The following is a 48,895-nucleotide window of genomic DNA, read 5'->3' as shown; positions in this document are numbered from 1 at the left end:
TGTTTTACCGTGGTCAACGTGGCCGATAGTACCAACGTTAACGTGCGGTTTCGTACGTTCAAATTTTTCTTTAGACACGATCGTGTTCCTTCCTAGTTATGATTCGTCGTGATCATTATTGATCGACGACGCGCCAGAAATTGTTATTTTATGCGCCAACGCCCGTTAGCGCAATATTTGGACGCCCTGATCTCGCAAAAAGTCGTAAACTTTTTGCAGTTCAATCGTCAATTAGTAACCACGCTCTGCAATAATTTTATCTGCGAAGTTTTTCGGCACTTCAGCGTACTCGTGAAACTCCATAGAGTAAGACGCACGGCCTTGAGTTGCAGAACGTAGATCAGTTGCGTAACCGAACATTTCGGATAGTGGTACTTGAGCACGGATGATCTTAAGACCAGCCACACCTTCGTCCATGCCTTCAATGATACCGCGACGACGGTTTAGGTCACCAACAACGTCACCCATCCAGTCTTCCGGAGTGGTTACTTCGACATTCATCATAGGTTCTAGAATCACAGGTTGTGCTTCTAGTGCACCTTTCTTGAATGCCATCGAGCCAGCGATCTTAAACGCCATCTCGCTTGAGTCTACATCGTGGTAAGAACCATCAAATAGTGTAGCTTTAATATCTAGTACAGGGTAACCCGCTAGAACACCACTATTCATTTGCTCTTCGATACCTTTCGATACCGAACTGATGTATTCCTTAGGAATCACACCGCCCACGATTTCGTCTACGAATACGAAACCTTCACCAGGCTCAGAAGGCTCAAGTTTGACCCAAACATGACCGTATTGACCACGACCACCTGATTGACGAACAAACTTACCTTCAACTTCCGCTTTACCACGAATGGTTTCACGGTAAGCAACCTGAGGTTTACCAACGTTACAATCAACGCTGAATTCACGCTTCATACGATCAACGATAATGTCTAGGTGAAGTTCACCCATACCTGAGATCAGAGTCTGACCTGATTCGTCGTCCGTTTCCACGCGGAATGATGGATCTTCCGCTGCTAGTTTACCTAGCGCGATAGCCATTTTCTCTTGGTCTGCCTTAGAACGAGGCTCTACAGCAATCTGAATAACTGGTTCAGGGAACTCCATGCGCTCTAGAATCACTTTGTGGTTCTGATCACACAGCGTGTCACCTGTGGTTACGTCTTTCAGACCGATAGCAGCTGCAATATCACCAGCGCGAACTTCTTTCACTTCTTCACGCTTATTCGCATGCATCTGAACGATACGACCGAAACGCTCTTTCTTCTCTTTTACTGAGTTGTAAACAGCGTCACCCGAGTTTACAACACCGGAGTAAACACGCATGAAAGTTAACGTGCCCACGAATGGGTCAGTCGCAATCTTAAACGCTAGCGCAGAGAAAGGTTCGTTGTCGTCAGCATGACGCTCAACTTCATTTTCTCTTTCGTCGACACCTTTAATTGCAGGTACGTCAACTGGCGATGGCAAGAACTCAACTACTGCATCCAGTACCGCTTGAACACCTTTGTTCTTAAACGCACTACCACAAGTAGCCAGTACGATTTCGTTATTTAGTGTGCGAGTACGTAAAGCTTGTTTGAGCTCAGCTTCAGTCAATTCACCTTCTTCAAGGTACTTGTCCATCAGCTCTTCGCTAGCTTCAGCAGCGGATTCAACCATGTGGTTGCGCCACTCTTCAGCAAGTTCAATCATGTCAGCTGGGATGTCTTCGTAAGTAAACGAAGTGCCTTGATCGGCATCATTCCAGTTGATCATTTTCATCTTGATAAGGTCGATGACACCTCTGAACTCATCTTCCGCACCAACGTTCAGCTGGATTGGAACAGGAGTCGCACCAAGACGATTCTTAATTTGGTTCACAACGCGTAGGAAGTCTGCGCCCGCACGGTCCATCTTGTTTACAAATACCAAACGTGGAACGTGGTATTTGTCTGCTTGACGCCATACAGTTTCAGACTGAGGTTCAACACCAGATGAGCCACAGAACACAACCACAGCACCATCAAGTACACGAAGAGAACGCTCTACTTCGATAGTAAAGTCAACGTGTCCAGGGGTATCAATGATGTTTACGCGATGCTCAGGGAACTGTGCTTCCATACCACGCCAGAATGTAGTAGTCGCAGCGGATGTGATAGTGATACCACGCTCCTGCTCCTGCTCCATCCAGTCCATGGTTGCTGCACCATCGTGAACTTCGCCGATTTTGTGAGAAAGGCCAGTGTAGAACAGAATACGCTCAGTTGTGGTTGTTTTTCCTGCATCTACGTGAGCACAGATACCGATATTACGGTATAGCTCAATAGGAGTTTTACGAGCCACGATTGTATCCTCTTACTAAGGTGTACCTTAGAGTATAGAAAAGTGCTGCGAGAGAACCTCGCAGCACAGAAGGTATTACCAACGGTAATGAGCGAACGCTTTGTTTGCGTCAGCCATGCGGTGAACGTCTTCACGTTTCTTAACCGCAGTACCTTTGTTCTCAGACGCGTCTAGCATTTCAGCAGCTAGGCGTTGAGCCATAGATTTTTCACCACGCTTGCGCGCAGCTTCAACCAACCAACGCATAGCAAGTGCGTTACGGCGAACCGGACGTACTTCTACAGGTACTTGGTAAGTTGAACCACCAACACGGCGAGATTTAACCTCTACCGCTGGGCGAACGTTTTCAAGAGCTTCTTCAAAAATAGCTAAGTGGTCTTTACCAGACTTTTCAGCCATAGCATCTAGTGCAGTGTAAACGATTTTCTCTGCAGTAGATTTTTTACCGTCAACCATTAGGATGTTAACGAATTTTGCCAGCAATTCAGATTTGAATTTTGGATCTGGAAGGATCTTACGCTGACCAATGACGCGACGACGTGGCATGGATTTATCTCCGTTGTCTTCTTCAGGTTTTATCCAAAACTTTTCAGTTTTTTCAAAAAATTAAAAATAATTTAGTGTTTGGCCTTACTTAACGGAATCCATTAAGACTTAGGACGCTTCACACCGTACTTAGAACGACCTTGTTTACGGTCATTTACGCCAGCACAGTCTAGTGCGCCGCGAACAGTGTGGTAACGCACACCTGGAAGGTCTTTAACACGACCACCACGGATTAGAACAACTGAGTGCTCTTGAAGGTTGTGACCTTCACCGCCGATGTACGATGTAACTTCGAAGCCGTTTGTCAGACGTACACGACAAACTTTACGAAGTGCTGAGTTAGGTTTTTTAGGTGTAGTAGTGTAAACACGAGTACATACACCACGTTTTTGTGGGCACGCTTCTAGTGCAGGCACGTTGCTTTTAACAACTTGCTTTGCACGTGGCTTACGTACCAACTGGTTAATAGTTGCCATTAACTAGCTCCTGATTTACTTGAAAGTAAGCTTTGTGAAAAATCTATCCCCAACTGCCAATGCAGTTAGGGACGCAAAATTCTATGCAGCAGTGAGAGGTGTGTCAAGAAATATACGGATCTTTTTTGTTCAATTAGAACAATTCATCCGTAAAGCTTTGTCGACAGCAAATCTTGTTCAATCCCAAGTTAGGGATTTATCCTGTTTTGCTGTTAGTTCAACGAAGCCTGAGTAATTCACAATCGTCAGGGATGGACTGATACGATTTGCAATACCGCGAGCTTGCGCATCGCTCTCCAACACAAATACGCTGCGGTTTTTTAGATGGGAAAATGCTTTATGTTGCGAGTTAGCAGCGTACACTGCATCTTCTATAAGTAAGATGTCATCCTGTTCACTGCATAAGGGCATGGCGTCTTCTAGAGCAGAGACTGTTTTTATGATGTGTAACATAACTTCCTCAAAAAGACAGTAGCTTGCCAGCGTGTTGTAACTTATCTTTGAGCTGTTCTGAGCTTAACGCTTGGGCTTCAAGGACTAAATCCGCTTGCGCCAAACCTCGCTGGGTTAACGACTCTGAACACACAAAGACTTGTTCGATGTCGTATAAATCGAAAAGCTTTAACATCGGCGCGTAATCTTTACTCAAAATATTGTTGGGGTCTTGTCCGAGTAGAAGCTGGTATACCCCGTCACCCATGAAAATGACGCTGATATCTTCACAGTAAGCCGACGCGGCTAACAGTGCATCCACACCTTCACGACCAGCTGCACTGCCATGTGGCGCACTACGAAATAGATAAGTTAACTGACTCAAAACTGTACCACTCTGTCTTGGGTTAACATCGCTTCAGCTAGGCTACCTAAGCCTGCTTGTTCAAAACCATCGGCTAGATTGTTCTGAACCAAACCATGTTGATTCGCTTCTTCTTCACTTACAATCCCGCGACGCAAAGCGGCCGCGACACAAGTTTCTAGGCGAACACCATGCTCTTTAGCCAAAGACTGCCACGCCTTATTGAGATCAAATTCATCGTTGGCTGGCACACTCAAAGCAGTACCATTAGTCACACCATCTTGATAAAAGAAGACGCTCACTAGCTGATGGCCTTGCTCTATCAACGCTTTGGCGAACTGATAAGCACTGCGCGCTGACTGGCTGCCATAAACGGGACCATTCACCACTAACGTGTAAGTCAGTTTACTCACCTTTCATCATCCTCGGTTTTACGTTGACGAATGTACAAGTAAACGGTGTGTTTTGAAATATTAAGGCGATCCGCAACACGGTTGATGGCATCTTTAATATCGAAGATACCTTTGTCGTACAACTCCATCACGATCTGGCGATTTTTGGTGTTGTTAGACACGGATTTATCCGCATTGATCTCTTCGATGGTGCGTTCAACAGTTTGGTCCACCAGCTCTTCTACGTCACTAGCAAAGTTGACCGAGGAAGCCGCTTCTTTCGCTTCTTGCGTCGGCATGAAAGACTGAAGAACTTGCGAGAAAGGCGCATCCAAGTTGACGTTGATACACAACAAACCAATCACGCGATTTTCGCCATTACGAATGGCGACAGTAATCGACTTCATCAACACGCCACCTTTTGCACGGGTAAAGTACGAACGTGAGAAGTTGCGCTCCGAGCCTTCGATGTCTTTTAGCATCTTAAGCGCTAAATCAGTGATTGGTGAGCCGACTTGGCGCCCCGTATTTTCACCGTTAGCGATTTTAATTGCAGAGGTATTTAAGTCTTCTAGAGAGTGAAGAACGATTTCACAAAATGGACCTATCAGGCTGGCGATACCATCCACGACCGCCTCATAAGATCTTAAAATGATTTTGTCGTGCTCGGTAAACGGCATCACGTTAACGGATTCCATTTCGAGCAACATCTCCGCGTTTATTGTTTCTGTAGTTGTCATAAGCCTTCGAGCGAAAAATCAACAAATTGGTGTAAGTTTATCAGAAAATTTGAAAAGCAACCTAGCAAACTCACCAACTAGTGACCTAGAACAAAAAAGGCCCGTTAAACGGACCTTTTTCAATAACTTATCGCAGCTTATTGTTATTGCTCTGCGTTGTCGTTCTCAACTTTTAGCAGCTCAACTTCAAATACTAGCGTTGAGTTAGCAGGAATGCTTGGTGTGTCTTGGTCACCGTATGCTAGCTCTGGCGGGATAACGAATTTGAATTTAGAACCCACAGGCATTAGCTGAACACCCTCTGTCCAACCTGGGATTACACGGTTAAGTGGGAACGTTGCAGGTTCACCACGATCGTATGAGCTGTCAAACTGAGTACCGTCGATCAGAGTACCTTTGTAGTGTACTTGAACCGTATCAGTGTCTTTTGGCTTCTCACCTTCAGCTGGTGTCATTACTTGGTATAGAAGACCTGTATCTGTCTTCACTACGCCTTCTTGCTTCTCAAACTCAGCACGGAAATCATCGCCAGCTTTTTTCGCTTCAGCTGCTTTCTCAGCCGCTTGTGCTTGCATCTTTTCTGCAACACGCTTGTCTAGAGATTCTAGTGCTGCACGTGTTTCTTCTTCATTCAATTCAGCATTGCCTTTGAAGACGTCTTCGATACCTTTTAGTACCAAATCTTTGTTAAGATTAATGCCGATTTCGCTTGGCTTGTCGATGCTTGTGCTTAGGTAGTTAGCAAATGAAACACCGATTGCGTATGCCGCTTTGTCGTCGTCGGTTTTAAAGTGAACCGCTTTGCCGGTTTCTGCTTGAACTTGTTCTGCTTGAGGTGCGGTTTCTGTTTTAGTTTCTTCTTTCTGACAACCTACCGCTAGCATAACTGTTGCAGCAAGTAGCGACACTTTTAAAACTGATTTCATTAAATTCTCCCAATAATGGCTCTGCCATTGGTTGTTGTGCACAAATCTTCTATGAGACTAGTGAAGACAATCGTTATACCAATATACTAGCTATATGTCTTAAGACACAAACCGGATTATTAGATGTGATGCAAAGAATTTTTCATTTATTCCTATATTTAATTGTCATCACCACGTTAAATGGTTGCTTTTTCGCCGAGCGTGAAGTGCAGCGTTGGCCGATAGAACCTCAAGGTGCGACGAGCTTCGCACTTAGCAGAGATGGACGGTTTGCTCTGCTCTATTCTCAACAACGTCATTTGATGTTGTGGGACCTAGAGCAAAATGAACAACTAGCCAACCTGGGTGAACTCGATGCCGATGCCAATGTGGTTTCCCATATCCGCATATCTGACAATGGTCGCTACGCAATTACAGCAAGCCAAATGAACTTCGCAGTTTGGGACCTAGGCTGGACGCAATCCGAAGGCCTTTGGTCTATCTCTGATGCGCTCATTCGCGACGTTGATATCACCAGTAATGGTGAACAAGTTCTGCTTGGGTTATCCAACGGTAAAGCAATTTATGTCAACTTAGTCACCGGGCGTCGCATGGAGTTCCTTGCGCATCGTGAAAAAGTCAATTCCGTGGCCATTTCTCCTAATGGGCGCTTCGCCCTAACCGGAGGTAATGACTATAAAGCGTATCTGTGGGACACCGAAACCGGACAAGTACTACGAACCTTCGAACATGAACAACGAATTGTTCGCGTGGCCTTGCAAAGAGATGGAAAATTAGCAATGACATCTGATGGCGGAAACCAAGCGATTGTTTGGGATTTAAAAACTGGACAAGAAGTCGCACAGTTGAGCAGTTGGTCACGCCAATTAATTTTCTCTACCGCACGATTTTCTGACGACGGGACTCAACTAGTCACAGGAAGCCCTTCTGGCCGTGTGTCGATATGGGATACTCAAACCGGAAAACGAATGAGTGGATTTGAAGTGGAGCCCAAAAAAGACACTCGCCCTCCCCGTGCGGTCGTGTATGATGCAGCCTTTGATTCAAAACAACGCGTAATTACTGCTACTTCAGCAGGTATTGCCCAAGCTTGGCAGTTAGAGAACGGATCATGACAGAAAAAATCATTCAGCAATTGGAAGCACGCATTAATGACTTAGAATGTCAGCTTGCGTTCCAAGAACAGACTATTGAAGATCTGAACGGCGCTTTATCGCAGCAACAACTGCAAATTACCAAGATGCTCGATCAGATGAAATATGTGGTGGGTAAAGTAAAAAATATGGACTCGTCGAATTTAGCCGATCCGTCAGAAGAAACCCCACCACCGCATTATTAAAATGCAGGCTCAAATAGCATAAAGCCCAGAACATGTTCTGGGCTTTGTTGTATTAATTACTTAAGAAGGTACTCAAGAAGAAGCTATTCGTCGGCGTAGATTTTAACGCTCAGCTCGCCTTGCGTATTAATGCCTGCTCGGTACATGCCAGAACTGTTCATCGCAAAGTGCATCTCACCTTTAGCATCAATGGCAATCAAACCGCCCTCTCCGCCTATCTGTTTGAGATCACCTTGGATAATGTGTTCACAAGCCGTATGAATATCTTCTTGTAAGTAACGCATACGTGCTGCAACGTCTTCCGCAACACGTTTACGAATAAAGAACTCACCGACACCCGTAGTGGAAACTGCAACAACGCCATTTTCGGCCACCGTACCACAACCAATCAGAGCCGAATCTCCGACTCGGTTGTATTTCTTATTCGTCACGCCACCCGTACTGGTGGCAGCAGCTAAGTTGCCTTGTTGGTCCAATGCCACCGCACCAACCGTACCGTGCTTACGGTCATCTGGGTAACGAGATTCCGACAAAGCAAATAGTCCTTTCTCACACATAGACAGCAACTGCTCATAACGGCGATCAGTAAAGAAGTAATCTTGCTCGGTATACTCATGGCCTTGCTCAAAAGCAAACTTCTCTGCGCCCTCACCCACCAACAACACATGATTGCTGTTTCGCATCACGTCACGAGCGAGTTCAATTGGGTTTCTGATATGACGAACACCTGCGACCGCACCTGCTGCAAGGTTTCGCCCATCCATCACAGAAGCGTCCATTTCGACCATTTCGTTGTTGGTCAGCACTGAGCCTTTACCCGCATTAAAGTTAGGAGAGTCTTCCAATACTTTCACTGCCGCTACGACTGCATCTAAGGCTTCACCGCCCGTTTCTAGAATTTGATGTCCAGCTTTTACCGCAGCTTCTAAATCCGCCAAGATGGATTGTTGCAGCTCATCGCTCATCTGTTCACGCAAGATGGTGCCTGCACCGCCATGAATGGCAATCGAGAAAGGTTTCGTCATCACTTTGTCCAACTGTTATTCCTTGTATGGTTGGCACTACACCTTAGATAAACAAAAAGCGCAAGTTGAAAACTCAACTTGCGCTTTTCAAAGCTTTGCTAGATAAGATTATCTAGTGAAGGAGCTTATGATTAGTGAGAACCACAGCTACCGCCGCCACAGCAGCCGCCTTCTTCTTCGTGATCGTGGTCATGATCGTGACCACCACAACAGCCACCACCTTGGTGGATGTGACCGTGTTCGATCTCTTCTGCTGTTGCTTCACGTGTAGACATAACTTCTACTTCGAAAGTTAGTGTTTGACCAGCTAACATATGGTTACCGTCAACAACCACTTCGTTGCCGTCAACTTCTGTTACTTCAACAGGGATTGGACCTTGGTCAGTGTCAGCTAGGAAGCGCATGCCAACTTCGATTTGCTCAACGCCTTGGAATACGTCCGCAGGAACGCGCTGTACTAGCGCATCGTTGTGCTCACCGTAAGCTTCTTCAGGAGCTACCGTTACTGAGAACTTGTCGCCAGCCACTTTACCTTCAAGTTCTTTTTCAAGACCGGTGATTAGGTTGTTGTGACCGTGAAGGTAATCTAGAGGTGCTTCTGCTGTTGATTGATCAACAACGACACCGTCTTCCATCATTACTTTGTATGCAAGGCTTGCAACAACGTTCTTTTCAATTTTCATACTAACTCCAGGGAGATTAATTGACTTAACCTGAATGGGGTTAAGTACTGAGATATCTGGGTGTATTATGGGGATCAATTATCGAAGTTCAATTACTCCGGCTTAAAAATTCCGATCATTTCCTGATCTGAGTGTTTATTTTTCTCTACAGATTGTGGTTTGCGCTGCTCTGTAAACTCACACTCGACACACTCAACTAATTCGATGTTATTTTCAATCCACCAGCGCAGGGTATCTTGCTGGCTGCAATTTGGGCAGCTAGCGCCGGCAATAAAACGTTTCTTGATTTTCACGCTATTTCCTTAGCTTGAGTCTTGGCTCAAGTACTACTTCCAATGATTAGGTGACTGATGGTCGCTCTCCATTTCACGACCAAATATTTCTTCTAGCTCTTTGCGTGCCTCTTTCGCCCTTTGAGCTAATTTCTTATCTTCATTGTGTTGAGGCAATAAGTCCTTAAGCATAGCATTATCCAACTTGCGAAAATGTGCTTCTGCCCGCTTTGCTTGATAAGGATGCATACCCAGTTCTACGAGCGCTTGGCGACCGAGATCTAGCGCCCCTAAAAATGTTTCACGAGAGTAATTCTCTACACCATGACTCATTAACTGGTAAGCCTCGACACGGCTTCTTGCTCGGGCTAACAACTTAAGTTTCGGGAAGTGCACGCGACAAATGTCCACGATAGCCATCACCTCATCAGGTGAATCAGTACAAATAATCAATGCTTCCGCTTTATCAGCACCAGCAGCCCTCAATAGGTCAATTTGTGTAGCATCGCCATAAAACACTTTGTAACCATACTTACGTAATAGGTGGATTTGGCTGGCATCACTTTCTAATACTGTCACTTTGATTTTATTGGCATACATTAAACGTCCGACGATCTGACCGAAACGTCCAAAGCCTGCAATGATAACGCGTGGTCGGCGATCCACGACTTTCGTGGTCATGCCCTCTTCTTCTTGATTCAGGGTATGAGCAAACCACTTCTTTTGTCCCATCAGCAAAAGAGGAGTCGTCACCATGGATAGACTGACCACCACCAACAGAAACGCCACTTGCTCTTTGGACAAAATGCCCTCTTGGCTCGCCGCGGTAAATATGACAAAGGCAAACTCACCGCCTTGGCTCAAAATTGCAGCCATACGGCTTCTCGCTTTGGCTCCAACACGGGCAGCTCTCGCCAATGCATACAAAACCAAACCCTTAACCACGACCAAAGCCACCACCGCACCGAGAATCTCTAAAGGATGTAATGCCAATAACCCCAAGTTTACCGCCATGCCCACCGCAATAAAGAATAACCCCAACAACAGACCTTTAAATGGCTCGATCGCGATTTCCAGCTCATGGCGATACTCACTCTCTGCCAGCAAAACGCCTGCTAAAAAAGTCCCCAATGCCATCGAAAGGCCGAGCTTTTGCATCACGACCGAAATGCCAAGCACGACTAAAAGTGCAGCAACGGTAAAGAGCTCACGAACGCCGCTCATCACGACAAAACGAAATAGCGGACGTAGTAAAAAGTGACCTCCAATCAACAGTGCTACCACACTGCCTAAAATAGTGAAGACATCCAACCAACTTCCACCACTATGCCCGCCTGCTAGCAAGGGCAACATCGCCAGCATCGGGATCACTGCAATATCTTGAAAGAGCAGCACCGCAAAACCAGATTGCCCCGTTTCGGTACCATTAAGCCCTTGCTCTTCAATGACTTTAAGCGCAATCGCCGTCGAGGACAGCGCCAACCCCATCCCGATCACTAAACTCACTTGCATGCTTACGCCAAACATACTGACGACACTACCAATCACGGCGGTCGTGACCACAACCTGCGCACCGCCTAAACCTAAAATCGGCCCTCGCATCTGCCACAATTTTTTAGGGTTTAATTCCAGCCCTATCAAAAACAGTAACAACACAACCCCAAGCTCGGCAAAATGCAAAATGGCATCAACGTCGCTAATTAAGCCAAGCCCCCATGGGCCAATCAACACACCAGCGAGTAAATAACCTAAAACCGAGCCAAGCCCAAGGCGCTGAGCAATCGGCACCGCAATAACCGCAGCCGAAAGAAAGACCACACTGCTTTGAAGAAACTCACTGGTGATCGCCATACTGACCTCCTCGATCTGCCGCTTGCCAGTTTTCAAGTGGGTTACTCAGCCATCCACGGTATAACTCGGCATGTTCGTAGCGTTCAATATCCGAAACATTTCTTGACCAATACAACACCAGAGGTTCAATCCAGTGCATTTGGCATAGGGCTGCCGTCAGTTCAAACGGTTGCAAGATTTGCTCAAGTTGGTATTTGTTGTACCCCTTCGCGCTGAAGGCTTCTTCTTTACCACCTGTTGTAATGACACTGCGCCAGTATTTTCCTTCTAGCGCCGCACCTCCGCCAAACGCAAAGCCTTTACCTAACACTCGGTCTAGCCACTCTTTTAATAGGGCTGGACATGAATACATATAAAGTGGGTGGTGAAATACAATCACATCGTGAGCGAGCAACAACTCATGTTCGTAATTCACATCAATAAAGAAATCGGGGTAAACACCGTAAAGATCGTGCACAGTGACGTGATCAAGCGACTGAGCTTTTTTTATCATCACTTGATTGGCAATCGAGTTATGTGGCTCTGGATGAGCATAAATGACCAGAACTTTTGGGAGAATAGACGGTGCAACAGCCAAATGGTCGTCCTTGTGGTTATTTTTATCCGTTATCAAATTGTTATACTTTTTTGTACAGCATAATGCAATTAAAGCGAATCAATCGACTTTTCCGGTCAATACCCCTACTATTCACCGCTAGATATATACCCAAGTGGCTTTAAAAACGATTGAAACCACTTCGCTATGTAACCAAGCAACGCGCACTGCGCAAAGTGAATGAAAACTTTATGATTACCTTCTCTGATATTCAGTTACTGCGTGGCGGTAAACCTCTTTTAGACCAAGCTTCTGCGACTATTCACCCTGGCGATAAAGTCGGTCTTGTGGGCAAAAACGGCTGCGGTAAATCAACGCTGTTTGCCCTACTGAAAGATGAACTGTCAATTGATGCAGGCTCATTTAGCCAACCTCAACATTGGGAGTTGGCCTGGGTCGCACAGGAAACACCTGCGCTAGAGCGCACTGCACTGGAATACGTCATTGATGGTGATCGCGAATACCGCGCTCTCGAAAAGCAGTTAGCTGAAGCAGAAACACAAGACAACGGAACCCTAGTTGCCGAGATACACGGTAAAATTGAAACCATTGGTGGTTACAGCATTCGCGCTCGCGCGGCAGAACTGCTCGATGGTTTAGGGTTCAGCCAAGAGCAAATGAGTTGGAGTTTGACCCAATTCTCGGGTGGTTGGCGTATGCGTCTTAACTTGGCTCAAGCGCTATTGTGTCGTTCTGATCTACTGCTACTCGACGAACCAACCAACCACTTGGATTTGGACGCGGTAATGTGGTTAGAGCGTTGGCTACAAAACTACCCTGGCACGCTGATTCTGATCTCGCACGACCGTGACTTCCTTGATCCAATTGTTGGTCGCATCATTCACATCGAGAATCAGCAGCTGAACGAATACACGGGTAACTACTCGTCATTCGAAAACCAACGCGCACAAAAGATGGTGCTGCAACAAGCGATGTTTGAAAAGCAACAGAAGCAGATGTCGCACATGCAAAGCTACATCGACCGCTTCCGTTACAAAGCATCAAAAGCACGCCAAGCCCAAAGCCGTATCAAAGCTTTGGAGCGCATGGAAAAAGTACTGCCAGCTCAATTCGATAACCCATTTAGCTTTCAATTCCGTGAGCCAGCTGCGCTGCCAAACCCAATCATGATGATGGATGAAGTATCTGCAGGTTACGGTGACAACCTCATCTTAGAGAAGATCCGCTTGAACTTGGTTCCTGGCAGTCGTATTGGTCTACTCGGCCGTAATGGTGCGGGTAAATCGACCTTAATCAAGTTGCTCTCTGGTGAACTTAACGCGCAAGGTGGTGACCTAACTTACTCACAAGGCGTGAAAATTGGTTACTTCGCTCAGCACCAGTTAGAAACGCTTCATCCTGAAGAAACGCCGCTGCAACACATGATGCAAATCGCACCCGATCAAACCGAACAGCAGCTACGTGATTACCTAGGTAGCTTTGGCTTCCAAGGTGACAAAGCACTAGAAAAAGTTGCGCCGTTTTCTGGTGGCGAAAAAGCCCGTTTGGTATTGGCTTTAATTGTGTGGCAAAAGCCAAACCTGTTGCTACTTGATGAACCGACCAACCACTTAGACTTGGACATGCGCCAAGCATTGACGATGGCACTGCAAACATTCGAAGGTGCGATGGTGATTGTTTCGCACGACCGCTATTTACTGCGCGCTACGACCGATGACTTGTATTTAGTGCATGATAGACAAGTTGCTCCGTTCGACGGTGACTTAAATGACTATTACAAATGGTTAACCGAACAACAAAGAGCGGAACGCAAAGAAGCGCAGGCCGCGCAGCCAAGCAAAGATACGGCCAACAGCGCAGCTGCGAAGAAAGAGCAAAAACGTCGCGATGCAGAGTTTCGAAAACAGACAGCGCCAATTCGCAAAACGCTGACACAACTAGAAAATAAAATGGATAAGTTAGGTGCTGCACTGGCCGAAGCTGAAGAACAATTGGCGGACAACTCACTGTATGCGGCCGAAAATAAAGCTAAACTTAACCAAGTGCTGGCACTTCAAGCTTCTAGTAAGGCTGAGCTCGAAGAAATTGAAATGGAATGGATGTCTGCTCAAGAAACGTTGGAGCAGATGGAGCTAGAGTTTAATCAATGAGTAATCAACACGCTGAATACACACTCACCCTAGAACACCTTTGGCAGTTTAGTCTGCAGTTTTATGGTGTGCGAGAAGTGAAAGAGGCGTGCTTATCATTGCAAAACAACTACCACGGTAACGTGAACCTACTCCTGCTGCTCAGATGGCTCGATGAGCAGCAACTCATTTTCCAAGAAAAAGACTGGCCCTTGGTGCAAGACTGTCTAGGTAGAAGCGAAACTTTACTTCACTCCTTTCGCGACCTTCGTCGCCACCTTAAGTCTCAAGTCAATGACGCTTTGTATCGTGAGACCTTGCAGTTTGAGCTGCAACTAGAAAAGCAGCAACAAGCGGATTTGGTGGACTGCATTAACTCACTTACACTACTCAAAAATGATGGTGACCCACTGACGTTGAGATACTGTCGTCAACTCGGTGGGGAGCATTTGCAGCAAGCCTTTGCTATTCCGGTGCCAAACATTCAACCACCAAAACGCCCATAAATCTGTAGAATACCTATAATCTTTATAAAGGATTATATTAATAAGTTCTTCAACGGACACCGAAGGACCGCATAAGAGCAGTTAGGTATGACACAATTTTTCGCAGCCGCCGGGATCAAAAACCCGCATCTCCAAACACTTTTGCCGCGTTTTATTCGCAAAAAAGCGTTATTTACGCCGATTTGGCAAACCCTCGATACATCCGATGGCGACTTTCTCGATCTCGCGTGGAGCGAGAACCCAACCCAAGAGCCTGCACAAAAAAAGCCGATTTTTGTTTTATTTCATGGATTAGAGGGGTGCTTCTATAGCCCTTATGCCAATGGGTTAATGAATGCATTTGCTCAATCTGGATGGCTGTCGGTGATGATGCATTTTCGTGGCTGCAGCGGTAAACCAAACAAAAAAGCACGAGCTTACCACTCGGGTGAAGTGACGGATGCTCGTTACTTCCTAGAGCACCTTGAACAACGTTTTCCTGATAATCCCAAAGTTGCAGTTGGTATTTCTCTTGGCGGTAACATGTTGGCGAATTATTTAGCCCAATATAAAGACCACCCTATTTTGAATGCAGCGACTATTATCTCAGCGCCTTTAGACCTAGCGGCGTGTGCAAACCGTATAGAACAAGGCTTTTCAAAAGTGTATCGCCGTTATCTGCTTTCTTCACTGAAACGTAACGCGTTACAAAAGCATCATCTACTGCATGGCGAGCTTGCGCTGTCCTACAACTCAATAAAACGTGTCACACGATTGTATGAATTCGATGATTTGATTACCGCACCATTGCATGGCTTCAAAGACGCACAAGATTATTACGACCAATGCTCTGGCTTAAGTAAACTACAGCAAATCACGCTACCCACACTGATCATCCATGCCAAAGACGATCCGTTCATGACCGACGATGTGATCCCGAAGTTTGTTCTGCCAGATAACATTGATTACCGTCTCTTTGAACACGGTGGCCATGTTGGCTTCCTGACAGGAACGGCGTTAAAACCTAAGTTTTGGTTGGAGGAAGCGCTGCCCGCGTATTACGAAAGTATCGCCGCAGATTACCTTTCTGCTGTATCCAAGCAACGAACGCAGTAAACTAGCCGCTCATCATAAAAGTTAGAGGTATTTATGATCATTCCATGGCAAGACATTGCGCCGGAAACATTGGAAAACTTAATTCGTGAATTCGTCTTACGCGAAGGAACGGATTACGGAACCGTCGAGGTTTCTTTGCAAGACAAAATTGATCAAGTCAAAGCTCAATTGGAAAAAGGTGAAGCGGTTATCGTGTTCTCTGAGCTACACGAAACCGTCGATATTCAACATAAAACAAAATTTTAGACCCTTCACATTTTACCGTATCCCACTCGATGACAAGGTATTGTTACGTGCTATAGTGGGATATCGACCGTGCAGTAGTAACTCTACTGCACATTACAGGTAAGTAATTTTCGACAAGGTTTGTCATGTCAGCTAAACACCCAATTATTGCGGTTACTGGTTCGTCCGGTGCCGGCACGACCACTACATCTGAAGCCTTCCGTAAAATGTTCAATATGATGAACGTTAAACCCGCATGGGTTGAAGGCGATAGCTTCCATCGCTTTACTCGCCCAGAGATGGACATCGAAATCCGCAAAGCCCGCGAGCAAGGTCGACACATTAGCTACTTTGGCCCACAAGCTAATGACTTCCCGGGATTAGAAGAGTTTTTCCGTAAGTTCGGGCATGACGGCACTGGCAGCGTGCGCCGTTATCTGCACACGTTTGACGAAGCGGTTCCCTACAATCAAATGCCAGGCACGTTTACACCGTGGCAAGACTTACCCGAAAACAGCGACGTGCTGTTTTATGAAGGGTTACATGGTGGCGTGGTCGATGGCGATGTTAATGTTGCTCAACATGTGGATTTCTTAATTGGCATGGTGCCGATTGTGAACTTAGAGTGGATCCAAAAATTCGTACGTGACACTCGCGATCGCGGCCATTCGCGTGAAGCGGTAATGGACTCAATCGTGCGATCCATGGACGATTACCTCAACTATATCACTCCGCAGTTTTCTCGTACTCACATCAACTTCCAGCGCGTACCGACCGTTGATACTTCCAACCCACTTAATGCAAAAGGCATCCCTAGTTTGGATGAGAGTTTTGTGGTGATTCGCCTACGCGGTATCAAGAATGTCGACTTCCCATATCTGCTGGCCATGATTGATGGCTCATTCATGTCACGCCACAACACGATTGTCGTACCCGGCGGTAAGATGAGCTTTGCAATGGAGCTCATAGTTCGGCCTATCCTACAACAGCTCATCGAAACAGGGAAAATTGGCTAAAAACCTGCCTGCGAAGATGTTTACTTTTCATACCGTGATCATGTGCACAGTTTTGCTTACAAAATCTCAATCATGGCACGATTAAAATCAAGAAATCGTTTTCGAAAAAGGATACTATTTCTTACCGAAACACAAGAGAGCTTGCAGCATATAAAAAGTGCTCTTATTCTAGTAGGCCTAATTCAGGCTTAGCTAAAATATGGATAGCGCAAGCGTACCCTGCAGAGGAAGTGAGATATTATGGTTCTAGGTAAACCTCAAACCGACCCAACATTAGAGTGGTTTCTTTCACACTGTCATATTCATAAGTACCCTTCAAAGAGCACGCTAATTCACGCGGGCGAAAAGGCAGAAACTTTGTACTACATCGTTAAAGGTTCTGTTGCGGTTCTTATCAAAGACGAAGAAGGTAAGGAGATGATCCTTTCTTACCTAAACCAAGGAGACTTTATTGGTGAACTTGGTCTATTCGAGGAAGACCAAGAGCGCACAGCTTGGGTTCGTGCTAAATCTCCTTGTGAAGTTGCTGAAATTTCTTTCAAGAAGTTCCGTCAGCTTATCCAAGTAAACCCAGACATCCTAATGCGTCTTTCTGCGCAGATGGCTCGTCGTCTTCAAGTAACTAGCCAAAAAGTGGGTGACCTGGCGTTCCTAGACGTAACTGGTCGTATCGCTCAGACGCTTCTGAACCTTGCAAAACAACCAGACGCAATGACTCACCCAGACGGCATGCAAATCAAGATCACTCGTCAAGAAATCGGTCAAATTGTTGGCTGTTCTCGTGAGACAGTAGGTCGTATCTTGAAGATGCTAGAAGAGCAGAACCTAATCTCTGCTCACGGTAAAACCATCGTGGTTTACGGTACTCGTTAATCTCGAACTAGAGTGACACGAACAAAATTATAAAAGCCACCAATGGCAACATTGGTGGCTTTTTATTTACTCATGACCAAATGAGATAGGGTGCAGCGAACACTAATGAGTAAGCTTAACAGGTTAACCCTAAAACTTAGCCATTCGTACTTTCAAAGATTTTGTCAGCTGAAGCGGCCACGAAACCTGGGTACAAATCACCATTTTCCATCGGATAGCGCTTAGCAAATTCATAAAACCCGCCAGGGATAATTTCAGTGCCTTCGCTAAAACGAACCGCTACTTTATCTGCCATGGTCGATGACTGCTCTAGCAACACCTCAGGAGTGCCCTTCACTTCACCACCATTTTCATTAATGGTAAACCCAGCGGTACGCAGATGATCGTTTACCTGCTTCACTTCTTCATATTCATTGAGCTGGTTAACGCTCACCGTGAAGTGGTTTGCTCCGTAACCATGCGCCGCAAGCCAAGATGCGTACTCACTTTCTTTAGCCAACGTTTGGTAATCAGCAAAGCTTAAATCCCACAAGCGTCCACCATGTAAGAATGCGCTATCTTTCAGCTTGTCAGCATCGATTTGTGCCACCAAATTTTTCACAATCTCTTGTAGCTCAGGCGAGCACTCTTCAACTTTTAGCTCACTAATAAATACTTTAGGTTGCTTCGGATCTGGGTGCTCATAGTGCTTAGCAACCAGCTTTTTGCTTTCGAAAATGTAATCACCACACGCCTTGTAACCAATAGCTACAAATGGCTTAGCTAGAGTTTCAATACCAAGAGGCGCGATATTGAAGGTACGTAAAGCTATATGATCATTAATCAGAGGCTCATCTTCTTGAAGCAGCTGATGCACTTTAGCAGCCGAAGGGCAAAGACGTTGAATGTAATCTTGCCATAGCGATTCAAATAACACATCGGGCGTCATAACGACTCCTTGTTACGAGATGTAGAGTTTAAAGGTAAGCGGAAGTTGGCTGCTCGTTCACAACAAAAGTTGTCCAGAATAATGAACGAGCAACCATCAACCTGTGACGGTAAATGCCAGTCAGTCAACACGCTTTTCCGAGTCTTTGCTCACTTTTCGTGTTCTGCCAACGATCACTACAACCCATACCTAAATGATGCGCCGGCAAGGTGAGCCGCAATGCATAGTTGCGACTCTATTATTAAAACTTATAGCGCTACACCTGGACTCAATGTTGCAGGCAAGACAGTTTCTTGACCTTCCATTGATGCCATTGGGTACGCACAGTAATCTGCTGCGTAGTAAGCGCTTGGGCGCAAGTTACCCGACGCCCCCGGACCACCAAATGGCGCATCACCGCTTGCCCCAGTAAGCTGGCGGTTACGGTTCACGATTCCTGCACGAATGTGGTCAACGAAGTATTCCCATTCTTGGTCGTCGGTTGAAACCAAACCAGCAGATAAGCCAAAGCGCGTATCGTTTGCTAGCGCCACGGCTTTGTCTAATCCTTCGTAGCGCACCACTTGCAGAAGTGGGCCGAAGTACTCTTCATCTGGTAACTCAGCAATGTTCGTTACATCAATGATGCCTGGAGAAACAAACGCCGCCTCTCCTGCTTTCGCTTCAATCAAGCTTTCACCGCCAAGAGACTGTAGATTAGCTTGTGCATCAAGAATAAACTTGGCTGCCGCGACCGAAATTTGCGGTCCCATAAATGGCGCAGGTTCTGCAAATGGTTGGTCTACGCGAATATTGCGTGTCGCTTCAACGAGTTTGGTGATAAGCGCATCGCCTTTTTCACCCAATGGCACATACAAACGACGAGCACACGTACAACGCTGCCCAGCACTGATAAACGCTGACTGGATGATGGTGTAAACCGTGGCATCCAAATCACCATATTTATCAGAGATCACCATCGGGTTATTACCACCCATTTCTAGTGCGAGCATCTTGCCCGGTTGACCCGCAAATTGACGGTGTAATACATGCCCCGTATTTGCGCTACCCGTAAACAGTACGCCATCGATGCCTTTTGCGTCAGCGAGCGCGATACCAGTTTCTTTCGCGCCTTGAACAAGGTTAATCACGCCTTTCGGCAGACCGGCTTCTTCCCATAGCTTCATTGCCAATTCACCCGTCCATGGCGTTTGCTCAGACGGTTTGAAGACTACCGTGTTACCAGCCAGTAGCGCAGGCACAATGTGACCATTTGGTAGGTGGCCTGGGAAGTTGTAAGGACCAAACACCGCCATCACGCCCAATGGGCGGTGGCGCAATACGATTTGGTTGCCTGCTGCTTCACGGCTCGCCTCACCAGTGCGGTCATGATAAGCGCGAATCGAAATGGCAATTTTACCTGCCATTGCCGCTGCTTCAGTGCGCGTTTCCCAAATTGGCTTACCAGTTTCTTTGGCAATGAGTTCGGCGATTTTTTCGCTGTTCTCTTTTACTTTCTCCGCAAAAGCCAACACGATTGCCTCACGCTCTGAAAATGGGCGCTTTTTCCAGTCAATAAACGCTTCACGCGCTGCAGATACCGCCTGGTTCACCTGCTCTGCCGTTGCACCTTTGCCTTGCCAGATCACTTCTTGGTTGTACGGCGACAGAGACGTAAATGCTTCACCCTGACCTTGTACCCATTCACCTGCAATCCAATGTGTCATTGTTTCTATCCTTAAATTCTGTCGTCTGTTACTGCGGAAGAAGGCGAACGAAATCCCCTTCTTCAACCGAAAGTGCATCCGCAACGTCTGGTGCGATCATTACGCTCTGTGTCTCTGCGTCATACGCCGCCTTAGTGACTGTCGCACGGAAGTTCTCGAAAGATGAATTACACATCAAGAAGTCTTGTGTGCTGGAATGTTCAGAGATTTTGACTTGCGCGCGGAATGAATGACGTACCGACTCAATATTACGCAGATCACACTCAACCGTTGGGCCACCATCGAAGATGTCGACGTAGCCTCGGTTGGTAAAACCTTCACGCTCAAGCAGCTTCAGCGCTGGACGCGTGTTGTCATGTACTTGACCAATCACGGCTTGCGCTTCTGGGCTGAGCAGATTGATGTAAATAGGCAGTTTCGGCATCAAGTCGGCGATAAAGCCTTTCTTGCCGATACCTGTCAGGTAATCTGCAAGAGTGAAATCGATAGAGAAGAAATGCTCTTGAAGCCATTGCCAGAATGGTGAATTACCCTCGTCGTCTGAAACGCCACGCATCTCCGCAAAGATCGTTTCAGAGAAGCGCTCTGGGTGCTCTGCCATCATTAGGAAACGACACTTCGACATTAGACGACCATTCAGACCTTGGCGGAATTTCTCACGCAAGAACAAGGTACAAATTTCGCTGTTACCAGTGTAGTTATTACCAAAAGTAAGCAGTTTAACGACGTTGTTAACGCCAAGCTTTGGCGACGAGTGCACAACTTTACTAATGTGATATGAGTAAAATGGGACATCCCAGCCGATAGATGCTTCGATTCCGGTGGTACCCGCAACCTCACCCGTTTCAGAGTCAAAGCCAACCATCAGGTAGCCTTCATCGCCTGGTTCTGCCACATCTGGCTTACCAAAGCTGTACTCTGAATGTTTGATTCGATTGGTTAACAGTTCTTCGTTAACCGGTAGAGATGTAAATCCGTGACCAGACTCCACCGCACAAGTGTGCAGTGCGTCGTAATCCGACATCGCGATAGGGCGAACTACTAGCATCAATACTCCCTCCAGATGCAAGAAGATCCTAACTATATTGTAGGAACAATTCCCCCATCAGAGATCCTTGACGGGGGTGTCTGCGTTGACGTTTAAACTGATATCGCGCTTAAACTAAAGTCGCGATCGCTTTATCCAGTTTCGCCAAGCCTTCTTCAATTTCTTGTTGTGTGATAACGAGTGATGGTGTGAAACGTACGACATTGGCACCCGCAACCAATACCATGAGACCTTGTTTACCTGCAGCAACCAGCACGTCACGCGCACGGCCTTGCCATTCTTCATTTAGTGCAGCGCCAAGTAATAGGCCTTGACCGCGCACTTCTGAGAAGATGTTGTACTTCGCGTTGATCTTCTCTAGACCTTCACGGAACATTGCTTCGCGTTCTAGTACACCAGCCAAAACCTCTGGCTTAGTGACTTCATTTACAACCGCTTCTGCAACCGCACACGCTAGTGGGTTACCGCCATATGTAGAACCGTGAGTGCCCACTTTCATGTGCTCTGCCAATTTTGCTGTCGTTAGCATTGCACCGATTGGGAAACCGCCACCAAGTGATTTCGCAGTACTTAGAATATCTGGCGTGATACCTAAACCTTGGTAAGCGTAGAAGTTACCTGTTCGGCCATTACCAGTTTGCACTTCATCGAAGATCAGTAAGGCGTTGTGTTTGTCACACAGCTCGCGAACCGCTTGAGCGAACTCAGGCGTTGGTGGCACGATGCCGCCTTCACCTTGTAGTGGCTCCATCATGACCGCACAAGTACGATCAGACATGTGTGCTTGTAAAGCTTCGATATCGTTGTAAGGAAGGTGTGTCACGTCGCCTGGCTTAGGACCGAAGCCGTCAGAGTATGCCGCTTGGCCACCAACCGTTACGGTAAAGAATGTACGACCGTGGAAACCTTGTTTGAATGCAATGATTTCAGATTTCTCAGTGCCATGAACGTCTGCTGCATAACGACGTGCCAGCTTCAAAGCGGCTTCGTTTGCTTCTGCGCCAGAGTTAGCAAAGAACACACGCTCAGCAAAACTCACTTCTGTTAGCTTTTTCGCCAGACGAAGGGCTGGTTCGTTCGTCATAACGTTACTTAAGTGCCAAAGCTTGTTAGCTTGCTCTGTTAGTGCGTTTACCATTACTGGATGACAATGGCCAAGACAGCTCACTGCAATACCACCAGCAAAGTCGATGTATTCATTACCTTCCTGATCCCAAACACGTGAACCTTCACCTTTAACAGGGATCATTTCCATCGGGTTATAGCAAGGTACCATTACCTCATCGAATAAACCGCGCTCTACTTTAATTTCCGTTGTCATTGCACATTCCTTCTTGATACCGCATGCGTAGCAGATAAGCGAATTTAACCGGCTCTCTTTGCCAGCAAATAATGTTTTGCATTTAAGCTATTGCGGCATTGTATTTACATTTAATTAACCATTTCAATAGTGATTTATTCTTTTCGTTCTCGAAAGCAACTTCCATTAATCACTGCTTATGAATATTTACGCATCAAGAAAGTAAAATAGAGAAGTGATTTTTTATAAATGTTATGTAATACAGGGGATAGAAGGTTTAAAAAGACATGAATAGACAAAGAGACTCGAGAGAATCGCATAGTTTTGCAATCCGCTCACCTCAGCAAAAAGATGAATGATTTGTTAAGAAAAGTGATCGCGATCAGATCGCTTTGCGTGCTAAAAAGTTCGCAAGCAACTCGTGACCTTGCTCAGTTTTGATTGATTCTGGGTGGAACTGCACCGCATCAATTGGCAAGGCTTTATGTTGGTAACCCATTATTTCATCCATGCTTCCGTCCGGCAGTTCTGTCCATGCAGTCAGTTCAAACACGTCGGGTAAAGTACCGTTTTTCACCACAAGAGAGTGATAACGGGTTACCGTGAGTGGGTTATTCAGATTTTTAAACACACTACGACCGTTATGACGAATCGGTGAGGTCTTACCGTGCATCACTTGTCGTGCACGTACCACTTCACCCCCAAACACTTGCGCTATCGCTTGGTGACCAAGGCAAACACCCAATATTGGAAGCTTACCAGCGAAGTGTTCTATCGCTTTCAGTGAAATACCTGCTTCGTTCGGCGTACATGGCCCTGGCGAGATCACCAAATGAGTTGGGTTGAGCGCCTCAATGCCTTGGATATCGATTTCATCGTTACGCACCACCTTTACGTCTGCACCAAGCTCGCAGAAGTATTGGTAAAGGTTGTAGGTAAAAGAGTCGTAGTTATCGATGATCAACAACATAAAGGGTCGGTTGCTCCAATCCGTTTTGGCAATGCTTACGTAGTGAATCGCCACGTTCGTGACAATCAAGGGCGGTATTTTGCTATACCAAGCAAGAAAGGCAAGTTTTTGCTGAATAAAAAGGCCAGCATAGGCTGGCCTTTGGTCTTTACAGCTATTTAGGAACTGTTTGTCAGGAAGTAAATTCGCTTAGCGGCGACGACGGAATAAGCCGAGACCTAGCAGCGCAAATAGCGCGCCAAAGCCAAATGAACCACCATCATCATCATCGTCTGATGGGTTAGTGCTCGACGGCTCTAGCGTAACATCGCGAGAATCACTGAACTTAACCGTGTTACCGGTAGAATCTGTCACTTTCTCTTCTAGAACGTACTGACCTTCCGTTGGTGCTTTGTCGAATTCCACACTCACGCTACGAGCATCAATGTCTGTTTGTGTCAGAGTTGCACTCGCTTCGTAACCATCAGTATCAGACGTTGACGACGCCGCTTGAGTTGCTTCCGTTAGGCTTACCGTCACGATATCACCGACAACTGCGTTTGGTGGTAGACGAACTTCCACTGCTAGGTTTTCACCTGAGCTTGGTAGATCGATATCTGTATCTGGTAAATCAATCGCGATGATCACTGGATCGTGGTCAGAGGCAGAGAACGCATCTTTGTACTTCGGCATATCACCTGTGTACTTGCTGCTGTATTCGAACAAGTTACTCTCTAGTGAGTTGATGTGCCAATCTTCAATTGCTACCACTTTTTGCGCTAGGCTGCTGCTTGCCAATGCGTGGTCCAAATTACCCAGCTCGCCCGAATAGGTGTAAGAAAACGTATCAGTGCCGTGCAGCAACGTGTTTAAGTTGTGCAGACCGTAACCTTTTTCAATTTTGGTCTTCTCTACTTGAAGTTCACCATCACCAATGGTTGTGTAAGCAGCAGTATAAATGTCACGGCCGTATTTCTCTTTCGAGTAATCAGTCAGTGTCAGAAGTGGGTCTTCCATGCCATAAGCATTGAGGTCGCCCATGAGCAATACATCGCCTTTCACCTCTTTCAACGCTTCACCCACTGCGTGCGCAGCAGAAACGCGGAAGTTGTTACAGTTGCCTTGCAGATCCGCTGGCTCAGAATCTTCTACACCGGCAATCCACTCTTCAATACACTCAGAGCCTTTCGACTTAAAGTGGTTTACGACAATAGACAAATCTTCACCCGTCTCTTTCACCGTAAAGGTCTGAAGTAGACTGTGGCGTTGGTACTTATCGTAAGCAGGGTTACTTTCTGTGCCCTCTTTACGAGTAATTGTGTTTTCTGCAATGTGCTGCTCTGGCGTGATGATCACTTTTGCAGCGTCTTTTGGCGTTACTGCGTTAGCACGATATAAAATCGCCACCATGATCGCATCACTGCCAAAGTATTCGTCTTGGTATTTGTCTTGCTCTTCGATTTCGACATACGTGTAATGATCTTCAGCGTCATCAATCTCAGCATTTAGGGCATCAACTAAGTTTTGGATAGCACTGCCATCACCAAAGCCGTTGTTTTCCACTTCCATCAAACCAATAACGTCTGCGTCCATCTTGTTCATCGCCGCAACGATTTTCGCTTGCTGGATCAGGAATTCGTCTAGATTAGTCGCACCGCGGTTTTGTCCGGTTGGGTTTTCATGACCACTGTCAGCCACGGAGTTGAAGTAGTTCAGTACGTTGAAGCTTGCAATACGCAAATCTGAGTCCGCAATCGCTGGGGCATCTTTACGAGCCACGTCGAAGCCTTCACCTGAAGTCACGAAGTTGGTGTTATCAACTTCATTGGTCGCAATCAGGCGGTATTCGTTGTAGCTGTAAGCCACGACGCCCTGCAGACCTTCTACTCGCGAACCAAGACGAATGTGCTGCTCAGAAGAGCCATCTTGGTCTGCATCTTTAGCAAAATCAGGGTAGTAAGGAATTTGGCCGTTTGGTGCTTTGCCATCTGATTCTAGGTATACGCGGTTTGCTGCGTTGTCTTTTGCTAGCTCAACGGTCGCATCGCTCTCTGCTGCGTGTAATTGAGTCGGCTTTAACAATGGCGCTTCATGAGAGAGCATCATATTGTTACGACGTGAATCGTAGTCGTAAGAGAAGTTTCGAGTTACAAACAAGTCACTTGCCGAGGTTAACTCAACTTGCATCCCTTCATGACGCTCAAGCGCATCACGTAGTGTCTCACCTTCTTTGATAACAAGATCGGTAACTCGAGGGGTTTCAGAGGTGCCTGTTTTCACATAGCTGTTAGCATCAGAAGCAAGCTGAGTATTGCTGTAATACTCTTGAACTTTACCTTTCACACAAACAACATCACCAGCTTTCAGCGCCGTGTCTGCCGCGTCAGTATGAATGAACAAGCCTTCTGAGGTCTTGTCGTTGTTGTCGCTTTCTAATGCTTGTAGGTAGAAACCTTTGGTTAGGCCAGTGGTAACAGCAGTCACGACACCCGTTACGAAATGATCTTCGTCAGTAATGTATGGGTAACCATCAATGAATGGAGACGTATCGCCTTCACCTTGAATATCTTGGATGGTAGTGAAGTTAGGTTGCTGACCGTCGACTTCACAAGCGAATGGTGCTGGTGGCTCAGTCGCATTTAGCTCACCAAGGCCGTCAATGTTGTCTTTCTCAAATGCCGTCCACTGAGATGCATCATAAGTAGCAGAAGGGGTTAGTGCATCACTGTTACGAACTAATGTGGTGTCTTTACCAAAATCTACGTCACCCATCACACCGATGATGTCGTGCACTTCACCATCTTTCAGCAGTGCGATCGGGTCGTCACCGTTAAAGTTCGCAACGCTTTTATCTGTGATATCCGAGACAGCTTTGATGGTATCGCTCGCGTCACCATGCGCCAGTACATACACTTGGTTAGCTTGTAGCGTCACTTGGCTAAGGTCGAATGTGCTACCCCAAGTACCACCACCGTTTGATGATTTCGCCAACTCGTAGCCAGTGAGTGTCACCGCAGTATCACCCGTATTAGCGATCTCTACCGCTTTATTATAAGCGCCGCCTTCTACGTATTGGGAAATAATAATCTCTGCGTTCGCGTTTGCACTAAGTGCACTGGCGATGGTTAATGCGAGTATTGAGGGTTTGATTAACGTGTCCATTGTCATACCTGATATTTATGTAAATGCAAACTTAGCTCTGGTTAGAGCCTGCCATTTGCGTCTACTATCAGGTTTATTTATGAAATAAATAAGAATGAGTAATTAAAGCCGTGAAATGAATCACATGTGAATATAAGAAAATATGCCAGAGCATCCCATTCAAACATTTTTTGTAATAAATACAGAGCGCTATTGATAAACAAGTCAGAATTTAGATTGATTACTCAGTTTACTTTTTCACTTCATGTTAAGGAGTAGAAAATACATCACTTGTTGAGTTGCTTATTAACCCAACCGTTCCTGTTACAAATAAAAATATAATTAGTCACTAATTTAGAATGCTTTAATTTTCACTTGTATCACTGTTCAAGCCCAAGAATCTATTACTCGCTTCGTTCTCTCTTATATAGGCCCCTCATACTTCAAAGTTTTCATGATTTATTCAATAACTTTTCATTACTCACTAGCCAAAAACATACACAAAAGATATAACACCTGCGCGAGACAATAAGATCTCATTAGCTGTAAACCCAGGAACGACAAATGAAAAAAATTCAACGCAGTGTGCTAGCTCTCTCCCTACTTGGCTTGATAGCGGGGTGTCAGTTGACCGCCAGTGAGCCACTTCAACCTACGGCGAATCAAGACATCATCGAATCAGCCAAAAATGAACTGGATGGTATTGAAGAGCTAGAAGTCAGTGACGAGGGTGTTATTACCTTTACTCAGCGTCTAAGAACGCCAGGAACCTACTGGATTCCAGCGAGAATTAAAGAACTCAGCTACGATATATCATGCGTACAGCTTAGTTACTTCATTGATAGAGGCATGGTTGTGAAGTCTGCCTTTCTAGGGGCTCGAGGACGTGTTGAATATTACGACATGGAACGCTGTATGAAAGACACACCATTTCAGTAATACAGGCATAAAAAAAGCTCCACCAAAGTGGAGCTTTTCGTATTCGTTCTTAGCAACTATGGGCGAGCTACAAAACCTACTGCTTCGTATGCTTTCTTAAGCGTTTCAGCCGCTCGTGCCGAGGCTTTCTCAGCGCCTTGCTGCATTACCTCGTCCATGTAAGCACGATCAGCGCGAATACGGTGATATTCTGCTTGAATTGGCTCAAGCATTGCTACAACTGCCTCACCAACATCTTTCTTAAATGGGCCATACATTTCTACGCCTTGGTACTTCGCTTCAATCTCTTCGAAGCTCATGCCTGTCGCCGCAGAGTACAAACCCATTAGGTTAGCAATGCCCGCCTTGTTCTCGATATCATGACGGATACTTGGTGGCGTTTCGGTATCGGTTTGCGCTTTGTTGATCTTCTTAAGGATCGACTTAGGCTCTTCCAGCAGCGTGATAACGTTCTTACGGTTGTCATCAGATTTAGACATCTTCTTCGTTGCGTCTTGAAGGCTCATTACACGCGCATTTACTGTCGGAATGTAAGGCTCTGGAACTTGGAAGATTGGCTGCTCTGGCGAGTAAATATTGTTGAAACGCGTTGCGATATCGCGCGCTAATTCTAGATGTTGCTTCTGGTCACTGCCTACAGGTACTTGGTGTGCACCGTAAAGCAAAATGTCAGCCGCCATCAACACCGGGTAGTCAAATAGACCGACGTTTACGTCATTCGCGTAACGTGCCGATTTGTCTTTAAACTGAGTCATACGGCTCAGCTCACCCATTTGAGTGTAGCAGTTAAGAAGCCAACCTAATTGAGCATGCTCTGGTACATGTGACTGAACAAATAGCGTGCTCTTCTTCGGGTCAACACCAACTGCCAGACAAATTGCCAGTGCGTCTAGAGTTGCTTCATGCAGCGCTTTAGGGTCCTGACGAACCGTAATCGCGTGAAGGTCTACCACACAATATTGGCAATCATAATCGTCTTGCATCTGCTGCCATTGACGTAGAGCACCCAAGTAGTTACCGATACTTAGTTCACCTGAAGGTTGAACACCACTCAATACAATGGGTTTGCTCATTAGAATGATTCCTTTGACTTCTTAATCTAATTAAATGAAAAAAACCGTGCAGTAATAGGTGCACGGTTTACTCAGTGTACTCATTAACGAGTATTTTGGAAGCTCTTTTGTAGCCGTTATGCAGAAACCGCTACAACGTCCAATAATTCTGCCAAACTGTCAGCGACGAAATCTGGATTTGATGCTGAAATAGGTTCACCGTGGTTGTAACCATATGTCAGACCAAATGAGGCACAGCCTGCATTCTTTGCTGCGAGAATGTCGTTTTTCGAGTCGCCAACCATCAGCATTTCACTTGGTTGGATTTGGTGCTTTTCCATCAACCAGTTCAATGCTACTGGGTTTGGTTTTTTCTCTGGGAATGCATCACCGCCAAGGACATCAACGAAGTATTTTGCGATGTCGTGCTTTTCCAAAACGTCAGGCACAAACTTTGAAGGTTTGTTAGTCACCAACGCCATAACAAAGCCCGCTTTGTGCAGCTCTGCTAGTGTCTCTTTTACCGTTGGGTAAAGATGACTTAGCTTGTGACCGCTTTGCTCGTAGTAATCATCAAACAATACACGCGCTTTAGCACGAAGCTCTTCACTCAGCTCCGGGTTGATGGTCAGGCTTTGGCTTAATGAGCGACCAATAAGCACGTCTGCACCGTTACCCACGTAATCACGAACTTGTTCTTCTGAAACCGATGGAAAGCCAAGCGCCTGTACTGCTTGGTCTGCCGCGACAGCTAGATCTGGCACGCTATCAAGCAAAGTACCATCTAGATCGAAGGCGATGAATTTAATGTCTTGTTGAGTCATAACTTCCCTGAGGATTTTTATTTATAAATCGGTGAAAACGACAAAGGATGGCACCCCATCCTTTGTTTTTATCATTATGTCTGATTCTACAGTAACTGTTTGTTTCGTCGTTACTTTGCAGCAATACGCTGACGAACTGCCTCAAACAAACAGATGCCGGATGCTACAGATACGTTCAAGCTTGAAACGCTACCAGCCATTGGGATCTTAATCAAATCGTCGCAGGTTTCACGAGTCAGACGACGCATACCGTCACCTTCTGCCCCCATTACGATAGCAAGGGGTCCAGTCAGTTTTGCTTGGTAGATGTCGTGCGTTGCTTCGCCCGCCGTACCAACAAACCAGATACCTTGCTCTTGCAGTGTACGCATAGTACGAGCCAAGTTAGTCACTCGGATCAATGGCACGACTTCAGCTGCACCACAAGCCACTTTGCTTACGGTTGCGTTCATCGGTGCAGAACGATCTTTCGGTACGATGATCGCCGCAGCACCTGCCGCATCTGCGTTACGTAAACACGCACCAAGATTGTGTGGATCGGTCACGCCGTCTAACACTAATAGCAGTGGTGATTCGTGCTGCGCCAGGATGTCATCTATATCGTTCTCATTCAGCTGCTTCGCTGGTTTCACACGAGCGATGATGCCTTGGTGATTTGCACCGCGCGCTTTGTCATCCAAGGTTTTACGTGTCATCTGCTGAATAGAAACACCACAAACCTGAAGATCATTTAGGATTGGCATTAGGCGATCATCTTGACGACCTTTTAAAACGTACGCCTCGATAAAACGCTCTGGTTCGCGCTCCAATACCGCCTTCACTGCGTGAATGCCGTAGATAAATTCGTTACTCATTGTTTAACCTGTTGTTCTGGTCGTATTGCCTGCGCCAACCGAGTTTGAACTAAGTTGGCGCTTCAACCTACTGCGCTTCTTTTTTAGTGCGCTTGGTTTTCTTCGGCTTACTGTGCGGCTTCTTTTTACGTGCTTTTTTCACTTTAGGCCTCTCGTTGCCTTCGGCGTCACCACGTTTTGGGCCATTACGCTTACTCGTTGCGCCCGTTTCTTCTGGGCGTTTAGTTGGCTCTATCGCAGGAACTGCACGAGCCGCGCCACCTTCTTTCGATGAAGAGCGAGTCGCAGCGCGTTTTTTATCTTTCGCTTTGCGTTTTGCTTCCGCTGCGCGTTTCTTCGCAGTCTTACCTTCGCCGCGTAGCTTACGACTTGTTTCGACCAATTCAAAGTCAATTTGCTTATCATCGAGGTTAACAGCCAGTACTTTTACTTTTACTGCATCACCTAAGCGGTAGATGTTACCGAAACTTTCACCAATAAGTCGTTGACCAATCGGGTCAAATTGATAGTAGTCGTTCGCAAGGGTAGAAATATGCACCAAACCATCGATGTGCAAATCCGTTAAACGTACAAAGAAGCCAAAGCTAGTGACATTAGCAATAACACCGTCTAGTTCGTCACCGACGTGGTCTTGCATATATTCACACTTCAGCCAATCCGCAACATCACGTGTTGCATCATCAGCACGGCGCTCTGTCATCGAACATTGTTCGCCGTAAAAATCCATGTCGTCAAACGAGTAATGATAGCCACCTGTTGGTGTCCAGCGATCTTGATTACGACCTTCTTCTTTAGCAATCAGATACTTGATTGCACGGTGAAGTAACAAGTCAGGGTAACGACGAATTGGCGACGTAAAGTGCGCATAGCGTTTCAATGCCAACCCAAAGTGCCCCGCGTTATCTGCGTTGTATACCGCTTGCTTCATTGAGCGTAGCAGCATGGTCTGAATCAACTCTTGATCTTGACGCCCGGAGATTTGACGTGCGAGATCAGCATAGTCCGTTGGTGAAGGCTCTAAACCACCTTTTAGCTCAAGACCAAGTTCACTTAAGAAGTCACGGAAACCTTGCAGGCGTAATTCACCTGGAGATTCGTGGATACGATAAAGCGCGGGCTCTTTCGCTTTTTCTACCAGCGATGCCGAAGCAATGTTGGCTAAAATCATACATTCTTCGATGATCTTATGCGCGTCATTACGAATTACTGGCTCAATACTTTCGATTTTTCGTTCCGCATTGAAAATAAATTTGGTTTCAACGGTTTCAAATTCGATTGCACCGCGTTGATCTCGTGCTTCTTTCAGCACTTTGTACATCTTGTGCAACTCTTCTAGATGAGAAACAAGCGGCTGGTAGCGCTCACGTAGTTCTTCATCCCCTTCTAGAATCGCGCTCACTTTGCTATATGTGAGACGAGCGTGCGAGTTCATCACCGCCTCGTAATGCTTGTAACCAGACAGCTTACCTGTATCGGAAATGGTCATTTCGCACACCATACACAAGCGATCTACTTGCGGGTTAAGCGAACATAGACCGTTCGACAGTACTTCTGGCAACATCGGCACAACTTGCGACGGGAAATATACTGAGTTACCACGATTGATCGCTTCTTTGTCCAACGCAGAGTCAGGACGAACGTAGTAACTGACGTCAGCAATCGCTACCCATAAACGCCAACCACCTTCTTTGTTCTTTTCACAGTAAACGGCATCATCAAAGTCTCGTGCGTCTTCGCCGTCAATGGTCACTAGTGGCAAATCACGTAGATCCACACGACCAACTTTCGCTTCTTCTGGTACTTCTTCGCCTAAGTTTTCGATTTGTTTATCGACGGCTTCTGGCCATTCGTGAGGGATTTGGTGTGTACGAATCGCAATTTGTGTTTCCATACCTGGTGCCATATTTTCACCAAGGACTTCAACCACTTTACCCATCATGCCGCGTGAGCGTGAGCCACGATCAGTAATTTCAATTACGACTACGTTACCCATGCGTGCACCCGCTTTGTGCTCATTTGGGATCAGGATATCTTGGCTGATACGCGAGTCATCTGGGACAACATAGGAGTATCCATATTCAAGGAAGAAACGACCAACGATTTGATCATTGCGCTCCTCTAGCACACGCACCAAACGTCCTTCACGGCGGCCGCGCTTGCTGTTGTCTGTCGGTTGCACTAAGACAAAATCACCGTGGATGATGTTCTTCATCTGATGGTGCGGTAACAGAATATCATCATCCTTGCCGACGCTGCCTTCTGGACGTACCCAACCATGGCCATCACGATGACCAATCACGTAACCTTTCACCATTTCAAGTTTTTCAGGCAATGCATAGCACTGACGGCGGGTAAACACCAGTTGGCCATCTCGCTCCATCGCACGTAGCCGACGACGCAACCCTTCGTATTGCTCTTCGCCCTCAAGCTTTAGTGCCTCAAACAAGTCGTTACGATTCATTGGAACGCCCGCTTGCTCTAGAAACTCGATGATAAACTCTCGGCTTGGAATTGGATTTTCGTAATTTTTGGATTCACGATCTGCAAAAGGATCGTTTGGAATATTGTCTGACATAGGCACGCCTATCTAGCAAGGAAGGTATATGGCTAGTATATCTGAGTCTCTCGATAAGCTACAGAATTGCTTTGAAAAAAGAATGATCGAGATCGACTCTAGGCATGCAAATGAGTTAAGGACGAGCCAGCAAGATCAAAAGTTCAGAATTGTCACTGAGCAAGGATTCAATCGTGCAGTCATCCAACTCCGCCAGGAAGGCACTTTTTGCTTTCGCCAATTTATCTTTGAGGCGGCAAGCAGGGGTAATATGGCAAAAATCCACACCACAGTTGACTAAATCTAACGGCTCTAAATCGCGCACAACACCACCGACTGTGATTTCAGACGCTGGCTTCATCAGCCGGATACCACCGTTTTTTCCGCGCACGGTATGGACATAACCCAACTGCCCTAACCGATTGATAACTTTAACCATATGGTTGCGTGACACACCAAATAAATCCGTCACTTCGGTAATGCTGGTTAACTCATCTTCCGGCAACGAAGCCAAGAAAATTAAGGTTCTCAACGCATAATCAGTGAAACTAGTTAACTGCATATTCTCTCCCAAAGTGCGACTCAATAGCCCGCTGGTGATGCTAAAAACCCAAACTTGAGCTATCGATAAAAGTGTAAATCTTTTCTTGATCGAAAGATACATTTGAGATACAACTTTAAACATGCATTATAAATACAACTTAAAGTAGGAAGCCCTTATGCTCAGCAATCAAACTATCGAGATCGTCAAAGCGACCGCACCACTCATCGCCGAAACAGGACCAAAACTGACCGCGCACTTTTACGAGCGTATGTTTACTCATAACCCTGAGTTGAAAGATATTTTTAACATGAGTAACCAGCGTAACGGCGATCAGCGTGAAGCATTATTCAACGCTATCTGTGCCTATGCTGCCAATATTGAAAATTTGCCAGCTCTGCTTGGCGCAGTAGAGAAAATTGCGCATAAGCACACGAGCTTTTTGATCACAGAAGATCAGTACCAAATCGTTGGTAAACATTTACTTGCGACAATCGATGAGCTTTTTAATCCAGGTCAAGAAGTGTTGGATGCTTGGGCTGAGGCTTACGGCGTACTTGCGAATGTATTTATTCAGCGCGAAGAACAAATTTACCAACAAAATGAAGCTTTGGAAGGCGGCTGGCGCGGTCTACGCGAATTTGAATTAGTCGATAAAAAGATTGAGAGCAAACACATTTGCAGCTTTGTGTTCAAGCCAACCGATGGCCAAAAAGTGGCGCCGTATAAACCGGGACAATACCTTGGCATCTACATCAACAGTGACCAGTTAGAAAACCAAGAAATTCGCCAATATAGCCTGTCTTCTGCGGTCCAAGAGAACACTTACCGTATCTCGGTAAAACGTGAAGAAGGCGGAAAAGTGTCGAACTACCTGCACGATAACCTGAACATTGGCGAAAAAGTGCAGCTTGCGGCCCCTGCCGGTGATTTCTTTATGGATGCCGAACCACAAACACCCGTTGTTCTAATATCTGCTGGTGTGGGACTTACTCCAACGCTGTCAATGCTAGAAAGTCTCTCAGCACATCAAGCACCTGTAACTTGGGTTCATGCAACAGAAAATGGCCAACAGCATGCTTTCAAGCAACACGTAAACCAACTCGTTGCAGAAAAAGAAAATATGAACGCGCTCGTTTGGTATAACCAACCAACGACAGAAGACAAACTAGGTGAAGACTTCCACTTCACGGGCTTGGTCAATCTGTATGAAATTGAAGCTGCATTAAAGCAAGATAACGTGCAGGTGTACTTCTGTGGCCCTGTAGGATTTATGCAGCACATAGCGAAACAGCTATTAGAACTTGGCGTACCAGAAGAGCAATTCCATTACGAATGCTTCGGTCCACACAAAGTGGTTTAAGCGCTACCAACTATCGGGAAAACAACAAAGCCCACGTGACGTGGGCTTTGTTGTATGAAGTTGTTTGCAATATTGAAGCGTTACCAAAAGGTGTCTCGCCGTTTAGCTCGAGCAATAACGTTTTGTGGCATGCGCTGTTCAAGGCCGTTTCTCAATACAGTTATGCGCTTATGCTGCCGCTTATCTGCTGTGACAGAGTTATATAACCAACGATACGCATCTTCGTAATCGAGTGGACTGCCATAATCACGTAAAAGCAACTCGGCCAGATGAATACGCGCGTTTAGGTTTCCCATTGACGCAGCTTCTCGCAAATATGGAATTGCACGTTCTTTATCTTGCTGTACTAAAGTGCCACGCGAATAGTATCGGCCAATCTGCTCTAGTGCAGCAGGTAACCCCTGATGCGCTGCATTTTCGATGTAGTAAAGACCCAGTTCGACATCTTGCTCGACACACACACCCCAAGCCAACATATCTCCGTATAGAAACTCATAAGCGGGTAAGTTAATTCGAGTCGCACGAGCTACGATATCCTCCACCAGCTGGCAGTTATCAGCGCGCACACGTTGTAAGTGCTTATTTTGCTCAATAAGCTTTATCAGCTCTGCTTCGGTATAGATCGGAACTGGTGCCCCCACATCAGCAACATTGGCTTTCCCTGTGGTAGCAACCAAGGTCAACAACAGTGAAGCAGCCACTGTTCGTAACTTCATAAACGTACCCTTAAGGTATCTAAGAAACCAAAGATCGGTGAAGGATCTCCTCTGCTTGATAACCTTATCGGCAAAAAACAGCTAAGCTTTAGACAATTTTTGCCTCTGATTTAGGCTCAGCGGCAAAAGCTTGCCATATGAGAGTCACGCTGTTTTTGTTCAGATACAAAAAAGCCGACCATAAGGTCGGCTTTTGCAATCTTTAACGGCTATCAATTAAGCTTCGAATGGGTGAACTTTGATGATAGTTTCGTTACGGTCAGGACCTGTAGAGATGATGTCTACTGGAACGCCAGTTAGCTCTTCAATACGCTTGATGTAGTCAAGAGCGGCTTGTGGTAGAGCATCTAGTGACTTAGCACCAAATGTGTTCTCAGACCAACCAGGCATTGTTTCGTAGATTGGCGTTGCTTTTTCGAATGCTTCAGCAGCCATCGGAGAAACTTCTAGCACAGAGCCATCTTCCATCTTGTAACCAGTACAGATTTTTAGCTCTTCTAGACCATCTAGTACGTCTAGTTTAGTTAGACAGAAACCAGATACAGAGTTGATTTGGATTGCACGACGCATAGCAACAGCATCGAACCAACCTGTACGACGTAGACGACCAGTTGTCGCACCGAACTCGTGGCCAACTTCACCTAAGTGCTTACCAATTGGATCTTGCTTATCTAAACCGTCGTATAGTTCAGTCGGGAATGGACCAGCACCAACGCGAGTACAGTACGCTTTTGCGATACCCAAGATGTAACCGATGTGACGAGGACCAAAACCAGAACCTGCAGCAACACCACCAGCAGTCGTGTTAGAAGACGTTACGTACGGGTAAGTACCGTGGTCGATATCAAGTAGTGTACCTTGTGCACCTTCGAACATGATCTTGTCGCCGCGCTTACGTGCTGCGTCTAGTTCGTCAGTTACGTCGATAACCATTGACGTTAGTAGTTCAGCGTAGCCTTTAGCTTGCTCAAGTACTTCTTCGTAGCTTACTGGCTCCGCTTTGTAGAAGTTAACTAGTTGGAAGTTATGGAACTCCATGACTTCTTTTAGCTTCTCTGCGAAAGTCGCCATATCGAATAGGTCGCCAACGCGTAGACCGCGACGAGCAACTTTATCTTCGTATGCTGGACCGATACCACGACCAGTAGTACCGATAGCTTTTTTACCGCGAGCGATTTCGCGAGCTTGGTCCATTGCAACGTGGTAAGGAAGAATTAGCGGACATGCTTCAGAAATGAAAAGACGCTCGCGTACTGGAATACCGCGCTCTTCAAGAGGCTTCATTTCTTTAAGTAGAGCTTCAGGTGATAGTACAACACCGTTACCGATAACACATTTTACGTTATCGCGAAGGATACCTGATGGAATTAAGTGAAGAACGGTTTTTTCACCGTCAATTACGAGAGTGTGACCTGCGTTGTGACCGCCTTGGTAGCGTACCACGTATTTTGCATCTTCAGTTAAAAGGTCTACGATTTTACCTTTACCTTCGTCACCCCATTGGGTGCCTAGAACGACTACGTTATTTCCCATCTTTCCAAGTCTGATTGCTAGTTAAAAATGGATTCTAGCACCGAATCACGCTTCTTGCAGTCATTTTTTGTTCACAGAGTTGCTACCAGAATGTCATCTTGCCGCTTTGTTCATTTTGAAATCAGCATATCACTGATAGTATTTAGCTTTCTCTATTCGACTGGAAAGCGCTATGTCTGAATCCATATGGTTGGCGATTGGGCTCGTCTTGATCGTGGAAGGCATTGGGCCACTGATTGCTCCTAACGGTTGGCGGAATATGGTGGCTCAATTAAGTGAACAACCCAACAATCAGCTACGACGCATCGGTGGCTGCCTAGTAGTTGCTGGAGCCGTCATCGCCATCATGATGAGCTAGCACTTAGCATCAGATACAAAAAAAGGCTCCCTAAGGAGCCTTTTATTTCAATGAGACGCGGAGATTATTTCTCCATGCTGCCCTTCGACTGGTTCATGTATTGGAAGAACTCACTCTTCGGATCAAGCACCAGAATATCGCTCTTAGAGCTGAAGGACTTCTCATACGCACGTAGCGAACGTAGGAAGCTAAAGAACTCAGGGTCTTTGTTGTATGCTTCAGCATAAATCTTCGCAGCTTCAGCATCCGCCTCACCTCGTGTCACACGCGCAGTTTTATCAGCTTCAGCTAGAATAGTTGCTACTTCTAGTTCTGCTTGAGCACGAATAACTTCCGCTTTTTCACGACCTTGAGAACGGTGCTTACGAGCAACGGACTCACGCTCCGCACGCATACGACGGTAGATAGACTCACTGATTTCATCAGGCAGGTTGATTTTCTTCATTCGGAAATCAACGACACGAACACCCAAGTCTTTCATTGCGCTTTCACGCGTGTCTTTCAATACTTCAGACATGATTAGGTCGCGTTCACCATCAATCTCAAGCGCCTCACGAGCCGCTTCAGTTGCGACAACATCGGCACTTGCGTCTTCTGGTAGCACATCATCGTTACGTGGACCAGATACGATCTGTTTGATTTCACGAGCACCGATTTCAGAACGAAGCACGTCCGTCACTTTACGCTCAAGTAGTGCCTCTGCCGTTAGCGAGTTACCACCGCCAGTCGCGAGGTAGTAGCGACCAAAATCTTCAATACGCCACTTCACGTAGGTATCAATGATAACGTCTTTTTTCTCAGACGTTACGAAACGGTCTGCACGGCCATCCATTGTTTGGATACGTGCATCAAGTTGTTTCACACGGTCAAACAAAGGCATCTTGAAATGCAGACCAGGCTCGTAAATTCGAGTGATGTCGTTGTTGTCTTTCAAGACACGACCAAATCGAACCACGATACCGCGCTCACCTTCAGGAATCACAAACAAAGACATCAACATTAATGCCAGTGCGATTACCAGTACAGGGATCATTAACTTACGCATTCTTAGTATCTCCCTTGACGTGAACCTGTTGAACGAGACTGCGAGTTCGAAGTGTCTTCTTGTGTACGATCAGACTCAAGTTGAATTTGATCATAGGTTGAAGATGACTTCGATTTACGTTTGGTATCTGCTTTGCCCTCTTGTCCCGCCAACTTATCAATTGGAAGGTAAAGAAGATTGCCGCTTGATTCCGAGTCAATCAACACTTTCGAAGTGCTTGAGTACACCTCTTCCATTGCGTCAATGTACAGACGATCACGCGTTACACCAGGCGCTGCTTGGTATTCTGGTAGTAGTTTTTCGAACTGTGCTACCTGACCAAGAGCCTCGTTAGTGACACGCTCATTGTAACCTTGTGCTTCTTTCTTCAAACGCTCTGCACGACCCGTTGCCTTAGGCAAGATTTCGTTCTTGTATGCTTCAGCTTCACGAATGAAACGCTCTTCATCCTCACGTGCTGCGATTGCATCATCAAACGCATCTTTCACTTGCTCTGGTGGACGAGCAGACTGGAAGTTCACATCAACAAGTACCAGACCCATATCATAGCTATCAATGATTTGGTTCAGTGTTTCTTGCGTAGTTTGACGAATTTGCTGACGACCACTGGTTAGAATGCTATCCATCAATGAGTCACCAATTACTGCACGTAGTGCAGAATCCGTTGCTTGACGCAAGCTGTCGTCTGCATTGGTTACACGGTACAAGTATTTGTATGGGTCAGTCACTCGGTACTGAACATCCATCGCAACTGTTACAACGTTTTCATCTTTGGTCAGCATTAGACCAGATGCACGTAGTGAACGAATCGCTTGTACGTTTACCGCTTCGTACTCATCAATAAAGCGAGGACGCCAGTTAAGACCTGGGTCTACGATACGATCGTATTTACCTAAACGCAGTACAACACCACGCTCTGCTTCACCGATGGTGTAAAAACCAGCGAAGAACCAAACTGCAACAGCAATCAGAGCAATCACGCCAAAGCCAATTGCACTACCACCACCGCCGCCGATTGGAGAACCACCGCCGCCTTTTTTACCAAACTTGCCGCCCAGCTTTTGACTCAGTTTGTTGAACACTTCATCTAAATCTGGCGGACCTTGATCTCGGCCACCAGGACGCTGGCCACCACGATTATTATTACCCCAAGGGTCATTATCGCGGCCATTGTTGCCGTTGTTATTTCCAGGCTCATTCCACGCCATTAGAAAGCTCCATCATTTGATATGACGTTATACTGTAGCAGTCCTTTAAGTGACTATAAAGCCAGTCAAAACTGCCCCTTCTCTTTTTTCAAGTCTAGACCAATCTACTTGCTGCATTCGAATATCGATCAACAAGTTACCATCCTGGTCATATTCCTCACGTTGAATACACTTCATTTGGAAGAAGGTACTACGGAATCGTCCTTGATACTGTGGAGGAATTCGCAACTGATGCTCGACCATTTGTGACGCCAGACGTTCCGTCAGAGCCTCAAACAGGACATCAATGCCCAACCCATCCATTGCTGAAACCCAAACTGCGCGAGGTACGCCTTCCTCGTCTCGTTCTATACGTGGTTTCTGCGAATCTAGATTGTCGATTTTGTTCATGACAACCAGAGTCGGCACTTCATGCGCGTCGATCTCTTCTAGTACTTCATGAACAGCTTGAATATTCTCACGAAAACGCTCATCACTGGCATCAACAACATGTAACAAAATGTCAGCTTCTTGCGTTTCCTGCAAGGTTGCCTTGAAGGCCGCAACCAAGTCGTGTGGCAAATGTCGAATAAAACCAACCGTGTCTGCCAAGATGGCAGGACCAACATCTGCTAACTCTATCTTACGTAAAGTCGGGTCCAAAGTAGCAAATAATTGATCAGCCGCGTACACGCCAGCTTCTGTAATACGGTTGAAGAGTGTCGACTTACCCGCGTTGGTGTAACCCACAAGTGAAACCGTTGGGATTTCAGCTCGATTTCGGGCGCGGCGCCCTTGTTCACGCTGCTTCGCTACTTTGTCTAAGCGTCGCAGGATGGCTTTGATTCTGTCACGCAATAAGCGACGGTCGGTTTCCAGCTGGGTTTCACCCGGGCCACGTAAACCGATACCACCTTTCTGCCTTTCAAGGTGCGTCCAACCACGAATCAAACGAGTAGAGATATGACGAAGTTGAGCCAGCTCTACCTGTAGCTTACCTTCGTGTGTTCGAGCTCGTTGAGCAAAGATATCGAGAATAAGACCAGTGCGGTCGAGAACTCGACATTGGCACAGTGCTTCGAGGTTACGTTCTTGGGCAGGAGAGAGGGCGTGATTAAAAATCACAATTTCGGCACCCGTTGATTGTACCGCTGTAGCAATCTCTTGGGCCTTACCCTCTCCGACATAGTATTTCGGGTGTGGGGATTGACGACTACCAGTTACCACTTGTAGCGCCTCTACCCCAGCAGAAGAAACCAGCATTTCGAACTCAGCCAGATCTTCCCATTCACCTTCTTGCGTGAAGTTGATATGAACAAGTACGGCTCGCTCACCGGATTCATAACGGTCAAACAAGCAATCAACTCCTTATTTTAAAAATACTCGATGAAGAATTAATCTTCTGATTTCTCTTGTGGACGCTCACCTTGTGGACGTTCACCGCTGTGATGGCTCACTGGACGAGCCGGCACAACTGTTGAGATCGCGTGCTTGTACACCATTTGGTTAACAGTATTCTTCAGCAGGATCACAAATTGATCGAATGATTCGATCTGACCTTGTAGTTTAATACCATTCACAAGGTAGATAGATACCGGGATACGCTCACGACGTAGCGCGTTTAGAAATGGGTCTTGTAGAGATTGCCCCTTAGCCATTTTTATTTTCCTTATTTAATTTGTAGTTGTAATTATTTAGCTAGTGGTGCAATGCAAAAGATACGGCTTTTGCATCTGAGCTAAACGAATCAAAAATGCACTCTAAGTAATTAGCAGCATAGTATAAAAACCGCCAACAACAGATCCTTTGAGAGTGCGTTCACGCAAAAACGATCACATTATACACAGCTATGTCAATCAGATGCTATTGCTTCCGACATCGTTTCTAATGCCTGTTCAATGTTCTCGCTATCCAACCAAGTTAAATCATCCCAGCTGCGTAACCAGGTGATTTGACGCTTGGCCAATTGACGAGTCGCGCATACGCCACGAAATACCGCTTCGTCACGTGTACACTCCCCATCTAAATACTCCCACATCTGTCGGTAACCGACGCATCGTATGGAAGGAAGATCGGGGTGAAGATCTTTTCGCGAATGTAACGCTTTCATTTCTTCTTCAAAGCCCGCTTCCATCATCTTCTCGAAACGGAGTTCAATCCGACGGTGAAGTTCTGCCCTATCCTTGGGAGCTATTGCAAACTGCTTGACTCGGTATGGTAGGCTTTCACCTTTCGTTTGAGTCAATTCAGTCAAAGTTTTACCTGAAATGCGAAATACTTCCAATGCCCGAGATAAACGTTGGGGATCATTGGGATGGATTCTCGCGGCTGACACAGGATCAACCTCTTTGAGTTCATCGTGCAACACTGACCAACCTTTAGTCAATGCCTCTTGTTCAATTTGCTGACGAATTTCAGGATTTGCAGCAGGAAGTGGTGATAAACCTTCAAGTAACGCCTTGTAATACAGCATTGTTCCACCCACAAGAAGTGGAATTTTTCCTTCTGCAACAATATCATCCATCGCTTTCAATGCATCTCGACGAAAGTCGGCAACAGAGTAAGATTCACTTGGATCCAAAATATCTATCAAGCGATGAGGCGCCAAACTTAACTCTTTTTCATCCGGTTTCGCCGTACCGATATCCATCCCTTTGTAGATCAAAGCAGAATCAACACTGATGATCTCAATCGGAAATTTTTGACGAAGACGAATCGCCAGCTCAGTTTTGCCTGATGCAGTTGGCCCCATTAAAAATAGCGCCAAAGGTAGTTTATCTGTCATGGTTTTAATTTGGCTATCGTGGCAGAGAAATCAACAGCGGATACGAATTTTGTATCTTCTAATGGCAATTGACCATGTCTTAGCTGTTCAAGTTCCGCAATAATTTGAATGGCTTCAGAAAAAGTATAGTGACTCTTCACTGTCGTGACCTGTAATGCGAGCCAATCTATCAACTCAGACAGCATCTGAGCCGCTGCTATACCTTCGTTCACACAAGATTGCGCGTAAGATAACAGATCTGGTACTAAATTTTGTAAGTTTTGTTGACGCAGCGGAGCTGGGACGCCCATCACCATTAAGGCGTGCTCGTTTCTCGCTTTCAATTGAATACCAAGCAATGCCAAATCTTGTTGATAATCTTGGGCCAGTCTCACTAATTCGGCCTCTAACTTAATAGATAGAGGAACAAGCAGAGGTTGTGCCTTGAGTGCACCATCGCTTGGAGAAAGCTGGCCTTTTACACGATAAAATTCTGCTCTAGGTAACGAGACTAACGCCGCCCCACTGTCACTGCTCATCAAAACAAATTGTTCATCGACCACCATCAGCGCTTTGCCTAATGCAGTAATCGATGGCATTGATGTGTGCGAAGTTATCGTTTGGGGCGCTATTGGAGTGACTGCCTGAGCCTCAAACTCTGGCGTTTTCAACAGCTCGTGATAAGCGCGTACTTCTTGTTTAGTTGGCGCTGGTTCTACGTGGCGCTCTTTACTGTGACTTGGCTTTGGTGCGGGTTTGGATTCCACCCAATCATTACGTTTGAATGACTCCACTACGCGCACCTCTCGCACGGAGGTTTCACTAGGACCGCTATTACGAGGCTTCACTTCATAATCACTGCGTCCAGGATAAGCCGGTGTACTATCTATCGCTTGATAAACCCGCTCTGGTACTGGTGAAGATGCTGGCTCTTGTACTTTTTCAGGCTCTGGCGAATGCTCAATCTCTTCGGACTCAGTCGGTTCCACGCGATGAAATGCCGATTCATTCACCTGTGGTTTATCAATCACGGCGCTTTGTGAAAGTGCATCCGTCAAAGCTTGATAGATGAAATCATGCACCAAACGAGCTTGGTGGAAACGCACTTCATGCTTAGCAGGGTGAACATTCACATCTACTTGGTGCGGATCTAGCTCAATAAAGAGCACATACGCAGCAAACTGATCTGGCTTTAAGCTCATTTCATAGCTTTGACGAATCGCGTGATTGATTAATTTGTCACGCATCATTCGGCCATTCACATAGCAATATTGTAAATCGCTTTGCTGCCTTGCTCCCTCTGGTGTGGTAATCCACCCATGTAACTTTAACCCTTGATGCTCAAGCTCGATTCTGAGCATATGCCGCACAAACGCATTACCGCAGACAGCAGCAATACGCTTTTCGGTTTGAAGCTGATTTTTCGCCGCGCGATATTGACGGATGATCTTGCCGTTATGACGCACATTGATGGTGACATCAAAGCGGCTTAACGCAATGCGTTTCAATAACTCATCAATATGAGCAAATTCGGTTTTCTCCGTACGAAGAAACTTGCGACGCGCTGGAGTATTAAAAAATAAGTCCAACACCTCAACAGTCGTGCCAATCGGGTGCGCTGCTGGCTTAAGCTTCACCTGCATATCACGCCCTTCGGAGTAGGCACTCCAGGCTTCTTCTTGTGCCGCAGGACGCGACGTGAGCGTCAAACGCGAGACTGAGCTAATACTGGCTAACGCTTCACCGCGAAAACCTAGACTCATAATGGCTTCGAGATCATCTAAGGTATGTATCTTAGATGTCGCATGACGACTGAGCGCTAAGCCAAGTTCATCTTTCGCGATACCTTTTCCGTTATCACGAACACGAATCAGCTTTGCGCCTCCTTTCTCGATATCGATATCGATTCGAGTTGCGCCAGAATCAAGACTATTTTCAACCAGCTCTTTAATCACAGAAGCAGGTCTTTCGACCACTTCCCCTGCGGCGATTTGGTTTGCAAGTCTGGCTGGCAAAATTTTAATCGTCATAATGAGTTAGAAGCTCACCTACTTGTTTGGAATGATCAGGACTTGCCCAACCGCTAGCTGATCAGAGCGTAAGTTATTCGCTTTACGAATGCTCGATACGCTAACGCCGTATTTGGACGCTATTTTGCCAAGGAACTCACCCCGAGAAACCTTGTGCTTACGAATCGGTTTATCTTTTACCGCGACCGTTATCTTCAACTTTTGCCCTACCCACAAGGTATCTGACTTCAAGTTATTCTCTCGGCGGATATCTGAAACCTTCACTTTATAGTGATTCGCAATCTTACCTAAGAACTCACCAGACTTAACCTTGTGCGTAATGGTTTCTGTCTCAACAGTAATCGGTTTACTTGGCACTTTAATCGTACCAGCAGAAGGAATGTTGAGCTTCTGACCAATTGCCAAGCCTGTCGACTTCAAGTTGTTTGCCGACATCAGCGCTTTAGAGCTAAGCCCATATTTGTTCGCGATCACCGATAATGACTCGCCACGCTTTACAATATGTACCATTGGCTTCGCTGAAGGCGAGAACACCGTACCCTCTGGTGGGTTATCTTTTAAGTACTTGACGACCGCCTTAGTGATAGCCTGAGCTAACTTATCTTGGTGCGCTCGTTGAAACAGTAATCGCTCTTCTGTTGGGTTAGAAATAAAGCCCGTTTCCACTAGCACAGACGGAATCTGTGGAGAGCGTAAAACCGCAAGGCTGGTGTTGATCGGTTTGGTGTTATGCAGGTGCGCAACACGTCCCATCTCACCTAGGATTTCTGTTGCCAGCTTATAGCCTTCTTTTTGTGAATGACTAAACTGCAAGTCCAACAAAGTTTGGTTCACGTTACGATCTTTTGTCTTCGTGAAGAACGCATTACCCGAGCCGCCCAATAACTCAGACTGTTTCTCATGGTTCTCGACCCAACGAGCAATTTCGGTATTTGCACGACGAGTATTTAGTACGAAGACCGATCCACCGCGAGGCTTCGGTGAAGTAAACGCATCTGCGTGAATGGAAATCAGCAAGTGCGCATCATTTTCACGAGCAATCGCGACACGACGGTTTAAGTTTACAAAATAATCTCCCGTACGAGTCATGCGCGTTTTAATACCAGGAGTCGCATCGAGCTGAGCAGCAATTTTTCTTGAGATACTCAATACCGCATCTTTCTCGTACTTACGACGTGAAGGGCCAATAGAGCCAGGGTCTTCCCCACCGTGACCAGGGTCGATAACAATTAACACTTCTTGAGCTCGTTGAACTGAACTCATGTCTTTGCTGGCCGCCGCTGGCTTACTCGGTTTAGAGGTCGATGCCTTCTTACCGTGCGGTAAATCAATCACCAAGCGGTGACCATACTGCCCACCTGGTGTTGGGCTTAATTTAAATAATTCCGCTTGAACGCTCTTTTTTAGTTCAAACACCAAACGATAAGTGCCCTTCTCTGGAGGCGAGCTTTTTCGTACCAGTTTTAAAACAGGGCTATCCGTAACAGTAACAGGCAGTTTGGCCTGCATCGTCGTGCTTTTTAAATCCACGACAAGGCGATCCGGCCCTGATAAAGAGAAATAGGAATAGTCAGCTTCCGAGCCTAAATCGATGACAACACGTGTTTCATCAGGTGAAGGCCAAACTCGAAAACTCTTAACGACGTTAGCAAATGCTAAATTGGGGATGAGAAGGAGAAAAGTGGCGACAAACGTCGCCACTACTCTAAAATTTGAAAAACTCAACATAGCTCCAATCGACTGAGTAACTGCACACCATAATCATTATTAGCTGTTAGTTCGGCTACACGTTGCTCACCTTGGTAGCGAATGTTTACATCAAGATCCGGTTGTGGCAGTAAGCCATGCCCTTTTTCAGGCCATTCAACCAAGCAAATCGCATCGTCTGTGAAATAGTCTCGAATCCCCATAAACTCAAGCTCTTCAGGATCCGCAAGACGATAAAGGTCGAAGTGATATACTTGCCACTGATCCAACTGGTACGGTTCGACTAGAGTATAAGTTGGACTTTTCACGTTACCTTGATGACCAAGAGCACGGACAAAACCACGACTAAAGGTTGTTTTACCTGCACCCAAATCACCATGCAGATAAATTGTGGTTTGCTGGGAACAAAGCTGAGCCAAAGCGGTGCCTAGTGCAACCGTTTCATGCTCATCTTTTAAATTGAATTGTTTCGTGCTCATTGATGCTTCTCTAACTAATGATCGTTGACTATATAAAAATCAAAAGAACAGGAATAGTAAACCGTGTTGGTTTTGAGAGACAAGCTTTCAAATGTCATATGTGCGAAAAAAGTATCCAATAAACGGTATCTTAATCATCTTAGTATCGACCTAGATTTAGAATATATGCAAATGACTTCAATAAGCAGTATTCACAACATCAAAAACGTACCTAACTGGGTAGCACCAAAGCCAGAGATCCGTTAAGATCCGCCCCCCTTTATTCCGGTGGTTAACATGAACTACGAACAACTCGCACAACAAATCAAAGTTTGGGGAAAAGAACTCGGCTTCCAAAAAGTTGGGATCTGCGACGTTGATCTGAGTGAACATGAAGCAGCACTACAAAAATGGCTTGATGCAGGCTATCACGGCTCAATGGATTGGATGGCTCGTCACGGTATGATGCGTGCTAGACCCCATGAGCTACTCCCGGGAACCGTTCGCGTTATCAGCGTCCGGATGGACTATCTGCCACCAGAGGCTCAATTCGCTTCGAACCTCGCGAATAAAAGTCATGCCTATATTAGCCGCTACGCACTAGGGCGCGATTATCACAAGCTCGTCAGAAAGCAGCTAAATAAGCTCGGCAAACTTATTGAACAAGAGGTTGGTCAATATGGTTACCGACCTTTCGTTGATTCCGCACCAATATTAGAGCGACCTCTCGCCCAAAAAGCGGGCTTAGGTTGGACAGGGAAACATTCCCTGATTTTAGATCAAGACTGTGGATCGTGGTTCTTTTTAGGTGAACTACTTATCGACTTACCACTACCCGTTGATGAGCCAAGCGTTGATCAGTGCGGTAAATGCAAAGCATGCATTACATCATGCCCAACACAAGCCATCGTTGAAGACAAAGTTGTCGATGCCAGGCGTTGTATCTCTTATCTCACCATCGAGTTCGATGGCGTGATTCCTGAAGAGTTTCGAAAGCCAATGGGTAACCGCATTTATGGTTGTGACGACTGTCAATTGGTTTGCCCATGGAACCGCTACGCCGACATAACGGAGCAAGATGATTTCCACCGTCGTGACAGTTTCAAAAACCCTGACCTCGTCGACATGTTTAACTGGGATGAAGCGACTTTTCTAAAAAATATGGAAGGCTCCGCTATCCGTCGTATTGGTCATATACAGTGGCTACGTAACATCGCTGTCGCACTTGGTAATGCAGAATATAGTCAGCGAATCATAGATGCGCTGGAAAGTCGGCAAGGTGAAAATAAATTACTTGATGAGCACATTAAATGGGCTTTGACAGAGCAACAGAATCAACTCCCCACTGAGAGTAATTCATCTATAGAGACGAAAAAGCAACGCTTAATAAGGATAGTCGAGAAGGGACTGCCGAGAGACGCATAGAGCGTAGTCTATATGCAAGAGATTGAAAGTACTTTTGCATGTTCAATTCATGACCTTGTTCTCAATTTTGTAATGTGGAAAAAAATTTGAGATTCAAGAAAAACAAGCTAGCAGAAAAAAGTTAAACACAGCTCGGAGAAATGACTAGGATCAAAAAAACACCAGTTAATGATCGTATTTTAACGTACTCGATCCGACAAAAAACTTATTTTTTCCTTATATAACAATGAGTTAATTGATATTTCTTTGTTGTTTCCACTTCACTTTAGAGAAAAGATCTTTCTTCCCCATCATAAAAAGTCAAGCTAAAAACACTTTATCAACCAACTTATCCACAGAACGACGTATGTGGATAACTCTGTTAATTAAAGTAGATAAAACACGCGAAGCCTCATCATACTTGTACGTCAGCCGATTCATATCGTGTTTTAAACACAAACGAAATCGTCCGACATCATATGATGCGGATAAAAGTTTAGCTTTTGGGGATTCATGCTTCGCAGCATTATGAAAAAAGCGATGTGATTGGTTGCGAGAAGCAGGCGTTGAATCAAGCGGCGCATCCGTAGACGACTTAACAATTGTATACTAAATAAGTACTCAATCTATCGTCTTGTATTTGGTTGCGGGGGCCGGATTTGAACCGACGACCTTCGGGTTATGAGCCCGACGAGCTACCAAGCTGCTCCACCCCGC

At 45.9% G+C, this 48,895-nt stretch carries 46 protein-coding genes; 12 read left to right on the top strand and 34 right to left on the bottom strand.

Annotated elements, in window-relative coordinates; translation table 11 throughout:
* Positions 1-231: 231 nt before the first annotated feature.
* From fusA to fkpA, 8 genes are all read right to left on the bottom strand, one after another.
* Positions 232-2,331, bottom strand: coding sequence for an elongation factor G (gene fusA / locus R7Z77_RS18360; RefSeq protein ID WP_005382794.1), 2,100 nt, complete (start codon positions 2,329-2,331; stop codon positions 232-234).
* Between the two features lie 75 nt (positions 2,332-2,406).
* Positions 2,407-2,877 carry a 30S ribosomal protein S7 gene (gene rpsG / locus R7Z77_RS18355; RefSeq protein WP_005382796.1) on the bottom strand — a complete coding sequence of 157 codons (471 nt, stop codon included), beginning with the start codon at positions 2,875-2,877 and terminating at the stop codon, positions 2,407-2,409.
* A 101-nt stretch (positions 2,878-2,978) separates the two neighbouring features.
* Positions 2,979-3,353 (bottom strand): 30S ribosomal protein S12, encoded by a 375-nt coding sequence (gene rpsL / locus R7Z77_RS18350; protein WP_004399892.1) that lies wholly within the window; start codon positions 3,351-3,353, stop codon positions 2,979-2,981.
* Between the two features lie 177 nt (positions 3,354-3,530).
* The gene (gene tusB, locus R7Z77_RS18345; RefSeq protein ID WP_005382799.1) at positions 3,531-3,806 is read right to left on the bottom strand and encodes a sulfurtransferase complex subunit TusB; all 276 of its coding nucleotides are present in this window, start codon (positions 3,804-3,806) and stop codon (positions 3,531-3,533) included.
* Positions 3,807-3,813: 7 nt separating this feature from the next.
* Positions 3,814-4,170 (bottom strand): sulfurtransferase complex subunit TusC, encoded by a 357-nt coding sequence (gene tusC, locus R7Z77_RS18340; protein WP_064354366.1) that lies wholly within the window; start codon positions 4,168-4,170, stop codon positions 3,814-3,816.
* Positions 4,167-4,562 carry a sulfurtransferase complex subunit TusD gene (tusD, locus tag R7Z77_RS18335; RefSeq protein WP_017633744.1) on the bottom strand — a complete coding sequence of 132 codons (396 nt, stop codon included), beginning with the start codon at positions 4,560-4,562 and terminating at the stop codon, positions 4,167-4,169. Before tusD ends, tusC begins: the two co-directional genes overlap by 4 nt.
* On the bottom strand, positions 4,559-5,281 hold the full coding sequence (locus tag R7Z77_RS18330) for a transcriptional regulator (RefSeq protein WP_005382804.1): 723 nt from the start codon (positions 5,279-5,281) through the stop codon (positions 4,559-4,561). Before R7Z77_RS18330 ends, tusD begins: the two co-directional genes overlap by 4 nt.
* A gap of 143 nt (positions 5,282-5,424) precedes the next feature.
* Entirely contained in the window at positions 5,425-6,207 is a 783-nt protein-coding gene (fkpA, locus tag R7Z77_RS18325; RefSeq protein WP_017821751.1) for an FKBP-type peptidyl-prolyl cis-trans isomerase, read from the bottom strand.
* Positions 6,208-6,335: 128 nt separating this feature from the next.
* On the opposite strand from fkpA, the gene R7Z77_RS18320 reads away from it, so the two are divergent.
* Entirely contained in the window at positions 6,336-7,322 is a 987-nt protein-coding gene (locus R7Z77_RS18320) for a WD40 repeat domain-containing protein (protein ID WP_213896550.1), read from the top strand.
* Positions 7,319-7,546, top strand: coding sequence for a SlyX family protein (locus R7Z77_RS18315; RefSeq protein WP_005381455.1), 228 nt, complete (start codon positions 7,319-7,321; stop codon positions 7,544-7,546). Before R7Z77_RS18320 ends, R7Z77_RS18315 begins: the two co-directional genes overlap by 4 nt.
* Positions 7,547-7,629: 83 nt before the next feature.
* On the opposite strand, the gene R7Z77_RS18310 is transcribed toward R7Z77_RS18315, so the two are convergent.
* From R7Z77_RS18310 to kefG, 5 genes are all read right to left on the bottom strand, one after another.
* A complete protein-coding gene (locus R7Z77_RS18310; protein ID WP_213896548.1) occupies positions 7,630-8,571 on the bottom strand; it encodes an isoaspartyl peptidase/L-asparaginase family protein in 942 nt (313 codons plus the stop codon).
* A gap of 131 nt (positions 8,572-8,702) precedes the next feature.
* A complete protein-coding gene (slyD, locus tag R7Z77_RS18305) occupies positions 8,703-9,254 on the bottom strand; it encodes a peptidylprolyl isomerase (RefSeq protein WP_005381451.1) in 552 nt (183 codons plus the stop codon).
* 92 nt (positions 9,255-9,346) lie between these two features.
* Entirely contained in the window at positions 9,347-9,547 is a 201-nt protein-coding gene (locus R7Z77_RS18300) for a YheV family putative zinc ribbon protein (RefSeq protein ID WP_005381449.1), read from the bottom strand.
* A gap of 33 nt (positions 9,548-9,580) precedes the next feature.
* On the bottom strand, positions 9,581-11,377 hold the full coding sequence (kefB, locus tag R7Z77_RS18295; protein WP_017633740.1) for a glutathione-regulated potassium-efflux system protein KefB: 1,797 nt from the start codon (positions 11,375-11,377) through the stop codon (positions 9,581-9,583).
* Complete coding sequence (gene kefG, locus R7Z77_RS18290; protein WP_213896549.1) at positions 11,361-11,954, bottom strand: glutathione-regulated potassium-efflux system ancillary protein KefG; 594 nt, start codon at positions 11,952-11,954, stop codon at positions 11,361-11,363. The genes kefB and kefG overlap by 17 nt, the downstream gene beginning before the upstream one ends.
* Before the next feature lie 209 nt (positions 11,955-12,163).
* Between kefG and R7Z77_RS18285 the strand changes: the two genes are divergently transcribed.
* The 6 genes from R7Z77_RS18285 (at position 12,164) to crp (ending at position 17,777) form a co-directional block, all read left to right on the top strand.
* Positions 12,164-14,083, top strand: a complete 1,920-nt coding sequence (locus R7Z77_RS18285; protein WP_042523641.1) for an ABC transporter ATP-binding protein — start codon at positions 12,164-12,166, stop codon at positions 14,081-14,083.
* Positions 14,080-14,568 (top strand): TIGR02444 family protein, encoded by a 489-nt coding sequence (locus R7Z77_RS18280; RefSeq protein ID WP_005381440.1) that lies wholly within the window; start codon positions 14,080-14,082, stop codon positions 14,566-14,568. Before R7Z77_RS18285 ends, R7Z77_RS18280 begins: the two co-directional genes overlap by 4 nt.
* Positions 14,569-14,655: 87 nt before the next feature.
* A complete protein-coding gene (locus tag R7Z77_RS18275) occupies positions 14,656-15,663 on the top strand; it encodes a hydrolase (RefSeq protein WP_064354369.1) in 1,008 nt (335 codons plus the stop codon).
* A gap of 33 nt (positions 15,664-15,696) precedes the next feature.
* Complete coding sequence (locus tag R7Z77_RS18270; protein WP_005382815.1) at positions 15,697-15,909, top strand: YheU family protein; 213 nt, start codon at positions 15,697-15,699, stop codon at positions 15,907-15,909.
* 125 nt (positions 15,910-16,034) lie between these two features.
* Complete coding sequence (locus tag R7Z77_RS18265; RefSeq protein WP_005381434.1) at positions 16,035-16,904, top strand: phosphoribulokinase; 870 nt, start codon at positions 16,035-16,037, stop codon at positions 16,902-16,904.
* 240 nt (positions 16,905-17,144) lie between these two features.
* On the top strand, positions 17,145-17,777 hold the full coding sequence (crp, locus tag R7Z77_RS18260) for a cAMP-activated global transcriptional regulator CRP (RefSeq protein ID WP_005381432.1): 633 nt from the start codon (positions 17,145-17,147) through the stop codon (positions 17,775-17,777).
* Positions 17,778-17,913: 136 nt separating this feature from the next.
* On the opposite strand, the gene R7Z77_RS18255 is transcribed toward crp, so the two are convergent.
* The 6 genes from R7Z77_RS18255 to R7Z77_RS18230 form a co-directional block, all read right to left on the bottom strand.
* On the bottom strand, positions 17,914-18,705 hold the full coding sequence (locus tag R7Z77_RS18255; protein ID WP_064354370.1) for a DUF1338 domain-containing protein: 792 nt from the start codon (positions 18,703-18,705) through the stop codon (positions 17,914-17,916).
* Positions 18,706-18,953: 248 nt separating this feature from the next.
* Positions 18,954-20,411 (bottom strand): succinylglutamate-semialdehyde dehydrogenase, encoded by a 1,458-nt coding sequence (astD, locus tag R7Z77_RS18250; protein ID WP_318136781.1) that lies wholly within the window; start codon positions 20,409-20,411, stop codon positions 18,954-18,956.
* Between the two features lie 28 nt (positions 20,412-20,439).
* Positions 20,440-21,459, bottom strand: coding sequence for an arginine N-succinyltransferase (gene astA / locus R7Z77_RS18245; protein ID WP_005381422.1), 1,020 nt, complete (start codon positions 21,457-21,459; stop codon positions 20,440-20,442).
* Between the two features lie 109 nt (positions 21,460-21,568).
* Positions 21,569-22,780 (bottom strand): aspartate aminotransferase family protein, encoded by a 1,212-nt coding sequence (locus R7Z77_RS18240; protein WP_005381420.1) that lies wholly within the window; start codon positions 22,778-22,780, stop codon positions 21,569-21,571.
* Between the two features lie 361 nt (positions 22,781-23,141).
* Positions 23,142-23,729 (bottom strand): aminodeoxychorismate/anthranilate synthase component II, encoded by a 588-nt coding sequence (locus R7Z77_RS18235; protein ID WP_031780782.1) that lies wholly within the window; start codon positions 23,727-23,729, stop codon positions 23,142-23,144.
* Positions 23,730-23,918: 189 nt separating this feature from the next.
* A complete protein-coding gene (locus R7Z77_RS18230; protein ID WP_318136780.1) occupies positions 23,919-26,870 on the bottom strand; it encodes an ExeM/NucH family extracellular endonuclease in 2,952 nt (983 codons plus the stop codon).
* 543 nt (positions 26,871-27,413) lie between these two features.
* On the opposite strand from R7Z77_RS18230, the gene R7Z77_RS18225 reads away from it, so the two are divergent.
* Entirely contained in the window at positions 27,414-27,788 is a 375-nt protein-coding gene (locus R7Z77_RS18225; RefSeq protein WP_005381401.1) for a hypothetical protein, read from the top strand.
* A gap of 56 nt (positions 27,789-27,844) precedes the next feature.
* Here R7Z77_RS18225 and trpS read toward each other — a convergent pair whose 3' ends face one another.
* The 5 genes from trpS to nsrR form a co-directional block, all read right to left on the bottom strand.
* Complete coding sequence (trpS, locus tag R7Z77_RS18220) at positions 27,845-28,861, bottom strand: tryptophan--tRNA ligase (protein WP_005381398.1); 1,017 nt, start codon at positions 28,859-28,861, stop codon at positions 27,845-27,847.
* A 116-nt stretch (positions 28,862-28,977) separates the two neighbouring features.
* On the bottom strand, positions 28,978-29,664 hold the full coding sequence (locus R7Z77_RS18215; protein ID WP_005382834.1) for a phosphoglycolate phosphatase: 687 nt from the start codon (positions 29,662-29,664) through the stop codon (positions 28,978-28,980).
* A gap of 110 nt (positions 29,665-29,774) precedes the next feature.
* Positions 29,775-30,518: a 23S rRNA (guanosine(2251)-2'-O)-methyltransferase RlmB gene (gene rlmB / locus R7Z77_RS18210; RefSeq protein ID WP_017633733.1), complete on the bottom strand. Its 744-nt coding sequence runs from the start codon at positions 30,516-30,518 to the stop codon at positions 29,775-29,777.
* 67 nt (positions 30,519-30,585) lie between these two features.
* Complete coding sequence (gene rnr, locus R7Z77_RS18205; protein ID WP_318136779.1) at positions 30,586-33,093, bottom strand: ribonuclease R; 2,508 nt, start codon at positions 33,091-33,093, stop codon at positions 30,586-30,588.
* Between the two features lie 115 nt (positions 33,094-33,208).
* Positions 33,209-33,634, bottom strand: a complete 426-nt coding sequence (gene nsrR / locus R7Z77_RS18200) for a nitric oxide-sensing transcriptional repressor NsrR (protein ID WP_005381392.1) — start codon at positions 33,632-33,634, stop codon at positions 33,209-33,211.
* Positions 33,635-33,791: 157 nt separating this feature from the next.
* Between nsrR and hmpA the strand changes: the two genes are divergently transcribed.
* Positions 33,792-34,976, top strand: coding sequence for an NO-inducible flavohemoprotein (gene hmpA, locus R7Z77_RS18195; RefSeq protein WP_054575293.1), 1,185 nt, complete (start codon positions 33,792-33,794; stop codon positions 34,974-34,976).
* An 80-nt stretch (positions 34,977-35,056) separates the two neighbouring features.
* On the opposite strand, the gene motX is transcribed toward hmpA, so the two are convergent.
* A complete protein-coding gene (gene motX, locus R7Z77_RS18190) occupies positions 35,057-35,692 on the bottom strand; it encodes a flagellar protein MotX (protein ID WP_054575294.1) in 636 nt (211 codons plus the stop codon).
* Between the two features lie 216 nt (positions 35,693-35,908).
* Positions 35,909-37,225 carry an adenylosuccinate synthase gene (locus R7Z77_RS18185; RefSeq protein WP_005381385.1) on the bottom strand — a complete coding sequence of 439 codons (1,317 nt, stop codon included), beginning with the start codon at positions 37,223-37,225 and terminating at the stop codon, positions 35,909-35,911.
* 172 nt (positions 37,226-37,397) lie between these two features.
* Between R7Z77_RS18185 and R7Z77_RS18180 the strand changes: the two genes are divergently transcribed.
* Positions 37,398-37,583 carry a DUF2065 domain-containing protein gene (locus R7Z77_RS18180; protein ID WP_005381383.1) on the top strand — a complete coding sequence of 62 codons (186 nt, stop codon included), beginning with the start codon at positions 37,398-37,400 and terminating at the stop codon, positions 37,581-37,583.
* Positions 37,584-37,647: 64 nt separating this feature from the next.
* Here R7Z77_RS18180 and hflC read toward each other — a convergent pair whose 3' ends face one another.
* From hflC to tsaE, 8 genes are all read right to left on the bottom strand, one after another.
* The gene (gene hflC / locus R7Z77_RS18175; RefSeq protein WP_005381382.1) at positions 37,648-38,628 is read right to left on the bottom strand and encodes a protease modulator HflC; all 981 of its coding nucleotides are present in this window, start codon (positions 38,626-38,628) and stop codon (positions 37,648-37,650) included.
* Positions 38,629-38,630: 2 nt separating this feature from the next.
* Positions 38,631-39,836, bottom strand: a complete 1,206-nt coding sequence (gene hflK / locus R7Z77_RS18170) for an FtsH protease activity modulator HflK (RefSeq protein WP_005381381.1) — start codon at positions 39,834-39,836, stop codon at positions 38,631-38,633.
* A gap of 45 nt (positions 39,837-39,881) precedes the next feature.
* Positions 39,882-41,171 carry a ribosome rescue GTPase HflX gene (gene hflX / locus R7Z77_RS18165; protein WP_005381380.1) on the bottom strand — a complete coding sequence of 430 codons (1,290 nt, stop codon included), beginning with the start codon at positions 41,169-41,171 and terminating at the stop codon, positions 39,882-39,884.
* 38 nt (positions 41,172-41,209) lie between these two features.
* Positions 41,210-41,473: an RNA chaperone Hfq gene (gene hfq, locus R7Z77_RS18160; RefSeq protein WP_005381379.1), complete on the bottom strand. Its 264-nt coding sequence runs from the start codon at positions 41,471-41,473 to the stop codon at positions 41,210-41,212.
* 194 nt (positions 41,474-41,667) lie between these two features.
* Entirely contained in the window at positions 41,668-42,600 is a 933-nt protein-coding gene (gene miaA, locus R7Z77_RS18155; protein ID WP_005381378.1) for a tRNA (adenosine(37)-N6)-dimethylallyltransferase MiaA, read from the bottom strand.
* Positions 42,597-44,609 carry a DNA mismatch repair endonuclease MutL gene (mutL, locus tag R7Z77_RS18150; protein ID WP_318136778.1) on the bottom strand — a complete coding sequence of 671 codons (2,013 nt, stop codon included), beginning with the start codon at positions 44,607-44,609 and terminating at the stop codon, positions 42,597-42,599. Before mutL ends, miaA begins: the two co-directional genes overlap by 4 nt.
* An 18-nt stretch (positions 44,610-44,627) precedes the next feature.
* A complete protein-coding gene (locus tag R7Z77_RS18145) occupies positions 44,628-46,337 on the bottom strand; it encodes an N-acetylmuramoyl-L-alanine amidase (protein ID WP_005381374.1) in 1,710 nt (569 codons plus the stop codon).
* Positions 46,331-46,795 carry a tRNA (adenosine(37)-N6)-threonylcarbamoyltransferase complex ATPase subunit type 1 TsaE gene (gene tsaE, locus R7Z77_RS18140; RefSeq protein WP_005381372.1) on the bottom strand — a complete coding sequence of 155 codons (465 nt, stop codon included), beginning with the start codon at positions 46,793-46,795 and terminating at the stop codon, positions 46,331-46,333. The genes R7Z77_RS18145 and tsaE overlap by 7 nt, the downstream gene beginning before the upstream one ends.
* Positions 46,796-47,071: 276 nt before the next feature.
* Between tsaE and queG the strand changes: the two genes are divergently transcribed.
* Positions 47,072-48,199 (top strand): tRNA epoxyqueuosine(34) reductase QueG, encoded by a 1,128-nt coding sequence (gene queG / locus R7Z77_RS18135; protein WP_064354376.1) that lies wholly within the window; start codon positions 47,072-47,074, stop codon positions 48,197-48,199.
* The last annotated feature ends 696 nt before the right edge of the window (positions 48,200-48,895 follow it).

It is taken from the genome of Vibrio sp. 1401 (assembly GCF_033340295.1).
The sequence above is the reverse complement of the archived record's forward strand: the minus strand, read 5'-3'. Positions and strand labels throughout refer to the sequence as shown.

What these genes read in the sequence shown, in the direction of transcription:
- R7Z77_RS18255 (WP_064354370.1), bottom strand. Translation starts at nt 18,705, where the DNA reads ATGACGCCCGATGTGTTATTTGAATCGCTATGGCAAGATTACATTCAA.
- rlmB (WP_017633733.1), bottom strand. Translation starts at nt 30,518, where the DNA reads ATGAGTAACGAATTTATCTACGGCATTCACGCAGTGAAGGCGGTATTG.
- hflC (WP_005381382.1), bottom strand. Translation starts at nt 38,628, where the DNA reads ATGCGTAAGTTAATGATCCCTGTACTGGTAATCGCACTGGCATTAATG.
- astD (WP_318136781.1), bottom strand. Translation starts at nt 20,411, where the DNA reads ATGACACATTGGATTGCAGGTGAATGGGTACAAGGTCAGGGTGAAGCA.
- nsrR (WP_005381392.1), bottom strand. Translation starts at nt 33,634, where the DNA reads ATGCAGTTAACTAGTTTCACTGATTATGCGTTGAGAACCTTAATTTTC.
- R7Z77_RS18185 (WP_005381385.1), bottom strand. Translation starts at nt 37,225, where the DNA reads ATGGGAAATAACGTAGTCGTTCTAGGCACCCAATGGGGTGACGAAGGT.
- trpS (WP_005381398.1), bottom strand. Translation starts at nt 28,861, where the DNA reads ATGAGCAAACCCATTGTATTGAGTGGTGTTCAACCTTCAGGTGAACTA.
- R7Z77_RS18180 (WP_005381383.1), top strand. Translation starts at nt 37,398, where the DNA reads ATGTCTGAATCCATATGGTTGGCGATTGGGCTCGTCTTGATCGTGGAA.
- hfq (WP_005381379.1), bottom strand. Translation starts at nt 41,473, where the DNA reads ATGGCTAAGGGGCAATCTCTACAAGACCCATTTCTAAACGCGCTACGT.
- rpsL (WP_004399892.1), bottom strand. Translation starts at nt 3,353, where the DNA reads ATGGCAACTATTAACCAGTTGGTACGTAAGCCACGTGCAAAGCAAGTT.
- motX (WP_054575294.1), bottom strand. Translation starts at nt 35,692, where the DNA reads ATGAAGTTACGAACAGTGGCTGCTTCACTGTTGTTGACCTTGGTTGCT.
- R7Z77_RS18265 (WP_005381434.1), top strand. Translation starts at nt 16,035, where the DNA reads ATGTCAGCTAAACACCCAATTATTGCGGTTACTGGTTCGTCCGGTGCC.
- R7Z77_RS18240 (WP_005381420.1), bottom strand. Translation starts at nt 22,780, where the DNA reads ATGACAACGGAAATTAAAGTAGAGCGCGGTTTATTCGATGAGGTAATG.
- R7Z77_RS18215 (WP_005382834.1), bottom strand. Translation starts at nt 29,664, where the DNA reads ATGACTCAACAAGACATTAAATTCATCGCCTTCGATCTAGATGGTACT.
- R7Z77_RS18330 (WP_005382804.1), bottom strand. Translation starts at nt 5,281, where the DNA reads ATGACAACTACAGAAACAATAAACGCGGAGATGTTGCTCGAAATGGAA.
- tsaE (WP_005381372.1), bottom strand. Translation starts at nt 46,795, where the DNA reads ATGAGCACGAAACAATTCAATTTAAAAGATGAGCATGAAACGGTTGCA.
- rnr (WP_318136779.1), bottom strand. Translation starts at nt 33,093, where the DNA reads ATGTCAGACAATATTCCAAACGATCCTTTTGCAGATCGTGAATCCAAA.
- R7Z77_RS18285 (WP_042523641.1), top strand. Translation starts at nt 12,164, where the DNA reads ATGATTACCTTCTCTGATATTCAGTTACTGCGTGGCGGTAAACCTCTT.
- fkpA (WP_017821751.1), bottom strand. Translation starts at nt 6,207, where the DNA reads ATGAAATCAGTTTTAAAAGTGTCGCTACTTGCTGCAACAGTTATGCTA.
- crp (WP_005381432.1), top strand. Translation starts at nt 17,145, where the DNA reads ATGGTTCTAGGTAAACCTCAAACCGACCCAACATTAGAGTGGTTTCTT.
- rpsG (WP_005382796.1), bottom strand. Translation starts at nt 2,877, where the DNA reads ATGCCACGTCGTCGCGTCATTGGTCAGCGTAAGATCCTTCCAGATCCA.
- tusB (WP_005382799.1), bottom strand. Translation starts at nt 3,806, where the DNA reads ATGTTACACATCATAAAAACAGTCTCTGCTCTAGAAGACGCCATGCCC.
- R7Z77_RS18315 (WP_005381455.1), top strand. Translation starts at nt 7,319, where the DNA reads ATGACAGAAAAAATCATTCAGCAATTGGAAGCACGCATTAATGACTTA.
- R7Z77_RS18225 (WP_005381401.1), top strand. Translation starts at nt 27,414, where the DNA reads ATGAAAAAAATTCAACGCAGTGTGCTAGCTCTCTCCCTACTTGGCTTG.
- hmpA (WP_054575293.1), top strand. Translation starts at nt 33,792, where the DNA reads ATGCTCAGCAATCAAACTATCGAGATCGTCAAAGCGACCGCACCACTC.
- R7Z77_RS18145 (WP_005381374.1), bottom strand. Translation starts at nt 46,337, where the DNA reads ATGTTGAGTTTTTCAAATTTTAGAGTAGTGGCGACGTTTGTCGCCACT.
- R7Z77_RS18270 (WP_005382815.1), top strand. Translation starts at nt 15,697, where the DNA reads ATGATCATTCCATGGCAAGACATTGCGCCGGAAACATTGGAAAACTTA.
- mutL (WP_318136778.1), bottom strand. Translation starts at nt 44,609, where the DNA reads ATGACGATTAAAATTTTGCCAGCCAGACTTGCAAACCAAATCGCCGCA.
- hflK (WP_005381381.1), bottom strand. Translation starts at nt 39,836, where the DNA reads ATGGCGTGGAATGAGCCTGGAAATAACAACGGCAACAATGGCCGCGAT.
- astA (WP_005381422.1), bottom strand. Translation starts at nt 21,459, where the DNA reads ATGCTAGTAGTTCGCCCTATCGCGATGTCGGATTACGACGCACTGCAC.
- R7Z77_RS18235 (WP_031780782.1), bottom strand. Translation starts at nt 23,729, where the DNA reads ATGTTGTTGATCATCGATAACTACGACTCTTTTACCTACAACCTTTAC.
- R7Z77_RS18310 (WP_213896548.1), bottom strand. Translation starts at nt 8,571, where the DNA reads ATGACGAAACCTTTCTCGATTGCCATTCATGGCGGTGCAGGCACCATC.
- queG (WP_064354376.1), top strand. Translation starts at nt 47,072, where the DNA reads ATGAACTACGAACAACTCGCACAACAAATCAAAGTTTGGGGAAAAGAA.
- slyD (WP_005381451.1), bottom strand. Translation starts at nt 9,254, where the DNA reads ATGAAAATTGAAAAGAACGTTGTTGCAAGCCTTGCATACAAAGTAATG.
- kefB (WP_017633740.1), bottom strand. Translation starts at nt 11,377, where the DNA reads ATGGCGATCACCAGTGAGTTTCTTCAAAGCAGTGTGGTCTTTCTTTCG.
- miaA (WP_005381378.1), bottom strand. Translation starts at nt 42,600, where the DNA reads ATGACAGATAAACTACCTTTGGCGCTATTTTTAATGGGGCCAACTGCA.
- R7Z77_RS18275 (WP_064354369.1), top strand. Translation starts at nt 14,656, where the DNA reads ATGACACAATTTTTCGCAGCCGCCGGGATCAAAAACCCGCATCTCCAA.
- R7Z77_RS18280 (WP_005381440.1), top strand. Translation starts at nt 14,080, where the DNA reads ATGAGTAATCAACACGCTGAATACACACTCACCCTAGAACACCTTTGG.
- R7Z77_RS18320 (WP_213896550.1), top strand. Translation starts at nt 6,336, where the DNA reads ATGCAAAGAATTTTTCATTTATTCCTATATTTAATTGTCATCACCACG.
- R7Z77_RS18230 (WP_318136780.1), bottom strand. Translation starts at nt 26,870, where the DNA reads ATGGACACGTTAATCAAACCCTCAATACTCGCATTAACCATCGCCAGT.